Annotated in this window: 50 protein-coding genes and 5 pseudogenes (1 of these 55 running past the window's edge); 25 read left to right on the forward strand and 30 right to left on the reverse strand. The window is 56.8% G+C overall.

Annotated features, from left to right (window positions below):
- The 3 genes in view from MRBLMR1_RS10280 to MRBLMR1_RS10290 are tightly spaced (at most 31 nt apart) and all read left to right on the forward strand, a layout consistent with a single transcriptional unit that may run on beyond the window.
- Nucleotides 1-700: the 3' portion of a nitronate monooxygenase gene (locus MRBLMR1_RS10280; protein WP_183687819.1), read on the forward strand. 374 nt of this gene lie to the left of the window's left edge; the window shows 700 of its 1074 coding nt (coding positions 375-1074); its start codon lies beyond the left edge, outside the window; its stop codon occupies nt 698-700.
- Between the two features lie 31 nt (nt 701-731).
- Nucleotides 732-1223 carry a hypothetical protein gene (locus MRBLMR1_RS10285; RefSeq protein WP_183687821.1) on the forward strand — a complete coding sequence of 164 codons (492 nt, stop codon included), beginning with the start codon at nt 732-734 and terminating at the stop codon, nt 1221-1223.
- The gene (locus MRBLMR1_RS10290; RefSeq protein ID WP_500064460.1) at nt 1213-2151 is read left to right on the forward strand and encodes a LysR family transcriptional regulator; all 939 of its coding nucleotides are present in this window, start codon (nt 1213-1215) and stop codon (nt 2149-2151) included. Before MRBLMR1_RS10285 ends, MRBLMR1_RS10290 begins: the two co-directional genes overlap by 11 nt.
- Before the next feature lies 1 nt (nt 2152).
- Here the strand turns inward: MRBLMR1_RS10290 and MRBLMR1_RS10295 are convergent, their stop codons facing one another.
- The 3 genes and pseudogenes from MRBLMR1_RS10295 to MRBLMR1_RS10305 form a co-directional block, all read right to left on the reverse strand.
- Nucleotides 2153-3070, reverse strand: a complete 918-nt coding sequence (locus MRBLMR1_RS10295; protein ID WP_500064462.1) for a LysR family transcriptional regulator — start codon at nt 3068-3070, stop codon at nt 2153-2155.
- A gap of 130 nt (nt 3071-3200) precedes the next feature.
- Nucleotides 3201-4242 (reverse strand): annotated as a pseudogene (locus MRBLMR1_RS10300) (LLM class flavin-dependent oxidoreductase).
- Between the two features lie 112 nt (nt 4243-4354).
- Entirely contained in the window at nt 4355-5017 is a 663-nt protein-coding gene (locus tag MRBLMR1_RS10305; protein WP_112512049.1) for a hydrolase, read from the reverse strand.
- Nucleotides 5018-5556: 539 nt separating this feature from the next.
- Here MRBLMR1_RS10305 and MRBLMR1_RS10310 point away from each other — a divergent pair.
- The 13 genes from MRBLMR1_RS10310 (at nt 5557) to MRBLMR1_RS10370 (ending at nt 16528) form a co-directional block, all read left to right on the forward strand.
- Nucleotides 5557-7071 (forward strand): outer membrane protein assembly factor BamB family protein, encoded by a 1515-nt coding sequence (locus MRBLMR1_RS10310; RefSeq protein ID WP_183687827.1) that lies wholly within the window; start codon nt 5557-5559, stop codon nt 7069-7071.
- Nucleotides 7072-7168: 97 nt separating this feature from the next.
- The gene (locus MRBLMR1_RS10315; protein ID WP_183687829.1) at nt 7169-7912 is read left to right on the forward strand and encodes a 3-oxoacyl-ACP reductase family protein; all 744 of its coding nucleotides are present in this window, start codon (nt 7169-7171) and stop codon (nt 7910-7912) included.
- Between the two features lie 57 nt (nt 7913-7969).
- The gene (locus MRBLMR1_RS10320; protein WP_183687831.1) at nt 7970-8923 is read left to right on the forward strand and encodes a hypothetical protein; all 954 of its coding nucleotides are present in this window, start codon (nt 7970-7972) and stop codon (nt 8921-8923) included.
- A gap of 184 nt (nt 8924-9107) precedes the next feature.
- Complete coding sequence (gene pqqA, locus MRBLMR1_RS10325) at nt 9108-9203, forward strand: pyrroloquinoline quinone precursor peptide PqqA (RefSeq protein WP_183687833.1); 96 nt, start codon at nt 9108-9110, stop codon at nt 9201-9203.
- Nucleotides 9204-9223: 20 nt separating this feature from the next.
- Entirely contained in the window at nt 9224-10141 is a 918-nt protein-coding gene (gene pqqB / locus MRBLMR1_RS10330) for a pyrroloquinoline quinone biosynthesis protein PqqB (RefSeq protein ID WP_183687835.1), read from the forward strand.
- Nucleotides 10113-10937 carry a pyrroloquinoline-quinone synthase PqqC gene (gene pqqC, locus MRBLMR1_RS10335; protein ID WP_183687837.1) on the forward strand — a complete coding sequence of 275 codons (825 nt, stop codon included), beginning with the start codon at nt 10113-10115 and terminating at the stop codon, nt 10935-10937. Before pqqB ends, pqqC begins: the two co-directional genes overlap by 29 nt.
- Complete coding sequence (pqqD, locus tag MRBLMR1_RS10340; protein WP_183687839.1) at nt 10934-11230, forward strand: pyrroloquinoline quinone biosynthesis peptide chaperone PqqD; 297 nt, start codon at nt 10934-10936, stop codon at nt 11228-11230. The genes pqqC and pqqD overlap by 4 nt, the downstream gene beginning before the upstream one ends.
- 65 nt (nt 11231-11295) lie before the next feature.
- The gene (pqqE, locus tag MRBLMR1_RS10345) at nt 11296-12375 is read left to right on the forward strand and encodes a pyrroloquinoline quinone biosynthesis protein PqqE (RefSeq protein WP_500064505.1); all 1080 of its coding nucleotides are present in this window, start codon (nt 11296-11298) and stop codon (nt 12373-12375) included.
- Nucleotides 12376-12676: 301 nt separating this feature from the next.
- Nucleotides 12677-13072, forward strand: a complete 396-nt coding sequence (locus tag MRBLMR1_RS10350) for an ester cyclase (RefSeq protein ID WP_183687841.1) — start codon at nt 12677-12679, stop codon at nt 13070-13072.
- Between the two features lie 328 nt (nt 13073-13400).
- A complete protein-coding gene (locus MRBLMR1_RS10355; protein WP_500064467.1) occupies nt 13401-13706 on the forward strand; it encodes a hypothetical protein in 306 nt (101 codons plus the stop codon).
- Nucleotides 13707-13883: 177 nt separating this feature from the next.
- Nucleotides 13884-14486, forward strand: coding sequence for a hypothetical protein (locus tag MRBLMR1_RS10360; protein ID WP_500064469.1), 603 nt, complete (start codon nt 13884-13886; stop codon nt 14484-14486).
- 4 nt (nt 14487-14490) lie between these two features.
- Nucleotides 14491-15165 (forward strand): response regulator transcription factor, encoded by a 675-nt coding sequence (locus MRBLMR1_RS10365; protein ID WP_183687847.1) that lies wholly within the window; start codon nt 14491-14493, stop codon nt 15163-15165.
- 1 nt (nt 15166) lies between these two features.
- The gene (locus MRBLMR1_RS10370) at nt 15167-16528 is read left to right on the forward strand and encodes a sensor histidine kinase (RefSeq protein ID WP_500064471.1); all 1362 of its coding nucleotides are present in this window, start codon (nt 15167-15169) and stop codon (nt 16526-16528) included.
- A 261-nt stretch (nt 16529-16789) separates the two neighbouring features.
- Here the strand turns inward: MRBLMR1_RS10370 and MRBLMR1_RS10375 are convergent, their stop codons facing one another.
- The 5 genes from MRBLMR1_RS10375 to MRBLMR1_RS10395 all read right to left on the reverse strand — a co-directional run bounded on the left by MRBLMR1_RS10375 (nt 16790) and on the right by MRBLMR1_RS10395 (nt 20773).
- Nucleotides 16790-17809: a zinc-binding alcohol dehydrogenase family protein gene (locus tag MRBLMR1_RS10375; RefSeq protein ID WP_183687851.1), complete on the reverse strand. Its 1020-nt coding sequence runs from the start codon at nt 17807-17809 to the stop codon at nt 16790-16792.
- A gap of 139 nt (nt 17810-17948) precedes the next feature.
- The gene (locus tag MRBLMR1_RS10380) at nt 17949-18278 is read right to left on the reverse strand and encodes an antibiotic biosynthesis monooxygenase family protein (RefSeq protein ID WP_183687853.1); all 330 of its coding nucleotides are present in this window, start codon (nt 18276-18278) and stop codon (nt 17949-17951) included.
- On the reverse strand, nt 18275-19261 hold the full coding sequence (locus tag MRBLMR1_RS10385) for a zinc-dependent alcohol dehydrogenase family protein (protein ID WP_183687855.1): 987 nt from the start codon (nt 19259-19261) through the stop codon (nt 18275-18277). The genes MRBLMR1_RS10380 and MRBLMR1_RS10385 overlap by 4 nt, the downstream gene beginning before the upstream one ends.
- A 149-nt stretch (nt 19262-19410) precedes the next feature.
- Nucleotides 19411-19680 carry a hypothetical protein gene (locus MRBLMR1_RS10390; RefSeq protein ID WP_210298139.1) on the reverse strand — a complete coding sequence of 90 codons (270 nt, stop codon included), beginning with the start codon at nt 19678-19680 and terminating at the stop codon, nt 19411-19413.
- A gap of 103 nt (nt 19681-19783) precedes the next feature.
- Nucleotides 19784-20773, reverse strand: coding sequence for an LLM class oxidoreductase (locus MRBLMR1_RS10395; protein WP_500064474.1), 990 nt, complete (start codon nt 20771-20773; stop codon nt 19784-19786).
- Between the two features lie 141 nt (nt 20774-20914).
- Between MRBLMR1_RS10395 and MRBLMR1_RS10400 the strand changes: the two genes are divergently transcribed.
- On the forward strand, nt 20915-21832 hold the full coding sequence (locus MRBLMR1_RS10400; RefSeq protein ID WP_183687859.1) for a LysR family transcriptional regulator: 918 nt from the start codon (nt 20915-20917) through the stop codon (nt 21830-21832).
- 91 nt (nt 21833-21923) lie between these two features.
- On the opposite strand, the gene MRBLMR1_RS10405 is transcribed toward MRBLMR1_RS10400, so the two are convergent.
- Entirely contained in the window at nt 21924-23087 is a 1164-nt protein-coding gene (locus MRBLMR1_RS10405) for an alpha/beta hydrolase (protein WP_500064476.1), read from the reverse strand.
- Between the two features lie 414 nt (nt 23088-23501).
- Nucleotides 23502-23915 (reverse strand): winged helix-turn-helix transcriptional regulator, encoded by a 414-nt coding sequence (locus tag MRBLMR1_RS10410; RefSeq protein ID WP_183687861.1) that lies wholly within the window; start codon nt 23913-23915, stop codon nt 23502-23504.
- Between the two features lie 131 nt (nt 23916-24046).
- On the opposite strand from MRBLMR1_RS10410, the gene MRBLMR1_RS10415 reads away from it, so the two are divergent.
- Entirely contained in the window at nt 24047-25000 is a 954-nt protein-coding gene (locus tag MRBLMR1_RS10415; RefSeq protein WP_183687863.1) for an NmrA/HSCARG family protein, read from the forward strand.
- A 40-nt stretch (nt 25001-25040) separates the two neighbouring features.
- Nucleotides 25041-25541 (forward strand): nuclear transport factor 2 family protein, encoded by a 501-nt coding sequence (locus tag MRBLMR1_RS10420; RefSeq protein WP_500064479.1) that lies wholly within the window; start codon nt 25041-25043, stop codon nt 25539-25541.
- A 730-nt stretch (nt 25542-26271) separates the two neighbouring features.
- Here the strand turns inward: MRBLMR1_RS10420 and MRBLMR1_RS10425 are convergent.
- Nucleotides 26272-27297, reverse strand: a complete 1026-nt coding sequence (locus tag MRBLMR1_RS10425; RefSeq protein ID WP_500064481.1) for a GlxA family transcriptional regulator — start codon at nt 27295-27297, stop codon at nt 26272-26274.
- Between the two features lie 262 nt (nt 27298-27559).
- Between MRBLMR1_RS10425 and MRBLMR1_RS10430 the strand changes: the two genes are divergently transcribed.
- The 4 genes from MRBLMR1_RS10430 to MRBLMR1_RS10445 all read left to right on the forward strand — a co-directional run bounded on the left by MRBLMR1_RS10430 (nt 27560) and on the right by MRBLMR1_RS10445 (nt 32031).
- A complete protein-coding gene (locus tag MRBLMR1_RS10430; RefSeq protein WP_500064483.1) occupies nt 27560-28402 on the forward strand; it encodes an alpha/beta fold hydrolase in 843 nt (280 codons plus the stop codon).
- 339 nt (nt 28403-28741) lie between these two features.
- Nucleotides 28742-29329: a DUF6088 family protein gene (locus tag MRBLMR1_RS10435; RefSeq protein ID WP_183687869.1), complete on the forward strand. Its 588-nt coding sequence runs from the start codon at nt 28742-28744 to the stop codon at nt 29327-29329.
- Entirely contained in the window at nt 29319-30263 is a 945-nt protein-coding gene (locus MRBLMR1_RS10440) for a nucleotidyl transferase AbiEii/AbiGii toxin family protein (protein WP_183687871.1), read from the forward strand. The genes MRBLMR1_RS10435 and MRBLMR1_RS10440 overlap by 11 nt, the downstream gene beginning before the upstream one ends.
- A gap of 910 nt (nt 30264-31173) precedes the next feature.
- The gene (locus MRBLMR1_RS10445; RefSeq protein ID WP_500064507.1) at nt 31174-32031 is read left to right on the forward strand and encodes a Fic family protein; all 858 of its coding nucleotides are present in this window, start codon (nt 31174-31176) and stop codon (nt 32029-32031) included.
- A 95-nt stretch (nt 32032-32126) separates the two neighbouring features.
- Here MRBLMR1_RS10445 and MRBLMR1_RS10450 read toward each other — a convergent pair whose 3' ends face one another.
- From MRBLMR1_RS10450 to MRBLMR1_RS10490, 9 genes and pseudogenes are all read right to left on the reverse strand, one after another.
- Nucleotides 32127-33191, reverse strand: coding sequence for a sn-glycerol-3-phosphate ABC transporter ATP-binding protein UgpC (locus MRBLMR1_RS10450; protein WP_183688483.1), 1065 nt, complete (start codon nt 33189-33191; stop codon nt 32127-32129).
- A 16-nt stretch (nt 33192-33207) separates the two neighbouring features.
- Complete coding sequence (locus MRBLMR1_RS10455) at nt 33208-34050, reverse strand: carbohydrate ABC transporter permease (RefSeq protein WP_148174173.1); 843 nt, start codon at nt 34048-34050, stop codon at nt 33208-33210.
- Nucleotides 34040-34972 (reverse strand): carbohydrate ABC transporter permease, encoded by a 933-nt coding sequence (locus tag MRBLMR1_RS10460; protein WP_183688485.1) that lies wholly within the window; start codon nt 34970-34972, stop codon nt 34040-34042. Before MRBLMR1_RS10460 ends, MRBLMR1_RS10455 begins: the two co-directional genes overlap by 11 nt.
- A gap of 12 nt (nt 34973-34984) precedes the next feature.
- The gene (locus MRBLMR1_RS10465) at nt 34985-36256 is read right to left on the reverse strand and encodes an ABC transporter substrate-binding protein (RefSeq protein ID WP_183688487.1); all 1272 of its coding nucleotides are present in this window, start codon (nt 36254-36256) and stop codon (nt 34985-34987) included.
- A 36-nt stretch (nt 36257-36292) separates the two neighbouring features.
- A complete protein-coding gene (locus tag MRBLMR1_RS10470; protein WP_183688489.1) occupies nt 36293-37903 on the reverse strand; it encodes an FAD-dependent oxidoreductase in 1611 nt (536 codons plus the stop codon).
- Between the two features lie 4 nt (nt 37904-37907).
- The gene (locus MRBLMR1_RS10475) at nt 37908-38969 is read right to left on the reverse strand and encodes a LacI family DNA-binding transcriptional regulator (protein ID WP_183688492.1); all 1062 of its coding nucleotides are present in this window, start codon (nt 38967-38969) and stop codon (nt 37908-37910) included.
- Nucleotides 38970-39314: 345 nt separating this feature from the next.
- Nucleotides 39315-40368, reverse strand: a pseudogene (locus tag MRBLMR1_RS10480) (LLM class flavin-dependent oxidoreductase).
- 41 nt (nt 40369-40409) lie between these two features.
- Nucleotides 40410-40805 carry a DUF1622 domain-containing protein gene (locus tag MRBLMR1_RS10485; RefSeq protein ID WP_148148742.1) on the reverse strand — a complete coding sequence of 132 codons (396 nt, stop codon included), beginning with the start codon at nt 40803-40805 and terminating at the stop codon, nt 40410-40412.
- Nucleotides 40806-40854: 49 nt separating this feature from the next.
- Complete coding sequence (locus MRBLMR1_RS10490) at nt 40855-41007, reverse strand: hypothetical protein (RefSeq protein WP_183688496.1); 153 nt, start codon at nt 41005-41007, stop codon at nt 40855-40857.
- Nucleotides 41008-41124: 117 nt separating this feature from the next.
- Between MRBLMR1_RS10490 and MRBLMR1_RS10495 the strand changes: the two genes are divergently transcribed.
- Entirely contained in the window at nt 41125-42024 is a 900-nt protein-coding gene (locus MRBLMR1_RS10495) for a LysR family transcriptional regulator (RefSeq protein ID WP_148148743.1), read from the forward strand.
- Between the two features lie 26 nt (nt 42025-42050).
- Here MRBLMR1_RS10495 and MRBLMR1_RS10500 read toward each other — a convergent pair whose 3' ends face one another.
- The 10 genes and pseudogenes from MRBLMR1_RS10500 to MRBLMR1_RS10545 form a co-directional block, all read right to left on the reverse strand.
- Complete coding sequence (locus tag MRBLMR1_RS10500; protein ID WP_500064488.1) at nt 42051-42773, reverse strand: gamma-glutamylcyclotransferase; 723 nt, start codon at nt 42771-42773, stop codon at nt 42051-42053.
- 71 nt (nt 42774-42844) lie between these two features.
- Nucleotides 42845-43306 carry a RidA family protein gene (locus tag MRBLMR1_RS10505; protein WP_500064490.1) on the reverse strand — a complete coding sequence of 154 codons (462 nt, stop codon included), beginning with the start codon at nt 43304-43306 and terminating at the stop codon, nt 42845-42847.
- A 393-nt stretch (nt 43307-43699) separates the two neighbouring features.
- On the reverse strand, nt 43700-45004 hold the full coding sequence (locus tag MRBLMR1_RS10510; RefSeq protein WP_500064492.1) for an HlyD family type I secretion periplasmic adaptor subunit: 1305 nt from the start codon (nt 45002-45004) through the stop codon (nt 43700-43702).
- Nucleotides 45001-46716 carry a type I secretion system permease/ATPase gene (locus MRBLMR1_RS10515; protein ID WP_500064494.1) on the reverse strand — a complete coding sequence of 572 codons (1716 nt, stop codon included), beginning with the start codon at nt 46714-46716 and terminating at the stop codon, nt 45001-45003. The genes MRBLMR1_RS10510 and MRBLMR1_RS10515 overlap by 4 nt, the downstream gene beginning before the upstream one ends.
- Before the next feature lie 9 nt (nt 46717-46725).
- The gene (locus tag MRBLMR1_RS10520; RefSeq protein ID WP_500064496.1) at nt 46726-49479 is read right to left on the reverse strand and encodes a calcium-binding protein; all 2754 of its coding nucleotides are present in this window, start codon (nt 49477-49479) and stop codon (nt 46726-46728) included.
- Nucleotides 49362-51752 (reverse strand): SPM autocatalytic domain-containing protein, encoded by a 2391-nt coding sequence (locus MRBLMR1_RS10525; protein WP_500064498.1) that lies wholly within the window; start codon nt 51750-51752, stop codon nt 49362-49364. Before MRBLMR1_RS10525 ends, MRBLMR1_RS10520 begins: the two co-directional genes overlap by 118 nt.
- 1019 nt (nt 51753-52771) lie before the next feature.
- Entirely contained in the window at nt 52772-54472 is a 1701-nt protein-coding gene (locus MRBLMR1_RS10530) for a hypothetical protein (protein WP_500064500.1), read from the reverse strand.
- A gap of 305 nt (nt 54473-54777) precedes the next feature.
- Nucleotides 54778-55131: pseudogene (locus tag MRBLMR1_RS10535) on the reverse strand (DDE-type integrase/transposase/recombinase); the annotation flags it as partial.
- 93 nt (nt 55132-55224) lie between these two features.
- Entirely contained in the window at nt 55225-55407 is a 183-nt protein-coding gene (locus MRBLMR1_RS10540) for a hypothetical protein (protein WP_500064502.1), read from the reverse strand.
- 103 nt (nt 55408-55510) lie between these two features.
- A pseudogene (locus MRBLMR1_RS10545) lies at nt 55511-55639 on the reverse strand (transposase domain-containing protein); the annotation flags it as partial.
- A 68-nt stretch (nt 55640-55707) separates the two neighbouring features.
- Here MRBLMR1_RS10545 and MRBLMR1_RS10550 point away from each other — a divergent pair.
- Nucleotides 55708-55995 (forward strand): annotated as a pseudogene (locus MRBLMR1_RS10550) (IS110 family transposase); the annotation flags it as partial.
- Nucleotides 55996-56118: the final 123 nt, after the last annotated feature.

A 56118-nucleotide genomic window follows, 5' to 3' on the forward strand; every position in this document is an offset into this window, starting at 1 on the left:
CGTCAGCTTTCATTTCGGCATTCCTTCATTCGACCGGATAGCCGCCTTAAGGACAGCTGGCATCACTACACTCGCGAGCGTAACCAGCCGCGAGGAGGCGAGAATTGCTGAAGCTGCCGGGATAGACGGGATCATCGCACAGGGCTATGAGGCGGGAGGCCATCGAAGCGTATTCGATCCGCAAGGTGATGACGATCAGCTAAGTACCTTTGCGTTGGTGCAGCGGTTAGTGCGAGATGTCGATCTTCCGGTAATCGCGGCCGGCGGCATTATGGATGGCGCCGGAATAAGTGTCGCGCTCAGGCACGGCGCTGTTGCCGCTCAACTTGGAACAGCTTTCATTCTGTGCCCGGAAAGTTCAGCTGAACTCGCATACAAAGAAAGGCTCAGAGCCTCGGGGGCATGCCCTACGACCATGACTTCGGTGATTTCTGGTCGACCTGCTCGCGGGTTTATCAACGACTTAATCACGCATGGAGAACGCCCCAATAGCCCGTTGCCGGCTAGCTATCCCCTAGCCTACGACTTGGCAAAACAGCTGCATTCGGTAGCTGCCATGCGGGGTAACCATGAATATTCCAATTACTGGGCCGGGAAAGGAGCGCCCTATGTCCGCGAGCTACCCGCAGCAGAGCTGATGCAAACTTTGATAGGGGAACTTAGGTTTGCGTCTGATTTAAGCATTCCTTCCGGGAGCTAGGCTACAGTCATGCACATTATGCTTCACCATCATGGCTGGCAGCACGTCCGATTTCTTCTTTCTCGTTCATTTGCGCGGCGTGAGCCGAATTTCAGATACGCGCTGCTTTAAGCGGCAGAACCTTCCGGATGACCGGATCAAACGTGCCGACAGGGCGAAAGCTGCAACATTTTTTGAGTCATTCGGCAGCCGTTCGAGTACCGAGCGGATCGTAGCTTACAAACAGGCGTCGGTCGTAGCCATATCAGCGGATTTGACCCAGAAAAGAGCTTCAAGCCATATTATGCTTGAGCTACAAGATATGGATTGCCGATGGGTTCAAAGACGTTGTGGGAGCGGACAAGAAGCCTTCATACTAGGTGCGGGCAAGAATAAGAAACCCGCTTGGTCGCCGTTTTCATTGAGCATGGCGAACCGGTTCGATCCGGCTACACGGCAAGACGTTGTCATCTGTCCTAGCGATGCGATAGTCCATCACTCTGGTAAACGTCGTCGCATACGAGGAATACAAATTGAACGTTGAAGATATGCGAACCTTTGTGGAAGTCGCCGACACTGGTGGAGTTTCCGCGGCAGCAAGACGGCTCGGTGTTACAAAATCGATGGTTAGCCGACAACTGCATCGACTGGAAGCCCAGCTCGGTGTCCAGCTTCTGGCGCGCACGACCCGCGGTGCCGCGTTGACTGAAGCCGGCGCAACATTTCGCGATCACGCGGCGAGCGTGTGTGCAGAAATAGACGCAGCAAGAGAGATGATCGTTCCGATGGGCGATCTTTGTGGCCTTCTAAGGATCGCAGCCCCGCTTTCTTTTGGACCGACACATTTTGCACCCGTGTTCATCGAAATGGCGAAACGTCATCCCAACCTCCGAATTCACATCAGTTTTAGTGATCATGCTGTTGATCTCGCCACGGATGGGTTCGATTGCGCAATTCGCCTCGGGCGCTCTGAACATCCTGGTCTAGATTCTCATCGTGTCGGGCTTATTTTCGGGAAAGTCGTCGCCAGTCCGGCCTACGTTGAAGAGCACGGATCTCCGGAAACTTTGGAGGAGCTTGTTTCAAATCATGTCGCCCTGACGCAAGGAGATGGGGCTTGGCAGCTTATAGACGGCGACAAGGTCGTCTCGGTTAAGCCAATTAGCCGGTTCAGAGCGGATAACGGGATCGCTCTAGTCGCTGCAGCGCTTGAAGGGCTGGGAGTCGCCATTCTTCCTACTGGTCTTATCAGCCATCACTTGGCTTCGGGCACGTTGGTGCCAGTGATGACAGATTTTCCTGTTCCTGACGCTGGCATAGATGTTGTTTGTTTACATTCGAAGTATACAGTACGAAAAATACAGGTGCTTACAGAAATGCTCTCAGAGAGTTTTGACCACAGTTCGGTCTCGGGGGCGCCTTTCGAACAGTCGCTCGCGGTAGCAGTGTCGACCCGAGCGATTGTTAAATGAATCAAGGCCCATCAGCGTAACGGGTCAATTCCGGTTCGAGGGTTTCGATAAGCATTTCCGTCAGTACTCTCACCTTCCTGTTAGGCTGTAGTCCAGGTGGCCGAACCACAAATATGCCTGCTCGCGGCAGAGGATAGCGCGCTAGGACCGGAACTAGAGTCCCAGCAGCCAGATGATCGTGAATGAATTGGTTGGCCAACGCAGCTATACCGAGACCTGCGGCGGCGGCGGCGGCAAGAGCTGTCCCGCTGTCTGCTTTGAAGCGACCTTTCGGCTTAATGACAATAAGTTTGTCACCATCCATGAGCTTCCAGGTATCCGCCCCAAGAAGCGCTTGATGTGAGAACAAATCGTCCAGGGTCTCAGGACTACCGTTTTTCCGTATATATTCCGGGCTAGCTACGAGTTTTCCATGGAGTGGCCCGATGCGGCGGGCGATAAGGTTCGAATCGTCAAGGAAACCGACCCGAATGCCACAATCGAAACCCTCACTTACCAGATCAACGAAGCGATCAGTGTAAGATGTATGGATTTGGAGTTGAGGGTGCCGTTTCCCCATCTCTGCCAAAACGGGTGCGAAATGGGTCGGCCCGAACGAAAGGGGGGCAGCTACGTGGAGGAGCCCTCGAAGCTCACCAGCTGGTAATATCGTTTCCTTTGCTACATCGAGCTCGGCGCAAACTCTTAGGGCATAATCGTAAAACGTCGCACCTGCGTCAGTCAAAGATATCCCACGCGCTGATCGTACTAAAAGGTGAACACCGAGGGAAGTCTCAAGCCGGCCGACACCACGACTTACCATCGACTTCGAGATTCCAAGTCGCTGCGCCGCTGGAGTTAAACCTCCAGAATCAGCAACCTCAAGAAATGTCCTCAGATCATCAGTATCCACCACGCATTTCCCCTTAAAGAAGCTCATTGTGAGACACGCCGCCTGACCCGGGCTTGGAACTTGCTTCGTCCGCTCCTGACACTTGGCTGGTAGAATGGGACCCCGTTGATTGCGATGTCAAATGGTACACTGCTGCATCTCTCGACGGCCGCCGCAGCTATCGAGCCAACTTCAGCGCTCTTATGGCGGGTGCTACTTCAACTCCTAGAAGTTGAATCGATCGTACCATCGCCGCGGATTCGGACGCTGCCGACGTCATCTGGAAAGCGACGCGGGAAATCCCTCCAAGTACGTCACTAGCGTGTCTTAGCTTCGCCGCTACCGTACCCGGATTACCAAATAAAAAATGCCCCACGCGAGCTCGTCAGCTCATCAAATTGTGTACGCATTGGTTCCTGTAAGCCGCGCTCACGCGCATATTGGCCTACCATTCTGGCCCATCCAGGGAAGAATATATTCTGCGCTTCACTGTCGCTATCTGCCAAGAAACCCATTGCGTGCACTCCCACCTTTAACTTGACCGCGTCATGCCCGGCACGCCGCCCTGCCTCGCGATAGAGATCTACGAGAGGTCGGAATTGTTCAAACGTCCCTCCGATGATTGCGATCATCAGCGGCAAGCCGAGGTCTCCCGCTCGTTCAAAGGATTCCGGTGTGCCGCCCACGCCTACCCATATAGGTAGCTGTGGCTGATGCGACCGCGGGAATACGCCTTGCCCATTCAACGAAGGACGAAATCGTCCCTGCCAAGTTGGATTCGTCGTCTCTCTTAGTTTGAGCAATAACTCGAGTTTTTCTGAAAACACAGCGTCGTAATAATGCAATGGTAGACCGAGCAACGGAAAAGCCTCCACAGACGATCCTCTCCCGACGACCACTTCGGCGCGCCCACGCGAAATGAGATCAAGTGTGGCAAACTCCTGAAAGACCCGCACCGGATCGGTCGCGCTCAAAACGGTAACGGCACTTGTTAATTCAATCCGCCGAGTGCGAGCAGCCGCAGCAGCCAGAATAACCGCAGGTGCTGAGTCGAGGAATTCACTTCGATGATGCTCGCCGATACCGAAGAAGTCGAGATCGACGATGTCAGCGGCCTCGACTTCCTCAAGGAGGCTAGCCATCCGATCGGCACCCGCGGGCATTTTTCCGGTTGCGGAATTTGGAAAGAAGCCAGCGAAGCTGTGGATACCAATGTCCATGGAAATTGCGTCTTTAGCCTAAGTGAGCTGAGTGCGATGTTGGTAGACCGGCTTGAAGGTGGCGAGGGTTCAGTGGAGTTTGATCCAGCCACCGATCCTCGCCCGTACCAGCTTAGAAACCGGAGCTTTCCAGTGACTCGACTGGGGTTTTAAGCAGTTGCTGCTCCCAAAGGAACGCGATGCCGATGCCGGGTTCAAAGTCCTTGAGCACTTCCACGAACGCGTCAGTGTGCTCGGTCCGAGCATGGTCTCGGTACCATTCGGATGCAAGCGCCAACCATGTCATAACATTGGCTCCCGCAGCGATCATTCGCTGGACGGCTCGCTCGTGTGATTCAACGGATACGCCACCGCAAGCATCAGTGATCACGGTCACGTCCCAACCTTCGCCGAGAGCGTGAATAACTGGCATGGCGACGCAAATCTCGGTGTAGAGTCCCGCGATAATAAGCTGTTTGCGACCGGTTGCCTTCACAAGATCAACAACCTTCTTATCTTCCCACGTGTTGAGGGTGGTGCGGTCAATGACTTCCTGGTCGGGAAAAATCCCTGTAATTTGAGGGAAGATTAGTCCACCACGGTCGGCTACGACGCTCGTGATAATCGTCGGCACACCAAACGCCTTGGCCGACTTGGTCAAACCGGCTGTACTTGCTACTACATCTCTTGGAGAGTGGCTGTTTACGTTCGCAAGCTGAAAGGGCTGATGATCGATCAGGACAAGCACCGATTCCTCAGGGCGAAGTAGCGAGTTGAGTCCATTGCGCAAGCTCATGATAATCCTTTAATTTTGAAGTTGCCCAGTTAGCAACGATCACGTTGCCGAAGAGAACCTGTCATCCTGGTTCCGTGCCAGCTAGTCATGCTTGGCGCTACACTCTGTCGCGCTTCGGGGAACGCTGCAATGTCAGACGCTCGCCCGTCGGATCGTAATGCTTGAAAAGCTTTCCCGCTGGTAAGGGCAAGGGTCAGCGCCCGACTGCCTGTTCCTGTTTGTGCGACACACTTCCTCACAGGGTGCGACTTTTAGCAAACCTTCGTCAACGCTACGGTTAGTCATCACCAAGGAGGAATGTTGTGGTCAACAATTCAACCACCAGAGCCGAAGCCCATCGCGAGTCTTCAGTCGCGAATACTGACATTGATCTTATCAAGTTGCGGTCGGCAGGCGTATTATGCGAGACATCTACGTCCGCTTTAGCGCCAAACGAACTAGCAGCTGAGAAGAGAAAGGGAGGGAGCAGACAACTCCTCTTGTCCCTGTCAGCGCTTGTGGCGTTTTCGGGATCGGTTGCTCATGCTGACCCGAAATCGGTGAACGAAAACAATTGGCCATCTTACAACAGAACGCTGGCAGGCGACCGATATTCGCCGCTTGATGAGATCAGCCAGGACAATGTTGCCAACCTGACGCGCAAATGTGAATACGCCCTCCCGGAGCCAACATCGTTCCAGACCGGTCCTCTGGTGATCGACGGTGTTCTCTACTTCACCTCACCCAGCGGGTCTTTCGCGGTCGACGCGGCGACCTGCGAAGAGCGCTGGCGCGTCACCCATTCCGTACCAAAGGGCGAGGGCGTCATCTCGGCGAACCGTGGCTTTGCCTATCTCGATGGCAAGCTGTATCGGGGCACCATGGAGGGGCATGTGCTTGCACTCTCTGCAGAGGATGGCCGGACGGTGTGGGATTCCCGGATCCCGGACGCTGGCCCAGGCGTTACCATACCTATGGCGCCGATCGCTGCCGACGGCAAGGTTTTCGTCGGCAATGCCGGCGGTGACCGTGCCAATGTCAGGGGGCACGTCTATGCGTATGACGCGCAGACAGGCAAGCTGCTTTGGCGCTTCGAGGTGATCCCTGACACGCCCGAAATCCGGGCTACTTGGAAAATGCCTCAGGGCAATCCGCTTTCGGGCGGTGGTGTGTGGGTCTCTCTCAGTTACGATGAGGAGACGGGCGTCGTTTATGCACCCACCGGCAATCCCGCGCCAGATTTCGATGCCGAACTTCGCGAAGGCGACAACCTTTATGTCAACTCGATCATCGCCATCGATGGTGAAACAGGCAAGCGGATCACCCACAACCAAGTCGTAAAACGCGACTTCCACGATTGGGGCGTTAGTGCTGCTCCAGCGCTTGTTACGACTGCCCTCGGGCGCAAAATCGCGGCTTCTGCTAACAAGGATGGACTGCTCACGGTTCTTGACAGAACGAACCTCAGCGCCGGTCTTCCTTTCGTGTATGCCCAGCCCACGACTACACGTGAAAACGGCGATGTGCCGCTTTCGCGAGAGCGCCCCACCAAATTTTGTCCAGGGTTATTCGGCGGGACTGAGTGGAACGGCGCTGCCTACCACCCCGCTGAAAACACCCTATTCGTCGGTGCTGTCGATTGGTGCTCAACAGTGACGCTCCAGTCTCGTGACGCTCCTGTTCCGCCTACAGGAGATATTTGGCTCGGGGTTCTCGAGCCTCTCAACAAGGTTCTCGCAGACTGGTCGACAGCACGTGGCTGGCTCACCGCTTTCGATGCCGACACGGGCGACATACGCTGGAAGCTGGAGACGCCAAAACCCGTCCTTGCCGGTATTACCCCTACGGCAACCGGACTGGTCTTCGCAGCCGACCTCGCCGGCAACCTGTTCGCGCTTGACGCGGCAAGCGGTAAGCGGTTGTGGAACGACAATCTGGGCCAGCCTCTCGGCGGCGGTCTCATAACCTATCAGGTAGGCGAAAAGCAGTTTGTGGCGGCGGCCGTTGGCAATGGCGGTGGGGTTTGGCCGATCGACGTGACGCGCAGCAGCATCGTCGTCTACGGCCTCCCCTAATGCGAAAACTTTGAACGAACCGGCGGTCTCGCAACTCGGTACGCCGCTATTTTGCCGAGACCGCAGCTTTCCAACGAACCAACCGAACAGGTGATTCATGAATGAACTTGCTGGAAAACGCGCGCTGGTAACAGGCGCGTCGCGAGGCATCGGCGCAGCCATCGCGATCATGCTGGCCAAGAGAGGCGCTGACGTTGCAATTACCTACGAAAGCTCCGCTGACAAAGCCGGCAACGTGGTGAGCGAGATCGAGCGAACAGGGCGAAAATCGTTTGCCATTCGAGCCGACAGCGCTGATCCCGAAGCGGTCAAGCGTGCAGTCGAGGAAACGGTCGCCGGCCTCGGCGGGCTCGACATTCTTGTCAACAATGCCGGCATTGCTCGTTACGCCAACGTCGGCGACGACGGAAGCCTTGCAGACCTTGATGCCATGTTCAATGTGAATGTCCGTTCGGCCGTAGTGGCCTCGGGCGCCGCGATGCAGCACCTCAGTGAAGGCGGGCGCATCGTCATGATCGGATCGTTTCTGGCTGAGCGGGTGCCGTTTCCCGGAGTAACGCTTTACTCGACCACCAAATCCGCACTCTCGGCTTTCAGCAGGGGCCTCGCGCGTGACCTCGGTTCACGGGCCATCACGGTGAACTTGGTGCAGCCGGGGCCGACCGACACTGATCTGAACCCGGCAAACGGGGATCACGCGGATGGACTACGCGCCCTCACCGCGCTCGGACATTACGGCGAGCCCGGCGATATCGCGTCGGCGGTAGCCTTTCTCGTCAGTCCTGCGGCGAAATTCATCACCGGAACAGTGCTCAACGTAGACGGCGGGATCAGCGCCTAGCACCTTTTATTCGCCTTGGAGGAAATGACTATGGGCCGCCTTCGCATTGAAAGAGGCATGTCGATCTCATCGCATCGGAAACCTGCGATTACCCTGTCACGGACCATCCTGACCGCAGTTGCTATAGCTTGCGCGGGTCACGCAACTGCATCCCCTACCGAAATTGTCATTGGAGGGCCGAACACCTTCCCTGAAAATATTACATCGACGCGAGACGGAACCCTTATCACCGGTTCAGTCGGCACGGGTGGCATCTTCAGGGCGTCGCCAGGCGCGGCCATCGCCACGCAGTGGATTGCTCCCGGCGACAACGGCCTACTCGACACCTTCGGCGTCCTCGCCGACGACGCATCAAACACTTTGTGGGTCTGCTCGTCGCGCATGGACCCGCCTGCCGCTGGAGCGCCGCCTGTAGTCCCGGCACTCTACAGATACCATCTCGATACCGGCGCCTTCCGCAGCAAACATCCGCTGCCGGGTGACAAGGGCCTCTGCAACGACATCGCTATCGGCCCCGATAAGGCGGCCTATGTCGCCGACACGACCGGGGGGCGCATCCTGCGCCTGCCAGACGGCGGCGAGACCCTGGAGGAATGGTCCAGATCCGCGGAGCTCGATGGCGCGGACGGCCTCGACTTTCAGGAGCGGCAGCTGTTCGTAAACAGCTTCACGACGGGAAAGCTGTTCCGCATCGAATTGCGGGCAGACGGCTCCGCTGGCGCACCGGTCACGCTTACCACATCACGCCCTCTGATGCAGCCGGACGGGCTGCGGCGGCTGAACGCCACCCAGTTCGTCATGGCGGAAGGCGGAGGCACCATCGATCTTCTTACCGTAAAGGGCGACACGGTCGAGGTGGAGACCCTGCGATCCGGTTTGATAGGCCCGGCTGGCGTCACCATTGTCGGCGACACTATCTGGGCCTTGGAATCCAAGCTTTCGATGCGCGGTCAATCCAAGGTCGATGCGGCGCCATTCAAGGCTTACGCAGTTCCCGTGGCTGGGGACTGATACGATCTTGGCGCTAGATGCGCCAAGCGCAGCACTGAACGACATGCCTCCAGCACGTCGTGCAGATAGGCTGCAACACCACGTTTGCTGCAAACGTGTTCGTGAGGGCCGGTTCACAAAGTGCCTGCTCGTCTACCTTCGCCCTGCGGCCTTGGTCGCGAAACAAAACGATAGGAGTTCCGATATGAAATGGACTGCACCGAAGTTTGTTGAGGTAACTTGCGGAATGGAAATCAACCGTTACGCACCGGCAGACGGCGACGAGCCCGTTCTGTTCTGATCGTGAAGGGCACGGGGCTTATGACCGGTCTCCGGCTTCTCGTGCTCGGCTCGGCCGCGGGCGGCGGCCTGCCGCAATGGAACTGCAATTGCTCCAATTGCGCCGCCGCCCGCGATCCTTCTTCCGGAATCCTTCCGCAGACGCAGTCGTCGCTTGCCGTCAGTCTCGATGGCGAGACATGGGCGATTTTCAACGCCTCTCCCGACATCCGCCAGCAGATCCAGCAGACGCCGCAGCTTCATCCCAAAACACTTCGACACAGCCCGATCAAAAGCGTCGTCATCACCAATGCCGATGTCGATCATATCGGCGGGCTTCTGACGATCCGCGAAAAGCAGGCTTTCGATCTGTTCTCCACGTCGGCAATCGGTGCGGTGATCGATGCCAATCCGGTATTCCGGGTTCTCGACCCGGCCTTCGTCAAGCGTCACGCGATCCGGCCCGACGACGGGTTTTCGCCGCTCGACGGTCTTCAGGCGCGCATTTTCGCCGTGCCGGGCAAGGTGGCACTGTTCCTGGAGGAGGGCGAGCCGGAGCTTGGGCTTGAAGGCGAACAGACGATCGGCGTCGAACTCATCGCCAACGGCAAACGCGCCTATTATATTCCGGGCTGCGCGACGCTTCCCGATTGGCTGTGCGAACGTATCCGCGGCGCCGATCTGGTCTTCTTCGACGGCACGGTGTTTACCGATGACGAGATGATCCGCGTCGGTACCGGCATAAAGACCGGACAGCGGATGGGGCATATGCCGATCACCGGCGACGGGACCGACGGCGAGGGAAGCCTCGACGTCCTGTCGAAACTCGACATAGGCCGGATGGTCTATGTTCACATCAACAATACCAACCCGATCTGGCGCGACGGCGCGGAGCGGGATGCCGTCACCGCCGCCGGTTTCGAGGTCGGTCATGACGGAATGGAGATCGACCTTGTCTGACATTCAGAACGTGGCACAGAACCGAACCGATTTCGAAGCCCGCCTGCGCGCCATCGGCGATGCCCGCTATCACGACAAGCATCCCTTCCATGGCATGCTGCATGGCGGTGGGTGCTCGATCACGCAGGTCCGTGCATGGGTGATCAACCGCTTCTACTACCAGAGCCGCATTCCGCTCAAAGATGCCGCCTTCATGTCGCGCTGCGAGGATATCTCGATCCGCCGCGCATGGCGCAAGCGCATCGAGGACCATGACGGCGGACGCGAAGAGGGCGGTGGTATCCGCCGCTGGCTGAAACTGGCCGAGGCGGTCGGGCTCGATCCCGATTACGTCGCTTCGACGCGTGGCGTTCTGCCGGGCACGCGGTTTGCCTGCGATGCCTATGTGCGCTTCGTGCGCGACATGCCGATGCTGGATGCGGTAGCCGCGTCGCTGACCGAGCTTTTCGCGCCGACCATCCACAAGAACCGCATCGCCGGCCTGATCGAGCATTACGCCTTTGCCAATGACGAGGCGCTGTCCTATTTCCGCAAGCGTCTCGACGAGGCACCGGTAGATGTCGCCTTCGGCCTCAACTACGTGCTCGACCATGCCGACACGAAGGAAAAGCAGGATGCGGCAGCGGCAGCACTTACCTTCAAGACTGACGTTCTCTGGGCGCAGCTCGATGCGCTGCATAATGCCTATGTTTCGCCGGCTCTTCTGCCTCCGGGCGGCTGGGACGGTAAGGAAGGCGTGATCGGCGATCTGGATCAGCCGGCGCTGAAGCATGACATCAAGGGAGCAGCCGAATGAGCGAGCCTTCTGCGGTAACGGTAACGGCACAGACGGTGGCCAAGCTTGCCCGCGGCGTGCGTTTGCGGGAGGATTCCGTGCGCGGTCAGACGGTGCTTCTGGCACCGGAACGGGCGCTGGCGCTCGACGAGATTGCGGTCATGATCGTGCATGCGCTCGATGGGGAACGCGATCTTGATGCCATCGCGCAGGAATTTTCGGTAAAGTTCGAGGCGCCGAAGGATCAGATCCTCACCGACGTGATCGCCTTCGTCGACGAGTTTTCCAAGCGTCGGATGCTGGAGCTGAAATAGTGAACGAGCATGTCAGCATTCCGCGGACCAGCGAATGGACGGACAAGGATGGGGTTGTCGGCCGCATCCGCATTCCGGCGCCGATCGCCATGCTGGCGGAACTGACCCATCGCTGTCCGCTTGCCTGTCCCTATTGCTCCAACCCGCTGGAACTCGACGGGGTCAAGACGGAGCTGTCCACCGAAGAGTGGATATCGGTTTTCGAACAGGCGGCCGCACTCGGCGTGCTGCACTTGCATCTGTCCGGCGGCGAGCCGGCAGCCCGGCGCGATCTGGTGGAACTGACGGCTGCTGCCGCCAAGGCGGGTCTCTATACCAACCTGATCACCTCGGGCATCGGTCTGACCGAAAAGCGCATTGCCGAACTGTCCGAAGCGGGTCTCGACCATCTGCAGCTTTCGATCCAGGGCGCGACACCGGCCCTGGCCGACAAGGTGGGGGGCTACAAGGGCGGCTATGATCGCAAGATCGCGGTGGCGGAATGGACGCATGCGGCCGGTATTCCGCTTACCGTCAATGCCGTCTGCCACAAGCAGAACATGGACCAGATCGGCGACATGCTGGATCTCGCCGTCAAGCTCGGCGCCCGCCGTATCGAGATCGCCACCGTGCAGTTCCACGGCTGGGCGGAGCGGAACCGCAAGGCGCTGATGCCGACCAAGGAACAGGTGCTGAAGACAAACGCCTTTGTCGACGAGGCCCGCAAGCGGCTGGAAGGCATGATCGTCATCGACTACGTGCCGGCCGATCATCATTCGAGCTACCCGAAGGCCTGCATGGGCGGCTGGGGGCGCACCGGCCTCAACGTCACGCCATCCGGCAAGGTTCTACCCTGCCACGCGGCCGAAAGTATTCCGTCCCTGAATTTCGAGACGGTGCGCGACAAGCCGCTGACCGATATCTGGTACGACAGCGACGCCTTCAACGCCTATCGCGGCGACAGTTGGATGCCGGACCTCTGCCGTACATGCGACCGCAAGGCGATCGACTTCGGCGGCTGCCGCTGCCAGGCCATGGCGCTTGCCGGCGATCCGGCCGCTACCGATCCGGTCTGCATTCGGTCGTTCAAGCGGCAGGCGCTGGTGGAACAGGCCGAAATCGACAGCTGCACCGAGCCCCCGGACTTTATTTATCGAGGGCGCTGACCGGGATTTGAATAAGAAAGTCATGATCTCCCTTGGAGCTTTCTTCATTCATTTCCGGCTGAAAACAGCGAACACTCTTGAAAATTGGGGCGTCGTTACAAGGCGATAGCGTCCAAATATCGCTTGGCGGCTGATTAATGTTAGTTCCTCTTTGCGCGACACAGTTAATCAGAGCCCAAGGCTTCAAATGACTGAACTGCATATCTAGTGTTGTGGCCCACCCCTTCGAAATTACTCTTTGCCAGCGTCACAGGAGCGATCCCGGCTTGAGGTGCCTATTTTTGATCTCGTGGAGAAACAGATGTCCGAAATGAACTTACGAGAATTTTTCACCCGCTATATCGCCGTTTTGAACACTCACAAGTTTGATCAGCTCATCGAATTTATGCATGACGAGCTTCTGGTTAATGGGCATAGAGTGACTTTGAGCCAGATGATCCTTGAACTCGAAGGCCATGTGTCCGCCGTCCCCGATTTAGTATGGCGCGTGGAAAACATTGCCGTCGAAGGTGACCAGGTCGCGGCTCACTTAATGAACAAGGGGACTCCAGTGAGGGAATGGTTTGGCTCTATGCCAAACGGCTCCAGCGTCGAATTTGCTGAGCATGTATTTCATAAGATCCGCGATGGTCGGTTTTACGAACAGAACTTTCTGCTTGATAAGTTTTCAGTGCAAAATCAGCTTGCTCCTCAGTGAGCGACCATCTCGGTTCTACTTCGGTCTTACCCCATCGGCAGGTTTGATCGGTGTACTTCATCTTCCGGACGAGCGCTGATCAGTTCTCGCTTCTAGAACCGTGACCGCATTAATCAGTAAGGTTTCGCGTTATCGGTTTGTCCCGGTCACCCACGAGAGCTCGCTCCGTTTAAACGGAATAGGAGTCAAGAGTTTTGGCTGATGCGGTAAACCGCCAGACGTCATCGATCATGTAATTTCTGCGTAATTATGAGATCCCATAAGCTTCCGGCGGGATAGCGCTTCGCTCTCGCAGTCGAATGACCTACCTTAAAAGAGGGTACATGAAATGAGCAAAGCCTCACCAGATCACGTCTTCATGCGACGCTTATCCGCCGGAACGGTATTCGCGGGCCTCCTTATCCTGACCGGTTGCCAGACACCTGAACAGGAACGCCATGCCGATCTGGATACCTGCTCTGCAATGGGCGCGCGATACGGCTCATCCTCCCATACTGGATGCATGCTTCAACAGCAGCAGCGTCGTGACGACGCGCAAATGCGAACCCTTGAGTCAGCCAGGCTGAGCCAGATCATGGCGGAAGATGCGCGCCGGCAGCACGAGCGCATGAGAAGAGAGAGACAGCGGGACTAATTTCGACTTCGGAGGGAGGCTTGAGCTGATTGCGTTCGACCTATTTGACTAGCCTTCTGCTGATGCAAGCCAGACGCGAGCCGGATGTTCATAAGCCTCCTCACTATGAGGGCAAATCTCTACCCAGCGTCCGATCACAGCCCCAAACCTGGAGACTGAAGGCTCATGTCCACTCCATTGCGCCATGCGCTAAGTCTTGTCCGGTGCCACAGAACGGAATTCATCGTCATCAATGCAGCATTTTTCAGCCTGTTTGCAGCAACGATGACGGTGACGCTGCTGAACCCGGAAATCCAACCAGCCATATTGAACACAATGTCGGGTATCGTGCGGACAGACCTTGCCGCTCAGGTCTACCTCAGCGGAAACGTCCTCTATGCAGCGTCAGCAACATTGGCGGTCAATCTCGGGATTGCAGTGCTGCTGATTTCGATCCCGTCGTTTTTCATCCCCTTTTTCGGCACCGCATTCGCAATGGTGTTTGCTGCGACCTATGGTGTGACGCTAGCTCCCATTGGTCCTCATGCGACTGCCATGATCCCCCACTCCATCACGGTTGTGATCGAATTCCAGGCCTATATCGTAGCGACCCTAGGCGCCTATTTAACCGGGCGCACCATTTTCTTGCCTGTGGTGGGAGAAAAGCGGTCGGTCGGCAAAAGATACGCAGCCGCCGCCGCGCATGTCCTCTCGCTTTACGCGCTCGTCGGTCCGCTTCTTCTCTTGGGCGCGGTCTATGAAGCCTTTGAAATCATCTATCTCGTAAGATACTTCATTTAGAGACATGAAAATCCTATTGGTCGAAGACGATCCCGAAATGGCCGAAGCGCTTCGGACAGCGCTTTCAAGGCATGACTTCGTCTTGGCGGCGGTGGCGGATCTCGCCACGGCGCGAGAAGCGATCGTCATCGAACGATATGATGTTATTCTCATCGATCGTCAGCTTCCCGACGGTGACGGCAGCACTTTGCTCGCCGACATCCGGCAAACCAACAATCCACCCCGCTCCATAATTATCTCCGCCATGGGATCCACAAAAGACAGGATTGCCGGGCTTAACGGTGGCGCCGATGACTATCTGCCCAAACCGTTCGAGGTCGATGAACTGGTCGCCCGCCTTAATGCCGTGGCACGCCGAACGCCTGAGGCCAAGGCAGACGTTATCACGGCCGGCAATGTCCGTTATGATCGGGTGACGCGAGATCTGTATGTCGAAGGCACTCGGCAGGAACTTGCTCGACGAGAACTTCTTATCATGGAGGCTCTTCTCAAGAATCTAGGACGGACGGTGCTGCGGTCTTCGTTGGAGGAAAGCGTGTACTCCTTCGACGACGAGATCCAATCCAATTCGCTGGAAGCCAACATGTCTCGCCTCCGGCGAAAACTGGCGGACGCTGGTGCCGATATCGTCATCCGTAATATTCGCGGTGTCGGATACTTCCTCCTTGAGCAGAAATAGCATGTCTCACCATTCTCTCCGCTGGCGCTTCACACTCGGCTTCATCACCCTTCAGCTTCTCACCATCATCGCCTCTTTCGGGCTTGTTCTATACATCGCGACCCTGAGCGCTCCTCGAGGGGCGGTACCCTCTGCCTGGTACCCGCAGGAGATCTCGAAGTCGGTTACGGTTGACCATAATGGCAAAGCTGCGATCGATCCGACGCCAGCACTCAAGACAGTGATGGATGAATGGCCCACGTCCTGGTTTGTGATCCGCCTCGCTGACGGATCCACAGTGCGGCACGGCGAGATGCCGATAGATATCGCCGAGAATGCGGCGTTCCTCACCAATTTCCGCAGTGTTGAGTTGCGCGGCTATGTCGATGCTCCGGACCGGCAAGCCACGATTGACACGATGTCAACCGCCGCAGGAGAAGCAACGGTGTTGGCCGGTGGCGTATCTATGTCCCTATACCAACTTGTTTTTGTAGTGGGACAGATAACGATCGGTGTCCCCGCCCTGATACTTCTGGTGGTCACCCTTGTCGGTGTCCCGTGGGTTACGAAATGGTCGCTTCGCTCCCTCAGGCAACTGACCGAGCGCTTGAACAGGATCGACTTCGAGGCTCGCGGCGGCGTTGTGGACGAACGAGGATTGCCAAGCGAGCTATTGCGGGTTGTCAGAGAAATCAATCTCGCTCTCAACCGTCTGGACGCCGGTTTCGAAAAAACGGAGCGCTTTTTCGTCAACGCAGCCCATGAACTGCGCACGCCAATCGCCATCGTTCAGGTTCGCGCGGACACGTTGCTGCAAAGTAACGAGAAACTTCACATTCAAAGGAGCATCAAACGGCTGACGGCCATCACGAACCAGCTTTTGGACATCGAGCGATATCGGCAGAATCCGCCGATCTCGCAGGACATCGAATTAACGCATCTCCTGTCAAAGGTTGTCGCCGACCTCGCGCCATTCGCGATTTCCGGAGGTTACGACATCTCTTTCGACACCGATGTTTTCAAGGTATCGATGGAAGGTGATAACGAAGCGTTGGACCGCGCCTTTTCCAACCTCGTTCGTAATGCCATCCAATATGGAGGCGGGCGCGGCGACATCGCAGTGAGGGTAGAGGCCGATGGATCCGTCGTTATCTCCGATCAAGGCGTCGGTATAGCAAAGGAGCTTCATTCACGCATTTTCGAGCCATTCTACCGCGTGAATCCGCATGGATCCGGTGCTGGCCTTGGCTTGAGCATGGTCAGCGAGATTATTGAAAAGCATGGTGGCCTTATAGAGCTCAGGTCATCCCCTGGCCAAGGAAGTGTCTTCGCTATTCGCTGGCGCAATGCATTGCGTATCGAAAGGCGTCGTCAAGAGCCCTAGATCCGGCCTGTCGTAACGTGCGGAACATGGGAGCCCCTTGCTTCGCAAGGTAGCCGATCTTCAGGCCTCAAAGAAATAATGAACGCTCCTGCTCAGTGCTGGACAACCCAGCCAACTTGATGATGACAGCCAGAGCCGCACCCATGGAAATCTGAGATCCGGATAATGTCATCATGCCTCGCCTTTGTTTTTGAGACATCAGATGGTCCGGCGGGCAACTATCCTGCCCGCCGGACTGTTGATCAGGCAACTAACTACTAATCAGTCAAAGCCTTCAAGCACGACCTTGCCGATTGTTGATCCGCTCTCGAGCTGCTCGTGAGCCTTTTTCAGGTTTGCCGCGTTGATCCTACCAAAGTTGTTCGTGGCGGTTGTGCTAATCCTTCCATTGTCGACGGCGGCCGATATCTCGTTCAAGATACGTGCCTGCTCGTCCATGTCCGGCGTGCCATAGATGGCGCGCGTGAACATGAGTTCATGGTGGATCGATACCGCTTTCCGCTTGAATGCCATGACGTCGAAGCCCGATGGATCATCGATGAGGCAGAAACGACCCTGCGGCGCAATCAGCTCGACGATCTCCTCGACATGCTGTGCGGTCTGGGTCGTGGAGAAAACGAAGGCTGGAGCGCCGATGCCCAGTGCCGCGATCTGACTGGCGAGCGGCTTGGAGTGATCAACGACATGATGCGCACCGAGCGATCTGACGAATTCCTGCGTTTCCGGGCGCGAAGCTGTCGCAATAACGGTAAGGTCAGTGAACTGCCGGGCGATCTGAACGGCGATAGACCCCACTCCGCCGGCGCCGCCGATGATCAGGACGGCGGGAGCAGCACCAGGAACCGGCTTATTCACATCCAGGCGGTCAAATAAGGCCTCCCATGCCGTCAACGATGTCAGCGGCAGCGCGGCAGCTTCGGCCCAGTTGAGTTTTGACGGCTTCTTGCCAACGATGCGCTCGTCCACCAGATGGAATTCGGCATTTGCGCCCGGACGGGTGATAGACCCCGCATACCAGACCTCGTCTCCCACTTTGAAATTGGTGACTTCGTCGCCAACCTCCGCGACGATCCCTGTCGCGTCCCAACCAATGACTTTCCATTCCGCACCGTCGTCTGGTGAGGCGCTACGACGGACCTTGTAGTCCACCGGATTGACCGAAATCGCTTTCACCTGAACGAGAATATCTCGGCCTTGGGGCCGCGGCCTTGGCAGTTCGATGTCGATGAGCGAATCCCGCTCGGAAATCGGCGAAGGAATTTTGTATCCGATGGCTTTCATGTGTGTCTCCATTTCGGCGTCTTCGACGTCACTTGTTCATCTTCCTGCGTTCGCGCGAGTGCTGGAAGGAGCCGACAAGCCCCTTCCTTGCGCTATTCTGAAACTTGCTAGGTTGCTGGTATGGCGGATGTTGCCCGTGTTAGCCGGCGGCATCCCTATTTTCACGATGGCTTGCGGCAAAGGCGCCGCCCTCGAGATGATAGACGGTCGGTTCATCCGAGAAGAATCCCTGTATACCGCTCATGAACTCTTCATGGTCGTCGCTCGCTTCGAAACCCGGAGTATGATCCTCGAGCGAGCGCCATTGAACGATCAGGTTGAAGACCTCCGGCGTTTCGATGCCCTGGGCCAATACGTGACTGCGGTACCCATGCGCACGCGTGAGCAGCGGAGCAACCTCCTCGAAGGCCTGCCTGAACTCTTCAGTCTTGTCCTTATGGACAGGCAGCACAGCTATCTCATAAATCATGGTTGCACCTTTGTGTCGGCCGACGGATCGACGGCAATCGCGATCTTGCCCCGCAAGCCGTTGTTGGGCTTTTCGAGCAGCGCATGGGCGCGAGGGAGATCGGCAAGTGAGTAGACGGCACCCACGTGCGGCCGCAGCTGACCGCGTTCCACCAGTGTGCTGAGCTCGTCGAGCTTGCCTTGGTTCTGCCTCGTGAAGACGAAGTGGTAACTCGCGTTCTTGCCCCATGCCTCAATGAGGTTTTGCGGCTGTGCAATGTCCACGATCGACACGACGCGGCCAAGTTGCGCGAGCACCTTGGGGCTGTGGGTCAATGTGTCGCCGCCGAGTGTATCGAAGACGACGTCTACTCCGAGGCCTCCGGTTTCCCGCATGATGGCGTCAACATAATCTTCTTTCCTGTAGTCAATGACGACGTCCGCTCCGACACTTCGCGCAAACTCGAAGTTCTCTTCGCGCACCGTTGTGAAGACCTTCGCACCGATGGCTTTCGCGATCTGGATCGCCACATGCCCTACCCCTCCCGCGCCGCCATGAATCAGGATGCTTTCGCCCACCCTCAATGCAGCACGCGAGACAAGGGCCTCCCAGGCTGTTCCGCCTACCAGGCTTAGGCTGGCTGCTTCCAGGTGGCTGAGCGCCTTGGGTTTCCTGCCAATGATGTTCTCGTTTGCGACGTGGTATTCGGCATAACTCCCCGGCCCGTCGAATATTTGCGGCGTGTACCAGACTTCGTCTCCGGGAGAGAACGTCGTTACACCCGGACCGACGGCTTCGACAACGCCGGAAACGTCATGACCGGTAATCGCCGGCAACGGCACAAGGTCGCGATAGTCTCCTCTCCGAACCTGGTAGTCCAGTGGATTGATCGAGGTGGCATGGACCCGCACCAGGACTTGTCCCGCCTGAGGAGTTGGCTTCGGCACGTCGGAAAGCTCAAAAGTTTCTGGACCACCAAAGGCGTTGAGTGTCATCGCTTTCATTACAAATCCTCACTTTGTTAAATGGAATATCGGGGTTTTCGACGCTGCTTCGTGGCCGTCACAGGTATCCCCCATGCCCCCGAAGAAGTGGATGGTCGGCTCATCGCGCCTGTCGTAAGTCCGCTCCCGAGGGTCGCCATCAGGTCAATTTATCGATTGCTCAGTTGCTGACGGCGTAGGAGCTCCAGCGACCGATCCTCCCTGATTTTGTAGGTTTCCTCGTAATGTGCTCCGTCCGCATAAAAGCGGTGGGAAAACGTGCTTCCTATGGGAGACTTCAGCAGCTTCGTTTTTGGCTGTCCCTGAAACGTGAGACTGCCCGGAATAGGCTCGAGTGCACGTGCTTTCGTTGCCAATGCCGTCTGGACGGCCAGACCGGCCAGTAAAATGGCGGCGGCGACGGCCTTTCTGTTTGTCAAAGTCACAGCATTTTCCTTTCTTGACGTGATACCGCGGCGCTTCCCGCCCGGTTTGTGTGTCGTATTACGGAGAAGAGGTACTCACTGACAGCGGCATCGCGCCTCAACTCGGACCGATCCTGAAATGCGGAATGACTTCAGTTCCGATCTCTTCAAGAACCTCGGCAACAGGCCTCCGGCTGAACTTGAGGTTCAGCGCGACGTGGTTGATCCCAACTGAGCGCAAGGCATCCAATAGCTCTGTCAGCCGTCGTCTTCCGACCCGATATCCGAGATGGATGGCTCTGGGCGGCGTATCCGGATTTGCGTCCAGATCGACATAGAGCGACTGCGCGAGCGGTTTGAATTCTGCTCCACTGTGATCGAGTGCGTCGCGCCAGCGTTTGGCGACCTGCGCTTGCCGTACTGTGTCCCGCGGATAGGTGAGCCAACCATCACTCCGTTGCGCGATCCACTCCAGCGATTGCTGGCTCTGGCCGGTGACGAGAGTGGGCAGCCGGGGCGAATGCGGTTTCGGCACGAGGTCACCACCGCCCGTAAGCCGGCCATAATGCGCCGACGCGTGGACGGGAAAACGCTTCGTCAGCAATGCCTCGACATAGTCGAACGCGTCACGGAAGAGTTCGCCACGCAGGTCGGCATCCCGGCGATATGCCGGGTACTCGACCGGGCGGTCGCCCGAAGCCACGCCAAACACGAAACGTCCGCCGGATAGGCGATCGAGCGATGCCGCGGCCTTGGCGACATCGATCGGGTGATGAAGCGGCAGAATGACGGCGCCTGTAGCAAGCGCGATGGTGGACGTGCTCGCCGCGATCGTCGCAAGCCAGACGAAAGGGTCGTAAATCTGGCCCAGATCGCCGAAGGTCGGGTCGTTCAGCGGCACATCCCGCGCCCAGAGCGCGGCAAAGCCGAGACGCTCGGCCTGTTGGGCGAGCTCGATCTGGTCGCGCATGGCCGGCTCGGGTCCGTCGAAAGACTCGATCGGAAAATAGACGCCCACTGTCAACTGCTCCGGCGCGAACATGGACACATAGCCACGGCCGAACGGGTTCGGACCGGCACTTAAGGCCGGTGATGCAATGATGGTCATGGCGATATCCTTTGAACAGTAGCTGTGACGGGCTCACCAATGATGGCGCCGTCCTGATGGCTCCTATTTGAGTTATCGCGATTGCTTTCGGTAGCAGGTCCGAATTAGGATCAGTTTCAAATAATCTTTGAAAGTTGCCGCATGAATGTCGAGGATTTAAGGCTCTTTGTGCGTATCTCCCAGTTGCACAGCATCAGCGCAGCAGCCCGCGACCTGGGCCTCACACCGGCGGGAGCGAGCGCCAAACTGGCCGCTCTCGAGCGACAGCTCAGCGCCAGACTTCTCCATCGCACGACTCGGCAAGCGACGCTGACTGAGGACGGCCTTGCTTTTCTGCCGCATGCGGAACATGTCGTGTTCGCTGCGGAAGCAGCCCGAGCGGCGCTTGGGCGAGAGCAAGCTGCTCCTCGCGGCACATTGCGAGTAGCGGCCCCCGCCTCGTTCGCGCGCATGCATATTGTGCCTGCTCTGCCCGACTTCTGTCGGCAATATCCTGACCTAGCGCTTGATTTGCGCATTTCGGACAGCATCGTTGATCTGGTCGAGGGTGCCTTCGATGTGGCGGTGCGTTATACCGAGCTCAGCGACTCATCCTTCGTGGCGCGGCGACTTGCTCCGGACAATCGGGTGCTGGTCGCGTCACCCGATTATCTCGAGCAACGCGGGCGACCAGCCACGCCCGACGACTTGCCGGAACATGCCTGCCTTGTCGTCGGCACGCTGGATCTTTGGACGTTTCGAGGGAAAGATCCGGAATTGATCGAGCGACGTGTCACTCCGAGCCTGCGCATCAATGATGGCACTGCGGTGCGCGACGCGGCTTCTGCCGGGCTTGGTATCGCTCTAATGGCCACGTGGTGTGCATCGGACGAACTGCGATCTGGCACCCTCGTACCGGCGCTCCCCGAATACCCGTTGATCTCAACACAGACGCTTTGGGCGCTCTATCCAAGTTCCCGCGAACTGGCACCGAAAGTGCGCGTGTTCATCGACTGGCTTGTCAATCGATTTGGGCCTCAACCCTACTGGGACAAGGGCCTCGAGGATATCCTCATGTAAAGAGGGTGATCAATGGATCGGTAAACGAGTGAGCCGCCCGTGTGAGCGGCAAATTTGCAGTACCTCTTAGACCCTCAGATGCTTGAGCTCCTCAATTCTCACCGGCGACCTGGAATGGGCCTGTTACTGCAGAACTGGCTGTGTCAAATACGAAGGCACCAACTTTTCCGAGGATCCTGCGATCTCGAGCCTCCGTTTCTGCCAGCGTACCGGCGAAGCGCGCGAAAGAGGCAAATCGGTCATGGCCGAGGCCATCGACGGACTGCAGGGACGAAATATCTACGACCCTCAACCCGTCGGACTTGGCGGCTTCCTTAGTGATCGGATCATGCACATCTACCTTTCCAACGCGTTCGCGCCGCATTGCAAGAAGGCTTGATACCGTCAGGGCTCGATCGGATTTGGAAACCAGCAGGGTAATCGGTGTTGATAGGTCTCCGATATCCGTGATTTGGGAGCGGAACACATCGACGTCGATATCCGGCGAGGCGAGGATAATCTGCAATTTCCCCAAAATGCCGGCGCGTCCGTTCAATCTAAGCTGCCTTACCGCTTCCATGGACAGGAACCCGCCCATACTGTGAGCCACCAAGGTGATCCGTTTGATTTTAGCGGATTCCCCGAGAGCTTCGAGAACACTGGTCAGTTCGCTACGAGAGTAGAGAGAAGCATCACGATCCGCAACGTAGCCCATCACACTCCCCGCAGAAGGCCACGCAAAAAGGACCGGCGGACGAGCCGCATCGACATCGGCAGTCATTTGCGCGGTTCGATACAACGCCTCCTCGAAGCTGTTGTTATAGCCGTGTACGAAAACACTGGCCGTCCCATCGAACGCTGGATCGTCGACGATCTTGCTGACGAAATCATCCGCCGCGAGATTTTCGCGACCAGTGACGAGATAATCGCGTCCAGGCTTTGGCTTTGAGTTCGGATACGAAATATTCGTTCCATCTCGGTTCGTTGGTACGGAGAACCGGTAGCGTTCGAAGTGAAGGCCTTTTTCCCACTCGCGAGTATAGCCCAGACCGGACTTGGACTTTGCGCGATTTGTGGCAGCGATAAGTGTGACGCCCTCGGTTACAGTTGGATTGGGAGCGGCGATCACAGTGGGTGAAAGTACGCCTTCTGTGGGGCGTGACGAACAGCCCGATAGCGCAATTGATGAAGCAATCGCTGTCACTGCGATCTTGATGCGAATGGTTGCTATCCGCGCTCGCCGATGGATTGGCAACGCGGTATTGGCCATCACCATGCGAGAGCCAACCGGCATAGAAGGATGCTTCGCAGCATCTGTCGAGGTAAGGTACCAAGGCATTTTTGGCTAAGACAAGATCAGATCGGATTGAAGAAGAGTGAGACTGGCACTTTGGTAAAAGGAGCGATAGGTGCCATGCGCGATCATCTAAGTTGCAAAAGGCGGAACGTTCGCGACGGTTAAAGGTCTCTAATGTCCCACTGCAGGAGCGCGTCTTGAATTATTGCTAGAAAGCGGGAGTTGGCAGGACAGCTTTTAGGTCGATACCAAGCGAGGCCCCCGATCTCGCCTATCGTCATTTCGTCGTGAGACCGCTCAGCCAGTATCCTGCCCGCAATGTCCGGACACTGACCGAGATCGCCACCAACTGCCTTGGAAAAGCGAATGACGGCAAGGTCGCTTCAGCGGCAGCTACGCGGTCTTTTCGTGAAGAGCTGCCTCCTGCCTCAGCATGCTTCTACATGCGCCCGTATCGACCGGGAGCCCGCTGAGTTCCTGCAGTTTCTCCCCCCATTTGCACATACTGACTAGTACCGGAGCCAGTGATCGCCCCAACTCTGTAAGCTCATATTCCACCTTTGGCGGCACCTCGGGGTAAATGATCCGGCTGATGATGCCATCGGCCTCCAATTCTCTGAGTTGAAGCGTGATCATTCTTGGCGTCGCCGCCGGTGTAAGGCGGCAAATGGCATTGAAACGCAATTTGCCGTCGAGCAGATGGAAGAGGATCACCGGTTTCCACACACCGCCGATGACAGAGATCGTCGCTTCCACAGCGCAGCCGGTCCGTCTGCGCTTGCGTTTCAAAGGGGTACTATCATTCATGATACTACATGCTCTCTTTGTACGTACTTCACTAACATTCATCGTATCCTTACTTGGGTTGCGTGGAAAGAATGCGGCTGCCTGGTGCGCCGCGTTTCCAGCCGCGCGTCCAATGTAGGGAATCAACTCCAATGTCTACCGAACAAAAGCCGCTGATCTCGGTTGTTGGCGCCACCAGCAAACAGGGTCGCAGCGTCGCCACGACGCTGCTCAAGAGCCAAGAGTATCGGGTCCGGGCGCTGACGCGCAGCCGTGACTCTGCCGAGGCCCGCAGCCTGGCGGATCTCGGTGCCGAAGTCGTTGTCGCGCCGCTTGGCCTCGGCCATGAGAAGGACCTCGTGGCGGCCTTCAAGGGCGCCGACGGCGCATATCTGATGACACCGCAGCTCCTGCCGCAGGATAATGCTGAATTCCTGCTCGGCAAGCAGCTGGCAGATGCAGCGGTCGAGGCTGGCGTCGGTCACATCGTCTTCTCGACCCTCGAAAACGTCGAAAAAATTTCCGGCGGCAAAAAGTTCACCCCGCACTTCACCGACAAGGCCCTTGTCGCCGACTACATTCGCACGCTGCCGATAACGCACTCGTTCGTCTCGCTGGCATTCTTTTATACCAACCTGCTGGAATACTATGTGCCGCAGATGGACGGCGACACCCTCCTCATGCCGATCTACCTGCCGGAGGATTTCCGCGCACCTTTTGTCGATCCGGTCACCGCGACCGGCCCGGCAGTGCTTTCCGTGTTCTCTGACCCTCAGGCCTTCAAGGGCAAGACACTGCCGATCGTCGGCGACATCCTTTCTCCGCGCGAGATGGTCGATACATTCCAGCGCGTCACCGGCGTCAAAGCTGAGTACCGCAGTGCTTTCAAGCGCGCAGAGCTTCTGAAATACTTTCCGGGCTTCGCCGCCAACAAGCTGCTTGTCGAAGAGTTGATCGGAATGGTCGAGTTTGCCGTCGAGTATGGTTACTTCGGTAAGGAACATGATCTGGAATGGAGCCGTCGCTTGAATCCGGAGACGCTCTCGTGGGAGCAGTTCCTGAAGTCGACTGGATGGCGCGGCGGCAAGACACAGTTCGGCTTGTGAACCTCTCTACCGGTGTCAGCAAGCGTGGGAGGATCGTCCCGTGGTTGCCGACGCCGGACAAGCGCGGGTGGGGCCATGGCTACCCGAGAAGCCCAATCGCCGCCCGATTTCCCCTCAGACTTTCAACAGTGGTGAAACAACGATGAGTATAGAAGAAAACAAGCAAATCGTACGAGAATTCTGCAATCATTTCAGAACTTCGAACGCGGACGGATTGATCGATGGCATGACCGAGGACGCAACATGGTGGGTTAACGGCAAGCCTCATCTGTTCTCATCAGCGGGAACGAAGACCAGAGCAGAGGCCGAAGCCATGTTCCGCAACATGTTTTCGGCCTACACGGACGGTCTGGACATGACGATTATCAACATGGTCGGAGAGGGTGACAGTGTCGCCGCCGAAGCTCAGTCGCAAGCGACCACGAAGTCGGGCAAACTCTATGAGAATGAGTATTTCTTTCTCTTCAAGATCCGAAACGGAAAAATAGCGGTTGTGAGAGAGTATACTGACCTCATGCATGTGCAAGAGACTTTCGGTTGATCATTGGTCCTGCTCGGAGAGCATTGGCCATGGAGTCACCACTTGCAAGAATTCGCAACTCCAGGAGGGGCGTCAGCGTCTGTCCGGGAACACCGTTATGCACGTAGATATCTACGATACATTTTTGGTGTACTTCACAGGTCAGGGCAGCAATGTCCGTCGGCCTACGCATGATGCGCAACCTTCTCTTCTTTGACTGTTTTATTCGTCGAGAACAGCGGCTTCATGACCTCGTTAACGTCATGATTTGGATAGCGGCTTTTGTCGAACGAGACGATCTAGAACTTGCTTAGGTTGCACACCTTGCTGGCCGGATGCGGGCTGGACGCCTTACGACATAAACAGTGACGACTGGCAACGGAAAGCGGGTCGTTGCCGGGACGAGCGCGCGGTGCGCCAGATATTCGTGAGTGACGCAGTCGGGAAACTTTGCGAGGCCGAGTCTGCCGCCGCCACGCGTGCAAGTGCGGCGCCGCGGTGGAGTTGAAGTGCCGTTGCGGCTGCACGGTGACGATCCTGTTGTGTTCTGTAAACCGACACGCTTCATGTAAGCCGGGCGAGCGTCAAGCTTTCCAAGAATCTCGCCTACGGGCTTCGAGATGAGATTGGACTCAGGCAGTTGGCCGACCCGGATTGCGTAATCGAAACCGATCGCGACGAAATCTGCGAACCGGTCGCTATATTCGCCATGAGCTGGCAGGAGGTATTTCAAGCCCGTTTAACTGTTGGGCTATGCCGGCCGACGAAGACTTCGCGGCTTTATGGGATAGTCTTGCCCTCGTCCCTCAGTGGGGCCAAATCTATGGCGATATTGACCAGGGGGCAGGCTTGTCAGCCGGTGGAACACCCGACGAAATGCGGTCACATCGGAATAGCCGACGCTCCAGGCGATCTGTTCGATCGGCTGGTTGGTCGTCTCCAGTCCGTCACGCGCTTTCATGACCCTGACCTGCTGCAGATACTCCGTCGGGCGCAGGCCTGTGGCCTTGGTGAAACGCCGCAGGAATGTGCGCTCGGTCAGCCCGGCGCGCCCCGCCAGTTCTGCAATTTCATGTGCGGTGGCGAGATCCGCATGGATGTGGTGCTGCACGGAGAGGACCGCGGCATCACCATGATCGAATTTGGGGATGAAGGTGCGGTAGAGAGCCTGACTGCGGCGCGGCGGGTCGATCAGCAGGAAGCGCGCCGTAGCCAGCATGACGCCAGGCCCCATCAATCGCTCCACCAGCGTCAAGCCGAGATCCGTCCAGGCCAGAAAACCGCCGGCTGTCATGATGTCACCATCATCGATCACCAGTTTCTCGGCAGCCAGTTCGACCCTGGGATAGCGGGTGGCCAACTCGTCACTGAAAGCCCAGTGGGTGGTTGCCCGTCGTCCATTGATCAGGCCGGTCTCCGCGAGCACAAAGGCGCCGGCGCAAACGGAGCAGGCGGTGGCGCCCGACGCGTGCTGCTGCAGCATCCAGGCCGCCGCAGTCGGCATCGGCTTCATATCGGCCGGCATGACGATGCTCGGCGGTGCGATGACATAGCCAAGCCGATGCTCCCTGCCGGGATGGCTGTCCCAAACGCAGTCGACACCATCATCCTGAACCTGCCAGTGCGACACCCGGATCGCCCGCATGACCTCGCGCTGCTGAGGCGCCCACTGGTTGGCAATGCGGAAGAGGTCCGTCAGTCCATTGACCGCAGATAGCTGGCAATCCGGATAGATCAGCAGCCCGATTTCGGCAACGAGATCAACCTTACGATCCATATTGTCACTTTCGGCATGTTTAAAGTCATTTTCGCCACCTCACTCTGATGCCCGAATTCATTACATCTGTCCACATCGAGTAGGCAGCAACTGGCTTTTCCGAGAAAGAATGAAGATGAGTACGTCACTTGAGGGCACCGGCGCTCGGCCGACCCGCCGCGGGATACTGATTGGCGCGGGAGCCGCCGTTTCGCTTGCCGGATTACAGATCCCGGCGAGTGCCGAAGATACAACCCATACTCAAATGCAAGGAGCAACGAACATGACCACGAGCACTGTAACAACCAAGGACGGCGTCGAAATCTTCTACAAGGATTGGGGTCCGAAGGATGCCCAGCCGATCGTCTTCCATCACGGCTGGCCGCTGTCGTCGGACGACTGGGACGCACAGATGCTGTTCTTCCTCTCCAAGGGCTATCGAGTCGTCGCCCATGACCGTCGTGGACATGGCCGCTCTGCCCAAGTGGCGGAAGGTCACGACATGGACCACTACGCAGCCGACGCCTTTGCCGTCGCCGAGCATCTCGATCTGAAGAACGCAATCCATATCGGTCACTCCACCGGTGGCGGTGAAGTTGCGTGCTATGTCGCCAAGCATGGCCAGAAGGCCGGCCGCGTCGCCAAGGCGGTCCTCGTCTCCGCTGTGCCGCCGCTGATGCTGAAGACGGAAAGCAATCCCGAAGGCCTGCCGATCGAAGTGTTCGATGGGTTCCGTTCGGCACTCGCCGCCAATCGCGCACAGTTCTTCCGCGACGTTCCGGCCGGGCCCTTCTACGGCTTTAACCGTGAGGGCACAGAAGTGCAGGAAGGCGTTATCCAGAACTGGTGGCGTCAAGGCATGATGGGCGGCGCGAAGGCTCACTACGATGGCATCAAGGCGTTCTCGAAAACCGATCAGACGGAAGACCTGAAGACGATCACCGTTCCGACGCTGGTCCTGCATGGCGAAGACGACCAGATCGTTCCGATCGCGGATTCGGCACTTAAGGCGGTCAAACTTCTGAAGAACGGCACGCTGAAGACCTATCCCGGCTTCTCGCACGGCATGCTGACCATCAATGCCGATGTACTAAACGCCGATCTTCTGGCATTTGTCCGAACCTAAATCTCGGAAACGGTCGACCGGCGCAATCCTTTGCGACGGTCGTCTGAGATTAAGGTCTTGATGGGACATGAACCGACGGCCCGCGGTTCAGCGGATTTGTTCCGATTAGAATTTTCCATCCGGACAGCTACTTAGCTGCTGATAGCCGTCCATGACCTTCCGAAGGGCGAGCCAGTTCCGAAAATTTCGATATGCGAGTAATAAAAAGTTTCGAAAACACCTATTTAATTCAATTACCTCAGTTATATATACTCCACCTACCTGCAACACTTTGCATGACATTTGGAAAAAATTGCATTCACGACGATATGTCGTTATAGTGAGTGCAGGAGCTATCCCATGACGAAGTTACAGGAATTGAAAAAGCATCTGCGGTCCGGCAAGGTCTATCGTCGGGAGGATCTCGCACAATGGTCGTCGTCTGTTGATCGGCATCTTCAGCAGCTGCTGGCAGAAGGATATCTGACCAAGCTATCAACCGGCATCTATCACCGGCCGAAGCAGACCGCGTTCGGCACCCCCCCCCCCGAGGATGACGCGCTCGTCGAGGCTTTCCTGAAGGATGACCGTTACCTCGTCACCTCGCCCAATGCCTATAACAGCCTGGGTGTCGGCGCGACGCAGCTCTATAACAAGACCGTCGTCTATAACCATAAGCGCCACGGCAACTTCATGCTGGGCGGCCGCGAGTTCGAGTTCCGCAAAAAGCCGGCCTTCCCCAAAGCCCTGACCAAAGAATTCCTACTGGTCGATCTGGTCAACAATCTCGACCAGCTGGCCGAGGACCGCGATCACGTGCTGGCCCGCGTGAAGGAACGTGCCCTGCAAGCTAATCGCACCGCCCTCACCCGTGCCGCCAAGGAATACGGTATGGTGCGCACGCGGAAATTCTTCAACACCCTCGCCGCGGATACGCATGCCAGCTGATTTCCTCCATAGGCACAAGGATTTTGCTTCCCTGCTGCGCATCGTCGCTGACCAGATGAAGGTGCAGCCGGTGCTGGTCGAAAAAGACTACTGGATCATGCATTGCCTGTACGGCCTGCAGCAGTTGGATATGGCGTTCGAGCTGAAGGGCGGCACCTCGCTTTCGAAAGGATACCGCATCATCAACCGCTTCTCGGAGGATATCGATATCCGTATCGAACCGCCGAAGGCGATGGAAGTAAAAACCGGCCCTAATCACGACAAGGCGGCGCATCGTGAAAGCCGGAAGGCCTTTTACGACTGGTTGGCCAAGACGATCACGATCGACGGTATCCAAAAGATCGAGCGCGATACCGAATTCGACAACGAGACGTATCGCAGCGGCGGCATCCGCCTCTCCTACCCAGAGACGACCGGCACGATATCGGATCTGAAGAACGGCGTATTGCTCGAAGCCGGTTTCGACACGGTGACTCCCAATATAGACAAGGATATCAGCTCCTGGGCTTATGATTACGCTACATCGCGCGTCGAGCTGATTGATAATCGCGCACTGGCCGTTCCCTGCTACGAGCCCGGCTACACGCTGGTCGAGAAGCTCCAGACCATCTCCACCAAATATCGCAAGCAGCAGGAAACGGGCCAGTTTCCCGCCAATTTCCTCCGGCATTACTACGACGTCTACTGCCTGCTAGACCGACCGGACGTGCAAGCTTTTCTCGGCTCGGACGCGTATGGTGCCCACAAGCAGAAGCGCTTCCCGAAGGCCGACAATCAGGAAATCGGCAGCAATCCCGCGTTCAGCCTATCCGACCCAGAGACGTTCGGACTTTACGAGCGCGCGTACGAGCGGACGTCGGCGCTCTATTATCATGGCCGGCCCACCCTGAAAGAGATCGTGGCCCGCATCACCTCCTACGCAGATCGTCTTTGACAACCCGTTCCAGCTGGGCTGGCTTTAGTGGATCAACTGGTACACGCGCCAACGGGACGGCTTCGGTTGTCCGCTGCATGGCCGAATTCATCGCAAATCCACAGTTGAACAAAGATCACAACTCAGATCCACGCCATTGCCAAGCGGCCTATTGCACGCTCTTGAAAGGGGAATGAACGATCGACCCGTCGACGAGATTTGCTAAGCCATTAAACCTCGGCAATCGGTCAGATCGTTCGGATTCGCTAAATTCATTTGTCTCGATTGTTGGACGAGACGCGGGCGATTTGTGCCAACGCCTTCAGTTCCGTGCACCTCCACATTTATGGATATTTTACGTGCTCATTTACAGTTGCGTACTTACGACGGCGCGCAATGGGTGACAGCCTGCTTCCACTGACGGAGCCATGTCATGAGATCATTCGCAGCCTTTTTAGTTCTTCTTGCCCCAAATCTCCGCATTTTGCCGAAGAAGACGTTGACGAGCTAGCCCGAAAAGTCTCAAACCCTGCGTCCTTCATGATCAGCGTACCGGTGCGCTCGGATTTCGATGTCGGCCGTTGGGGCGATGGCGATACCTATCAGGCAACGTTGGACATCGAACCTGTCATACCCTTCGCGCTGAACGACAATTGGAATGTGATTTCTCACACGGACTTCCCTCTCGTCTATAGCGATCCGGTCGGCACATCCGGTGGAAAGTTTGGTTTAGGCGACATCAGTCAGAACCACCCCGGCCCACCACGGGCCGCTGATCTGGGCATTCGGGCCGGAGTTCTCGAAGCTCTGCGGGCCGTCCTGGTGGCTGGAGCAACAGCTGTGATTCATCAAGCGAAAGTTGCTGGCAAACATTCGCCTGGGGTCGTTTACGACGCGCGACGAACAAGAGGTTGCCGGCTATGCAGGAGTGATGGAAACCATCTTCACTGCTTACGAAGCTATCTCGTTCACCGAGAGTCATATCCGTCAGCTCCACCACGACCTTCTTGCACATTCGACCAAGGATGAGCGGCATCGCGGCGCCTGCAAAAACCTCTCCAACAACGTGGAAGCCTTCAACGAAGAAGGCGAGAGCCTGGCATTGTTTTCGAAACGGCATCGCCGTTCGACACGGCGCCGAATGGAAGAACTTCTCGCCTGGCTGGACGAGCAAGGTCGAGAAAAGCGGCCTCATCCACTTTTGGTCGTCGCGATCTTCGTTGTCGTATTCCTCGAGATCCATCCATTTCAGGATGGCAATGGCCGCCTTTCGCGTATTCTGACCACCTTGATGCTACTGCGGGCTGGCTACGCTTACGTCCCATACAGCTCGCTCGAAAGCATCGTAGAGCACAGCAAGGAGAGTTATTACATCTCGCTCTGGCGTACTCAGGGAACGATCCGAAATCCAGAGCCCGACTGGAATCCTTGGATCGAGTTCTTTTTAGAGCCCTGCATCGGCAGAAGACCCGACTTGAGAAGAAAATGGAGCGCGAGCGCATCATCCTCGCGGACATGCGGGAACTATCCGTCACATTGCTTGAATTGGCGCGCGAGCATGGCGAATTACGGTCGCGGAGGCTGCCAGGATCTCAGATGCGAGCCGTTGCACTATCAAGGATCACCTCAAGGCACTCGTCGATCAAGGGCACCTCGTCCTCCACGGTGCGGGCCGCGGTGCTTGGTACGGTCTTTCCTGATTGAACATATATCAGGAAAATCTCACTGGGTTTCGCTCTTGAGCAGATCTGAACCTTCGACCCGTACCTATTTATCCCTAAGCGATTGAGAAACCGCTCATTCCACGAAAATGACCGATAGCTCTATGACGCGTCTGCGAGTTCGCTTTGCACTCATAGTTCAAATCGCGGTATGAGCGCATCATTAGTTGAGGCGGGTATCACCGGTCTCAGAAAACAGGTGAATGGAGCCGACCTTCGGTGAGACCTGCATCACCTCGCCAGGCGCTCCATTGATCCGCTCACGGAAGACACCGGTTACCTGAGTTTCTCCCAACTTCATCGTCACTTGCGTTTCAGGCCCCATCGGCTCGATGAGCACGATTTCGGCAGTAACACTCGTGTGGCTGGGATGGTCAGACAATCGAAAGTGTTCGGGACGAATACCGTAAACGGCAGCCTGCCCAATCTCGCTGTGTATCGACTTAGGCAGGGGTAAAATCACGCCCGACGCTTGGAAGCCCGCCTCCGTTATCCTGCCCCTGAGAAAATTCATCGACGGCGATCCGATGAAACCCGCAACGAACTGGTTGGCCGGGCGGTCGTAGAGATCGAGCGGCGCACCGATCTGCTCTACCCTGCCGCCGTTCAGCACGACGATCCTGTCGGCCATGGTCATCGCCTCCACCTGGTCATGGGTGACGTAGATGGTTGTCGTCTTCAGCTTCTGATGCAGCGCCTTGATTTCGCCGCGCATGACGACACGCAGCTTGGCATCGAGGTTGGAGAGTGGTTCGTCGAATAGAAAGACCTGAGGATTGCGCACGATAGCACGGCCCATTGCAACGCGCTGGCGCTGGCCGCCGGAAAGCTGGCGCGGATAACGATCGAGGAGATCGGTCAGGCCTAGAATGCCGGCCGCCCAGTTAACCCGCTCGGCGATCTCGGTCTTTGCCGCACCGCGGTGCTCCAGCGAGAAGCCCATATTGGTCGCAACCGTCATATGCGGGTAAAGCGCATAGGACTGGAACACCATGGCGATGTCGCGGTCCTTCGGGTCGAGGTCGTTGACCACACTGCCGCCAATCTTCAGCGTACCGCCGGTGATCGTTTCCAGACCGGCGATCATTCTCAGAAGTGTAGACTTACCGCAGCCTGACGGCCCGACCAGCACGACGAACTCGCCGTCTTCGATGTCGAGATCGACGCCGTGAATGGTCTTTACTGCGCCATAGCTCTTGCGGATATTAGAAAGGGTGACGTCTGCCATGATATGATCCGGTTGTTCAGCCCTTGAGGCCGGTATGGGCGAGGCCTTCGACGAACTGCTTCTGGGCAATAATGAAGACGATGAGGACGGGCAGCGCCGTCAGGGTGGCTGCTGCAAGCTGGATGTTCCACATCGGCCCGCCATAGGCATCGGTATATTGGGTAAGCGCCTGCGGCAGTGTGAACATCTCGGCGCTGGAAAGAAATACGATAGGCTCGAGGAACAGATTCCAGGAATGCAGGAAGGTGAAAATGGCCACCGATGCCAGTGCAGGTTTTGCCAACGGCAGGGCGATCCTGGTGAAGATTTTGAACCGTCCGAGACCATCGACGCGAGCGGCCTCTTCCAGTTCGGCCGGAAGCGTCACGAAGAACTGTCGCATGACGAAGGTGGCGAATACGCTGGGCGCGCCGAAGATCGGCACCAGGATCAGCGGCCAGTGAGTGTTGACCATGCCGGCCTTCAGAAACATCTGGAATAGCGGCACGATCGTCACTTCGGACGGGATCAGCAGGCCGAGCAGCACGATCATGAAGATCGCATTCGCGTAAGGAAACCTGATCCGGGCAAAGGCATAACCCGCCATGGACGAGATGATCATCGTGCCGACGGTCACCACCGCCGCGATATAGGCGGAATTCCAGTACTGCCGGACAAAGGGCTGCAATTCGAAGACCTTCGAATATGTTGTCCAGTCGTAGCTTTGCGGCACGAGTTGCGGCGGGAAGGCGAAGATATCGCTGATCGGCTTTATCGACGACGTCACCATCCACCATGTCGGGAAGACGAAGGGGATGAGCAATACGCACATCACTCCGTAGAGCGCCACTTTTGCGCGCGGGGAAATATCAGCTCTCATAAAAGACGATCCTCTTGCGCATCTGCCACTGGGCGAATGTCAGGATGGCGACGGTGGCAAACAGCAGGATGGACAGCGTCGAGCCGTAGCCGAAGAAGTGAAACTGGAATGCCTGCTGGTAGAGATAGTAGACTAGCACGGTGGTCGAGAGGCCCGGCCCGCCCTGGGTCAGCACCGCGATCTGGGCAAAGACCTGCAGCGACCCGACGATGGTGATGATCGAGGTCAGCAGAATGGTCGGGCTGATCAGCGGCAGGGTGATGCGGCGGAACTGCTTGAAGGCCGGCGCGCCATCGATCCGCGCCGCTTCGTAGAGTTCCTTCGGCACGCCCTGCAATGCGGCCAGGAACAGGATCATGTTCAAACCGACATTCTTGAACACCTGCACGACGATGACCGAGATCATCGCGGTCGTCTCTTCCCTGAGCCAGTTAGGACCTTCGATGCCGAACGTCAGAAGCATGCCGTTGATACCGCCGTTTTTCTGCAGAAGAAAACCCCAGACGATCGTCCAGGCGACTAGCGAGACGACGACCGGCGAAAAGAACAGGGTGCGGAAGATAGCGATGCCGGCGAGTTTCTGGTTGAGCAGCACGGCCAGAAGAAGCGCCAGCGACAGGTTGAAGATCACCAGCCCGGCGGAAAAGATCGCGGTCGCGCCCAGCACGTCGAGAAGGCTCTCGTCCTCCATCAGCATCCGGTAATTCTGCGCACCGGTATAGGTGAAGGTGTTCGCGAGCACGTTCCACTCGTGCAGCGAATACCAGAAGACCAGCCCAAGCGGGATCAGCACGAAGACGATGATCCCGATCAGTTGCGGCGCGATGAAGAGGAAGCCGGCGAGGCTGTCGCGCCGCGCGATCGTCCAGAACGGCGATGAGGAGCGGCCTTCCGGATGGGCGTTTTCCCGCGCGACAGCCATGAACAACCTCCTTCAGCGCTTCAGCAAGGGGCCGATCTGGCCGCAGATCTTCTGGAGAGTAGCCGGCACGTCCGCCTCCGGCCGCCACACGGCGTCGAGATTGGAACGAACCATCTGCTGGATCTGCGCAAAGCCGGTATGGCCAGGCATGACCTTGCCGGTGGCGATGCCTGAAATCACGACCTTTTCGATCTGTTCCTGGCTGAGCAGGGGATTGGTCTTTTTCAGAATATCGGCCTTCAGCAGCGACTTCCGCGCAGATGGGAAGAACTGGCTGAGCTTGGCCGAGTTTTCCGGATTGGTCATGTAAGCGACGAATTCGGCGGCCGTTTCGGCATTCTTGCCCGATTGCATGACGCCGATGCCCGCCTGGCCTATCAGTGCATATTCACCTGCCGAGCCCTTCGGCAGCGGCACGAGATCCCAGCTGAACGCCTTTTCTTTAGGCAATAGCGAGGCGCGACTGATCTGGGTGATCGTCATCGCCGCATTGCCGGCGAAAAAATCGACTGTCTCGCCCGGGCCGGGGATCGCCTTCTTGGTGAACACGGCGTCGTGGATGAAGGTCAGCGCATCCGCCATCGGCTTGTCGGCCATGGTGCAGGTCTTGCCATCTTCGCTCCAAGGCGATGCGCCCCAGCCGTTCCATACAGAGGTAAGGTATTGCCATGCCTGATAGTTGAAGTCGCGCACGACCAGCCCGCCCTTGCCGGATTTGGCAACGGCGGCGGCCGTTTCGATCGCGTTGTCCCAGGTCCATTCGCCTGCAGCGATCATCTCGGCCGGTGTTTTGGCGCCCGCAGCCTTGATCAGGTCGGTGTTGACGAAAACGGCGAACGGCGAAGTCGAAAACGGGTAGGCGTAGAGCTTGCCGTCTTCAGTCCAGCGTTCGGTGGCCCCGGTACCGACTTCTTCGAGATTATAGCCTTCTGCCGCCTTCAATGTGTCGGTCAGCGGATAAAGCGCACCGGACTTGACGAAATCATAGGCCGAAGTCTCGAAGATCCACGCCATGTCGGGCGCGTTGCCACCGGCGATCTGGGTCGTCAGCGCTGTCGTATAAGTCTCAAACGGCAGCGACTCGTAGGTGACGCTGACATTCGGATGATCCTTCTTGAAGCCCGCGGCGATCTCGTTGAACAGCTTCAAATGTGCTTCATTGGCGCTCCAGATGGTCATCCGAAGATTGACCGCATCCTGCGCCTGGGCAGTTCCGCCCAGCGCAAGCGATCCGAGGATCGCCAGCACGCAGGCGGTCGATTTCAAAGTCCTTTGATAAAGCATTCCCAGTCCTCCTCCAAAGATGGGTTCGATCAAAAATCAGTAAGCGGCGATCTCCGGCCAGCGGAACTCGATGCCTTCACGGGTCAGTGCCGCCTGGAATTCCGCCAGATGACTGTCGGCTTCCTGCACCTGATGCGGCGTCAGTCCCTTCTCCAGGCACCAGGCCGCCAGCATGCCGGCCACCTCGCCGACATTCCATTCGACCGGGTGCAGGCGGTAGCAACCGTTGGTGATATGCGTCGTGCCTATATTCTTGCCGGCGGGAATAAGGTTCTTCATCCGTTGCGGCAGCAACGCACCGAGCGGGATCTCGAACGGGCAGGATGGCACGTCGACATAGTTGTCGCCGCCTGTCGAGGGATGCAGGTCGATGCGGTACATGCCGATGCCGATGCTGTCGCGATACCGCATCGCGCCCTTTTTCCCGCGGACGGTAAAGGACAGGTCCTGCTCGACGATCCGCGTCACCGGCTTGATACGCCGGCCTTCGCGGATATAGGGCGCCATGGCGAGGCCATGTTCGGTGCCTGTGATATCACCACGCAGACGCAGGCCTCGGTAACCCTGCCCCCCATCAAGACGCGGTGCTTCCGTCTGCAGCCAGTAGAAAACAGAATAGGAAAGGCCAGCCGCCGATTTCAGATGCTGCGCCTTTTCTTCGTCCGGGACGTCGATGATGGTGCCGTCCATGTAGTCGATCATCGGCCAGTTCACGAGGCAGATGTCGGACTGATAGAAACCCGGCGCAAAGTTCCGGCGTGCGGCGATGCGGCGGAAGATCCAGAGGTTTTCATCGCCGCCGCCCTTGCGCTGGTCTGCATCGACGAGAAGCGGATCATCATCCGGGTTCGGCGTGAACGAGCGTGTCGTATGCTCCAGCGTGCGCGGATGCGGCGCCGTCAGGCCGAGCAGCGGCCCACCCCAGAAATGCGGCTGGTACTTGCGCCAATAGTCATAGTTTTCCGGCTTGTCGATCGTCTGGTCGCCATCGACATGATCGATCGCAAAGCAGATCGAGACCGCCTGAACATTGTCCGGCTGGGCTTCTGCCGGCGCACTTGGTTCGCCTGTGTCGGACTGCGCCTCGAAGCCTTTGGCGTATTCCGTACCCGTCATCGGCAGAAGATCGCCGAGTTCGGTCGCATCGAGAACGTAGTCGGCGGAAATGACGATCTCGGCATCCATATCGCGGTGGCGGACCGTAATCGAGCGAACCGTATCGCCCTCGACATCCGCGGCAACCGGCCGGTAGGGTTTCAGCACCGTCAGCCGGCCGGCACCGATATAGGGCATCAGCATGCTTTCCATCACCGCCAGGCTGACGCGCGGTTCGGCGCAGATGCGGCTGACCCAGCCACCTCCGGGATTGAGGTCACCCCAGGCGCGAGCGCCTTCGGTCAGCGGATAGTGGTCACGATAATACTGCCGAACACCGCTGCGCAGTTTGCGATAGGACCGCGTGATGCCGAACTGCTCGACCCAGGTATGCTCGTCGGAGGGGACCGCCTGACTGGTCAGCTGCCCGCCGATCCAGTCGAATTCCTCCGTCATGATGACGCGCTTGCCGGCGCGTGCTGCGCCCAATGCTGCTGCCACGCCACCCAGGCCGCCGCCTACCACGAGAATATCTGCTTGCAACTCTTTCACGTCATCACATCCGTTTCGTTGATTGGCGTTTCTTCGCGGGATCCGTAGGGCATGGCCCCAGTGTTTCGCCCGCGACGGGCTCACAGGTGAGAAGAATCTGGCTGCCGAGGCTGCCGGTCTCGATGCGGTTGACCAGCATCGCCGTTGCCTGCCGTCCCATCTCCTCGCGGGGAATTTCGTAGGACGTGAAGCGCACCGGGCTGCGTCCCGCGCGGATATGGCTGCCAAGCACGATCATCGAGAAGTCCCGGGGTACCGAGAGCCCGCGTTCGCGTGCGAGTGCTTCGACGCGAACGGCATCAGCCAGCTCGATGAAGAAGGCGACAGTCGCACCGCTCGAGAGTATCCCATCGAGGATCTCGTCCGCCGGACTGTTGACGGCATCAACATGCAGGGCAAGCTCCGCGCCCTCACCTAGCGCAGAACCGAAACCCCGCCAGCGATCGGCAATGGATTCCGCCGGTCCTTCCGGACCCACATAGGCTAGCTTCGAATGGGCGAGCGAAACGGCCTTTTCGACGAGTTGCCGGGTGCCGGCCGCATAGTCGCCACCGACATAGGGAACCGGCCCGCCGGCATCGTCACGACGGCCGATCGCCACGAAAGGGTAATCCTCCGCCACCAGCCGGGCGAGTTCCTTGCGGTCGAATTCCCGGCCGAGCACGAGGCAGCCGTCGGCGATGCGGAGCCGGTTGTTCTCGGAGAATATTTTGCGGTTATTGCCGACACCGGCGCTCGTCAGGAGCAGGAGATCGTAGTTCTGCTGCTGCGCCTCCTCTTCGATGCCGAGCAGAAAGGGTGTGAAAAAGTCTGCCTGCGCGCTCGGAAAAGCCGGCTCGTAGGTGAAGACGCCGAGGATGCGGTTCAGCCCCTTCGCCATCCGCCTCGCGATCGGGTCGGCGACATAACCGGTCGTGCGGATGACGGCTTGGACCCGGTCGCGGGTCTCGGCAGGAATACGTGCCAGCGCGGTAGGCGCCCCGTTGAGCACAAGCGAGACCGTAGCCTGGCTGACGCCGGCAAGCTTCGCGATATCGTTTTGGGTCAGTCGCTTTTGGCCAGTCACGCGATGCCCTCCCAAGCATCAAATATCTGCTAATGCGTATTAGCGCTAATACGTATTAGCATGACAGCCTTGCGATATGTCAAGAGGCGATAGTGGGAGACTTCACTGCTTCGCCTCCAGTCGGAGTCCTGACGGAAAGGAAACAAGCCCGGTATTTTGCGAGCAGGTTTTCTGGTCAGTGGTCTTTGCCGGAGGCGTGCTGTGCGCTGGCGCGCCCCTCCCAATATCGGCCGGTTCATACGGTCTTGATGAGACTCGAACCGTCGACCCTGATTTCGGTCACGAGATAAATCAGTGACATGACGTCCGCCATCGCCTCGTGGCTTTAGCCTCCAGCCAGCCTCTTCATCTTTTGTTTTGAGAGTTGGCCAGGAGCGACGACAAATTATCACGGACGCGGGGGATAACACGGGATCCATATAATTCGATACTCCGCATTAGCTTCTCATGCTCCATCGGTCCCGCCGAATATTTCATCTGAAAGCGTGAGATCCCAAGCGTCTGAACAGTTTTGGCAATTTTGTCGGCAACAGTCTGCGGAGAGCCAGCATAAAGCGAACCATGCGCGATCTCGTGTTCGAAATCCCTCTCCGTTACAGGCGGCCAACCGCGCTCTTTGCCCAAACGATCACGAATTTTCTTGAAATGCGGGAATAGGTCGCGGCGCGCCTGCTCGTCGCTTTCGGCAATATAGCCCGGCGAATGGACTCCGATATCACCCGGCGTTCTTCCGGCCTGTTCGGAGGCTTTCTTGTAGAGTTCCACATAGGGTGCAAATCGGGCCGGATCGCCGCCGATGATCGCCAGCATCAGGTTCATGTCATGGCGCACCGCACGGATGACGGATTCTGGACTACCGCCTACGCCGATCTAGGTCTTGAGCCGCCCTTCCGCGATAGGAGGGTATATACGCTGATCTTCGAGAGGCGCACGCCATTCTCCGGAATAGTTGACGAGCTCGTTCGAGACGATCTCGGAAAAAAGATCAAGTTTGTCTTCGAACAACTCTTCGTATTTCGGAAGGTCGTAGCCGAAAAGCGGGAACGACTCGATGAAGGAGCCTCGCCCAAGAATGGCCTCGGCTCGCCCGTTCGATAACGCATCTAGCGTCGAGAACCGCTGGAATACGCGGATCGGATCGTCCGAGCTCAATACGGTGACGGCCGAGCCAAGCCGGATACGACCGGTACGGGCTGCAATAGCAGCCAGAACGACCTCCGGAGCAGACACCGCAAAATCCTTGCGATGGTGTTCGCCGACCCCAAAGAAATCGATGCCGTGCTGGTCGGCGAGACCCGCCTCCTCAACGACGTTGCGGAGGCTGGGTCAGCAGCTCACCGTCGGTTCCGATTGTTACGTCGCCGAATGTGTCGAGGCCGAATTCAAGAGATTTTGTCATGGCTTATTCCAATCAAATGCAAAGGGGTTCAATCACGCCGATCAGCGCGAGTGTCCTGTCGGTTTCGCGTTCTTGGTCCATGGCCACTGGCCGTCGATCTCGGCTTCCAGGGAGAAGCTCAGGAACGTCCGGATAAGAACGATCAGACCGAGAAGACCTACGCTCTCCCAGGTCAGGGGTGAAATGATCGTTGCAATGATGTCTGCGCCGATCAGGATTTCCAGTCCAAGCAGGATCCCACGACCGAGATTGGCACGGTATTGCTCGTAGGCTTCCCGGCTACCGACCGAGAAGAGGTCGCGCCCGTAGGAAATTGTTGCGATGACGACACCCAGCAGGATCACGCCAACGCCGAAGAATTCTAGGCCGATCGCCATAGGTTTGAGGACAGGGGCAATCAGATTGGAGAGACCGCCTGCATCGTGGCCGATATCCATATGCGTGTCCTTTCGAGACGAATGTTCAGTTACACAACGATTGGCGGGTTCAGGATTCGGCGCCTGCACTGCTTGCGAACAGCACGACGATCGCGAGAATGACTGGCAGGCCGAACGCCAGAACAGGCGCGAACATGAACCCGGCGGCTCCGATGCCACAGCCCGCGGAGAAGGTGATGACGGCAGCTCCCATCTTCTTCACCCACGTTGCCTTTCAATTGGTGTTGAGTTCCGATGTTGATGGAAAGATAAGCCAGTTGATGGGCGCGTAAAACTGCAATATTCATTGAGAATGAATTGCAGCCAGTGAAACAGTCACATGAACGATTATAAAGCTCTCCGAACTTTTTTGCTCGCTGCCGAGAAGCGAAACTTCGCTCAGGTCGCCCGCGAACTGGACATGACACCAGCCGCCGTCACGCGCGCGATCGCAGCTTTGGAGGCGGAACTTGGCGTGCAGCTCTTTGTCCGCACAACAAGGCAGGTTTCACTGACAACCGATGGTGCAATCTTCGCCGCACAGATCCAACCGGCTGTGAAAACGCTCGAAGAAGCTCGACGTGATGTCATGAATGCACATAAGGCGGACGAAGGACGCCTGCGGATCAGTGCTCCAACCTGGTTTGGCAAGACGGTGCTCCCGCCGATCCTGTCGGGTTTCAAGGAACGCTACCCGAAGATGAGCTTCGAGATCTCCTTGTCTGATGGCTTGGTGAACATCGTCGACGACGACTATGATCTTGCGATCCGGATCTCATCCCAGCCTTCGGACAAATTCACGATCTGGCGGAAGATTCGAAAGGTGCCACGCATCCTGGTGGCTGCACCCGGTACCCGGTTCGCTGATATGCAGCACCCGAACGAGCTGAAGCCAGACGACTGCCTTGCCTATAGCGGGGAAAGCCGACGCGAGAACTGGGTCCTGTCCGATGGCGGATCGAGCATGACCATTTCGGCGGGACGAGCCTTCAGTGCCAACAGCGGTGAGGTTCTCGCGGACATGGCAGCCGACGGAGCGGGCGTGGCCCTTCTGCCAGGATTCAATATCGCGGACCATATCAGGGCTGGTCGCCTCGTCCACGTCTTCAAAGGATGGGCGCCGCCTGATCTTTGGCTGACACTTTTCTATCCACCCTATCAGGCGCTGCCGCCCCGCATCGCGTCGTTCTCGAAATTCTTCGAAGAACAGGTGGCGGTGCACATGGTCATGCTGGACTGACGAGAAGCGGTGCCGCTCACGTCGGATCAATCCCGCGACGGAAGGGCTTGCAGCTTTTCCGCTACCAGTTTCTGCAACTGCCACAGGTTTCGGTCGAAGATCCTGCGTTCTGCCAGATCGATCACCGTCCGATGCAGGTACTCCGCGCAGGATCCAGCGGGCCCGCATGCCTGGGCAATAAGGTGGGCAGCCTCATCAAGCGGCACCTTGTCCGTTAGCAGAGACTGTTTTGGGCTCGCCCAAAACGTCAACGCCCGACGTGTGCCTTTCGGTGTCTTGACTGTAACCCAGCGCACCATATCGCATACTTCGGCATACCGGATCTCGCGGGCCAGCAGCGTACGCAGGTCCTGTTTCTTCGTCGAGCATGGAAGTCTGAGAATAAGGCCGGAGCAGCTTCCTCCTGGCTGAAGCGCCAGCATGAGACCCGGTGCATCCGACGTGGCACGCAGACGTTCGATCCTCAGCGAAAACGCACGGTGCCAGCCGAACGCGACGGCATCCTCACTTGCCGCCACCTCGAAGCCGGGGTTCCACATCAGGGAGCCATAAGCGAACACCCAGATTTCTTCATCACCAGCTTCTTCCTCTACCCGTTTGACGAGTTCGTCGAGCTGACCGGGCGAGACGGGCGTCCAGTTCGGCTCTGGACCTTCTTCTTCAACAACCCGCAGCGTTTTAGCGACAAGATCGGAAGTCAGATGCAAGGTTCCATGTAGCCGTTTTCTGCCGGAGCGCGTTCTCGACATTTCGAAACTCACTTAAAGATGGAGCCGCCGAAGCGTTCTCGTCGCGGCGGCTCCCGTTGGGACAATTAGGTTTATGGAGCGGCTGGGATGTCGACCACGGCGCGGAACGTGATCTCGACGATCTGTTCCGGGAAGGCCAATTCGCTCACACCGATTAGGTTGCTGGCAACAGGCGGCGTGTCCGTGCCGTACATTTCCTTGCGGACCTTGGATCCGGCTGCGAATGCGCTTGGAACGTCGAGGACAAAAAGCGTCTCTTCGACAACGTCCTCAAGAGTGGCACCGAACTCGGCTAGCAGCTTCTTGGCATTGACGTATGTCTGGCGGATCTGATCTTCCATCTGGTTGAAGTCGATTGGCCGACCTGCGGCATCAAGGGCGGCGGGCGCAATAAGCTTGCCATCGCCGTCATGGCTCAACTGTCCGGAGATGTAGATCGTATCCTTCACTTGTACGGCTTGCACGTATCCGAAAGCCTGTTCCCAGGCGACGCCGTGGTTTGCGATTTTCTTTTTGATCCGGGTACTCGTCATGTTCGTTTCCAGTCATAGGCAGCGCTAATCGCGCATGAGGGTGATGCGAGACGACGCAAACCTGGGCGGCCGTAGCTCGTCTGACAGCAGCGATATTGCCGTCAGCAGGTCACGCTCACAATTGAGATAATAGTATCGAATTGATTGCACCTAATGAAACAATGAGAAGCGGTCATGTAGCTGAAGTCGACCAAACCGACGCTGAACTGGACCCCGGATGTACAGCACCGACTCTTCGACAATTAACCTAAGGGCGAGACGGCAGATACGCTCTTGAAGGGAATCGAACAGTCGATCCAGAACATGATCGACGCGGAAAATCAGAGTGTTACGATTCCGAGGATCTCCTAACGCATTGACTTGAAAGGCCATTTTAGAGAACTCTGACGCGGTCTATTCTTCGCGCATTGCTCTCGCGATTTGATCCGCGAGTGGCTTTACGAGATAGGACAGTGCGGAGCGATCACCGGTCTGAATGAAGGCTTCCACCGGCATCCCCGCGACCAGCGTGATCTTGCCGAGGCGGCGCAGTTCTTCCTGTGGGATATGGACGCGCGCTGTGTACCAGGACTCGCCGGTCTGAGGGTTAGAAACGAGATCGGCCGCGACGGTCGTGACGCTTCCAAACAATTCCGGCGTTGTTCGCTGGTTGAACGCCGAAAACCGCAGCGTTACCGGTTGCCCGGTCGCAATCTGGTCGATGTCGGACGGCTGAAGGCGGGCCTCGACCACCAACTCGTCCTGGGTCGGCACGATCAGCATCACGGTTTCACCAGATGGGATGACGCCGCCGACTGTATGAACGGCAAGCTCGTGAACAACACCCTTTTGCGGTGATAGGATATTGATGCGGCTGAGCTCGTCTTCTGCGGTAACACGTTGTTGCGCCAGCTCGGCGAGCTTGTTTTCTACATCGCGCAATTCGGTCAGAACCTCTGTTCGCCGATCCTCATCGACCTGCAGGATCTGAAGCTCGGTCTCGGTCACTCGTATCGATGCGCGGGCGATTTCGGTTATGAACTGACCACGCTCTCCTTCGAGCTGAGCCTTTTCACGTTGAAGTTCTGACAGTCTGGTGAACTGGACGAGGCCTTGGCTGGTCAAACTGCGCACGCGCGTCAGTTCCTGTTCGATCCAGTCCAGCTCTTCGGATTTTGCATCTCGTCGCACGATCAGGCCGCGGGTTTCCTGACCGAGCTGACCGATCTGCTCCCGGAGCTGCGATTTCTGCCCGTCGACGGTTCGCCTTCTTGCCCGAAACAGTGCCTCTTCCGCGGCAAAATATTCGCCACCATCCTGCCGTAACTCGGATCCCGATAAAGGCGGTTGCATGCTTTTCTGATCGTCCCGCTCGGCGATCAGGCGCAGGCGACGTGCCGTCATCTGATCGATCTGGCTGGCAACAATCGCCAGATTTGCCTGTGGGAGCGTATCGTCGAGCCTGATGAGGACATCGCCGGCCTCCACTCTCGTTCCATTGCGAACGAGAATTTCACCAACAATACCGCCTTCTTTGTGCTGGACGCGCTTGACGTTGCCATCGACAACGATTGTGCCGGTCCCGATGACCGCGCCGGAAAGCTCGGCTGTCGCAGCCCATCCGCCGGCGCCGACCACAAGAGCGACACAGGCAAAGAGCGCGAGACGCGAAATCTTTCGGATTGAATGTTCCGCCACACTTGGCGTCTGAGCATTCATGCTTTTTCTCCGACAGCACGCATAGTGGTTTTGCGCAGGACCTCGTCGCGGGGTCCAAACGCCATCACCTTGCCTTGTGCAAGAACAAGCGCGTGGTCGACAGCTGCGAGCGCATTGGGACGATGCGCGATAACGACTACAATCGATCCTTTCTGCCGCATTGTCGTAATGGCATTTGTGAGGGCATTCTCTCCCTCGGCATCCAGGCTAGCATTCGGCTCGTCGAGAACAACGAGGAAGGGATTTCCGAACAGCGCACGGGCTAACCCGACGCGCTGGCGCTGTCCGGCGGAGAGGATCGCTCCTGACGTCCCAATCTGTGTGTCGTATCCATCCGGAAGAGACAGAATCAGGTCATGGACGCCGGCCAATCGCGCGGCCTCGATGATGTCCTCGGGTTTCGCATCCTGCCTGAACCGACCGATGTTTTCGGCAATAGTGCCATCAAAGAGATCAACGCCCTGTGGGAGGTAGCCGATCGATTGGCCGAGGGCATCGGGATCCCATTGGTCGATCTCTGCACCATCCAGCCGCACAGAACCTCTTGCGGGCGGCCAGATGCCAACCAATGCACGGGCCAAAGTCGATTTTCCGGAACCACTCGGTCCGATAATGCCGACAGCCTGGCCGGCAGTCAGGCTGAAGGAAACCGAATGTACCATCGGAGCCAGGGCCCCTGGGGGCGCGATAGCCAAATCTGCGATCGCCAGCGACTTGGTCGGCGCTGGAAGCGGCATTGGGTCGGGTTTCGATCCAAGCTGTTCTAGCAATTGTTTAAGGCGCCCTGTCGCCTGTCTGGCGTGCACGAAACCACGCCAATGGGCGATCGCCTGTTCGATCGGCGCCAGTGCGCGCGACGTCAGAATGGAGGATGCGATCATCGCACCGGGCGATGCCAGCTGCTGGATCGCAAGCCAGGCTCCAAGAGCTAAGACCGCGGATTGCAGAGCAAGGCGGAATATCTTCGAGACAGTGGCAAAGCCGCTTGTCGTATCGCTCGTCCGACGCTGTTCTTCGATATAGGTGCGATTGGTGCCGGCCCATCGGTTGGCATAGCTCTGGCGCATACCCATGGCATAGAGTGCTTCGGCATTATGACGACCGGCCTCGATGAATTCGCTTCGCGCATTGGCAAGTTTCGCAAGCCGGCGGGTCGGATCACGCAAAACCAACTCGTTGATCAGCGTCAGCCCAATCAGGAACAGGGCACCGCCGACCGCCAGCCAGCCGAGATACGGATGAAACAGAAACAAGATCACCAGATAGAAAGGCAACCAGGGCATGTCGCAGATTGCGATAGGCCCGGCCCCGCCCATGAATTGGCGAATTTGGTCCAGGTCTCGCAGTGGCTGTGAAATGGCTTCTTTTTTCGACATCCTCAAAGGCAAGGAGAGGACCGCTCCAAAGGTCTGGCTTCCAAGCTCTTCTTCGACACGCTGTCCGATCTGGGTGAGGAGTCGTGCACGCAGGACTTCCAGCAACCCGAGGAAAAGGTACAGGCCAATAGCCAGACCAGATAGTGCCACCAAGGTCGGCACGCTTCGGCTGGTCAACACGCGGTCATAGACCTGCATCATGAACAGCGGCCCGACCAGCATGAGCAGGTTGGTAACCGCACTGATCATTGCGACATTCACGAATGCACTGCGTGTTTTCTGAAGCGCGAGGGCGACAATCGGCCGCCCTCGCGTTGATCTGTTCTGCTTCACCACGACCTGCCCTTATGCAACGAACCGGACATCGTCCTGATGCAGATCTGTCTTCAGCACGTTCTGCAGCGTGATGGTGTTGGCTGTGTCGAACGAGATGACGGTGTCGTTGCCGGACTGGGCTGCAGCGGCGAGGACGCTCTCGAAGGTCGCAAACAAACTATCGTCGAACTGCAGGACGTCGTCGGTGCCAGCGGCTGCCACGAAGTCGGTGATCAGGTCCTGGCCAAAGCCCTCTGCGAAAACAAAAGCGTCGCGATCGTCGTCGGTGATTATATCATCACGAGATCCGTCTATTTCACCGGCAGAGTTGGAAGCGACTACAATGTCATTCTCGGACATAGCTCCGATCGACGCGATTTTTTCCAAAATTTGAGTGCGTCCCCACTGCGTCCCATCGGCGAAATCGATCCTGGCAAACGCGTGCTGATTGCTGTCGAAAAAAAAGCGTGTGGTTATGGTCTGTCCCGTTGTCACGTCAGCAATCTTAAGATGCTGACCCTCACGCGAGAAGGTCAAGTCTTCAACATTCAGATCCAGCAGCTTGAGTACGGATGTCGATTGCGTGTTGTTCCAGATGCGGTATGTATCATTGCCATCGCCGGATCGGTAAATAACGGTGTATCCGGTTGCCCAATCGGCGTTGACAGAGTCATCCCCCAACCCAAGATCGACGGTTACGTTTGAAAGACGGTAGGGGTTGCTGTCCGTGCCGAGCTGATCATTGCCGGAGGTACCTCTAATCCACGCCGCCTGTTCCAAAATTTGAGTGCGTCCCCACTGCGTCCCATCGGCGAAATCGATCCTGGCAAACGCATGCTGATTGCTGTCGAAGAAGTAGCGTGTGGTTATAGTCTGCCCCGTTGTCACGTCGGTAATCTTAAGATGTTGACCCTCACGCGAGAAGGTCAAGTCTTCAACATTCAGATCCAACAGCTTGAGTACCGATGTAGACTGCGTGTTATTCCAGATGCGGTATATATCATTGCCATCGCCGGATCTGTATATAACCGTGTATCCGGTTGCCCAGTCGGCATTGACAGAGTCATCCCCCAACCCAAGATCGACGGTTACGTTTGAAATACGGTAGGGGTTGCTGTCTGTGCCGAGCTGATCATTGCCGAACGTACCTCTGATCCAAGAGTTAGCAGCGATCGTCGCCCGATCCCAAACGGTACCATTAGCGAATTCAATTTGTTCCAACCCACGCCCAGAACTGCTGTAGAACTGATCGTTCAGTGTGATCGTTTGCCCGCTATTTTTCACGGTTAGAATCGACGACAAACCAACTCTTGTCAGTGTAATGTCATCAGGGTTCATGTCCACTAAGAGTAGAGTGTCCTTATCTGTGGTTATACCAGAATCGTCATTGATATTATCTTTGCCGTCACCGCTAGCGTAAATGTAGATGTCACTTCCCGCTCCACCATTCAATTGATCGTCGCCGGTATCACCTTCGAACACGTCGTTACCCGCCGTTCCAACTAAAACGTCGTCCCCGGAAGTACCCGTAATAGTTGGGGTCGGCTGGGCGATCGGCGGATCAGTAAGGGCGGCTAGTATGATGGTACGATCCCAGATAGTTCCATCGGAGAAAACGAACTTTTCGATACCCCGCTCGCTGTATCCTTCGATGGTGTTTTTTATGACAATAGATCCATTATCATTAGCACCCGGAATACTCTGACGGATAAGGACTCTAATATCATCGCCGTCGCGAACGAGAGTTATGTCAGCGGGATTGATATTCGTGAACGTGAGTTGGTCGGCGGTACCGCTCCAATCACCATCGATGATGGTATCGTTGCCGTCGCCGCGCGCGTAGACATAGGTGTCATTGCCACCCCGCCCGTTGATTACATCGTCACCAAGACCACCGGCATAGGTGTCACCGGAGCCGAAGCCGAAGATGGTGTCGTTACCAACCGTCTGAACCGAGGCGATAGCCTGGGCACGGATCTGCTCCTTATTCCATGTGGTGCCGTCCGCGAAGACAATCGTTTCGACGCCCTGTTCTGTCGCCGTCCCGAGGGTCGCCTTGATCAAAATGGACCCGGCGTCGCCTGCGCCAGGAGCGCTCTCGGCGATGCTGATCAGCAGATCAGAACCGGCGAAGCTGACTGTCACATCGGCTGGATTGATGTCCGTTAGGATCAACTTGTCGCTGGTGCCGCTCCATTCGCTTTCCGTGATCGTGTCGTTGCCGTCGCCGCGCGCATAGACATAGGCGTCATTGCCACCCCCGCCGTTGATTACATCGTCACCAAGACCACCGGCATAGGTGTCACCGGAGCCGAAGCCGACGATGGTGTCGTTACCAGCCGTCTGAACCGAGGCGATAGCCTGGGCACGGATCTGCTCCTGATTCCATGTGGTGCCGTCGGCGAAGACAATCGTTTCGACGCCCTGTTCTGTCGCCGTCCCGAGGGTCGCCTTGATCAAAATGGACCCGGCGTCGCCCGCGCCAGGAGCGCTCTCGGCGATGCTGATCAGTAGATCAGAACCGGCGAAGCTGACTGTCACATCGGCTGGATTGATGTCCGTTAGGATCAACTTGTCGCTGGTGCCGCTCCATTCGCTTTCCGTGATCGTGTCGTTGCCGTCGCCGCGGGCGTAAACATAGGTGTCGTTGCCGTCACCACCGTTGATTACATCGTCACCAAGACCACCGGCATAGGTGTCACCGGAGCCGAAGCCGACGATGGTGTCGTTACCAGCCGTCTGACCGAGGCGATAGCCTGGGCACGGATCTGCTCCTGATTCCATGTGGTGCCGTCGGCGAAGACAATCGTTTCGACGCCCTGTTCTGTCGCCGTCCCGAGGGTCGCCTTGATCAAAATGGACCCGGCGTCGCCCGCGCCAGGAGCGCTCTCGGCGATGCTAATCAGTAGATCAGAACCGGCGAAGCTGACTGTCACATCGGCTGGATTGATGTCCGTTAGGATCAACTTGTCGCTGGTGCCGCTCCATTCGCTTTCCGTGATCGTGTCGTTGCCGTCGCCGCGGGCGTAAACATAGGTGTCGTTGCCGTCACCACCGTTGATTACATCGTTGCCGAAACCGCCGGTGTAGGTGTCGCCGGAGCCGAAACCGGTTATGGTGTCGTTGCCTGCCGTCTGTGCCGAGGCGATGGCCTGAGCACGGATTTGCGCAGCATTCCATGTGGTGCCGTCAGCAAACACAAGCGTTTCGACGCCCTGTTCTGTATCGGTCCCAAGGGTGGCTTTGATTAAAATGGAGCCAGCGTCTCCTGCGCCTGAAACACTCTCGGCGATGCTGATCAGCAGATCAGATCCGGAGAAGCTTAGGGACACGTCAGCCGGGTTGAGATCCACTAGGACGAGTTTGTCATTGGTGCCGCTCCAGGCGCCTTCCGTGATCGTATCGTTGCCGTCGCCGCGGGCGTAAACATAGGTGTCGTTGCCGTCACCACCGTTGATGATATCACTACCATCACCGGAAAATATTATTTCCGCAGAACCCGTCCCGTTAATGCGATCGTCGCCCGATGTCCCATCTACGGCGACATGGCCCTCTACTAATGAATGTATAATTTCTCGAAGATATAACGGAGATTTATTATCAACATAATTCAAAAAAGCATGTCTATGATCGTTGTTTACAGACGCTCCTCGGAGCCCGTCGAGAAGAGAGGTGGCCCTCGTCAGTCTACTCCCGGCGTCATCGATATTTCCATGGATAATATTTTCTATAAATTCGACTATACCGCCATAATTTACGGATATTTCATCAGTGGGTAGGTCAAGTCCGATTGATGCAAAAAGTACATCCTCAAGCTGAATATTTTCGTACTCCGACACTGGGTCATCTGAAAGAAGTATTCGTGATCCACCAGCCTGGGCGAGAAAACGGATTAGCCATCCTTCACTGATTTCACCAAATATTTGATGGAAGTATTTTGCATCGCCAAGTGAGGGAGTTGTACTGGCCAAGCTCTGGTCGTAGATTTTTTCTAGGACGCCTAATTCACGAGCATCGACGTGCGGCCCTCTTCCAGCAGGATCGACCCCGTTGACGCCAGCCCATCTGAACAATACTTCACGGAATTGGGCTTTTATCTCATCGGCGTCAAATGACCAGACGTTATTAACAAGTCCGACAACGAGCTCCAAGAGGGTAGGATCTTGGGCAGCAGCGATCTGGAGGTCGGCCACGTTTCCATAACCGAACAATAACGGCACCAGCAGTGCGTCACCAGAAACAACAAGACCCTCAGGAAGCTCATAGCGCGAAAGCAATTGATTGGATGAAAACCACGCTGCCACGATGTCAAGTTCGACGCCGTCTGATGTTTCAACTACAGATTCGTGTGACACAAGTACATCACCGTCTTGACGGTCTACCGATGTTGCGTGAAGGGCAATCTGCGCGATCTCGTAGTCTGCGAGAGACTTAAGCTCGTCTGCCGTACTTACCCCATCCGAATTGGCATCCCTCCAAATCTTCAGCGAGCTGAACGCCGTATCATTGGCATCAAAGATGCCGTCTCCGTTATCGAGGTCTCGAAGAACGGTAAATCCGTCCTTTTCGGCGCTCCCGATCAGTTCGTTTAGACCATTAATGATACCGTCGTTGTTGATATCACGGACGAGAAACCCGTCATCAGGACTAATCCAGCTTACCGTTTCTCGAAATCCGTCGTTGTCGATATCAAACAAGGTTGTTGAATGAGCAAGTGGTCGAAATTTCACGCCGTCCCCGTTAAGGTCAATGACTAAGGGATCGCGCGGTGGAGTTGGAGGAGCTTGCGGAGCCGGTCCGCTGCGGCCGTTTCCGCCGCCTGGATTTCCACCAGGATTTCCACCAGGACTGCCCCCTGGATTGCCACCGGGATCATCAGGCGGGCAATTACCTTCTGGAAGGGCATCATTGATTTCTTCAATCAATGTTACAACGTGATCTGCACCATCTGCTTGTTGCGAGAGATCAATTATCGTCCACGCGTTTTTCAGATTAGTCCACCAAGTGCCATTTTTTCCAAATTGGCTTGATATTTCACACGCAAACCCATCAGCCATTTCGCCCTCTCAAAAATCAATTATATGTTGCAGCCAGAGAATCCACAATCATAGCAAGCACTGCATTCGTAATATGTCAACATGGAAAGCGACACGTGGAGAGGTACCGCATCGCAATACGACTAGGTGAAAAATGAAGCCTCGATGCAAGTACGCGTTGACTCAAATCGCACCAACAAATTCTAGCTTCCAATAGACGATGAAACTCGGTTGGAAAATACTTGTGGGCGAGTACGGGTTTACTCGATCGGCTAAAAAATAGATAAACAAAAATTACGAAACCGCATTCAACCTTAGGGAAATTCTAACGTTGCGCGTAATACTAGCTACAATAATATCGCCCCTATGGGCTCCAGTATACACCGCTTTTCTGGCCGATTGGGTGTTTCCGGGGCAAGGAGAAATCAGCGCAGGTTGGACGTTTTTTTATAAAGCGAGCATCCACTCGACGTTCGGGTTTGTTTATGGCTACATTCCTATGCTCTTGATTGCGCCGTGCGCACATCTGATATTACGACGATGGAAATATCGTTCAGTTTTCGCCTATGTCGCTATTTGGTTCCTGCTGTCCAATCTGTTGTGGTGGGGTTACATTAACCTCAGTCCAGTTCAGAATGATCCCCTTGGCGCAACTATCACTTCATTAAAATTCAGTCTGCCTTGGATACTTGCCGCTGCCTCATTTTGGGCTATCGTCAGGCCAGATAAAATTGACAATGGGATTACTAACACGGTCAATCTCGACAATCAGCCACGAGCAAGAGCAACTGCACCGGGGCGAGGGCGAGGCTCGTTTGGGTTGCGCGGGCCTGGTTCTCGACAGTAGTGATTGCAATCCGCAGGCTTAAGAGGCGCTCCGGTAAGGCCTGGATGCTTTTGATGAAGAGTTGCCCGCCTAAACTCACACCCCCCCAACCTGCATAACAAATCAGGTGCAAGGAATCCATTTCACTTGGCTTCTCAATTGGGCGAGCCATCCATCTAATTTCCCGCGCCTATTTGCGGTGCCGCCAGGTTACCTAACGCAATACAGCGTGGTCGATCAGGAAAAGTTGGAACGGGTTGGACGGGCTATCCGTGAGGCGGATCAAGCCGGGCCAGTCCTGACCGGCAGCAAGAGCATCATAGAGTGGTGCAGTTCCAACATCCGTCTTGACGGGGAAGCGGCACGCGGCCAGGTAATTGAATGGTGCGAGCGCTTCCCGACGTACAGCTGGATCGGATGACAGGAAAGCTTCGAACATTCGGCGCATTCCAGGTGATGCGCGATGGAAAGGGACGGCGGCCACGGAAAAACCGTGCGGAAGGGCGTCCAACAATGAGAGGCCCAGCGCATTCGAGGCTGCTATCCGACCAGGCGGCACTCGGGTAAGGATTGAAAAATCGCCGTTTTTGCAGCTGTCGGAAGCCATAAAGTCCGCAGCGTCGTAAAACGGAGACCTAACAGGCTCCTCTGCGATCAGCCAACTGGCGGCACTAACGTAACCGATGATACATAACCAGGCACTTTTCCAGAGGAAAGGACGTAGCAATGTCGACTTCCTAAGCGCCAGATATTGCATCGCCATTGGCATGAGTACGGGAGAGAATGCAAAGGCAAAGCGCACATAGCGGTTCAGCAGCAGAGTAATGATAAGGCTAGCCCAGGCTAGCGTCAGCATGATCGCTAGGCCAGCCATTGCATGCCGGCGAATTTCGAGAAGTGATGCTGTCGCCAGCGTCAAGATAGACCCAAAAAGGACAAGGGAGATAAAAATTCCCCATTGGCCTTGCTCGATGAAATACAAGGCGGTTTGCTCCTGTGCAAGCCGATCGAACCAGTAGGCCTTTGAAATTGAGTCTATCATCCAGTATGGACCGGCCATACACTGCGGGAAAATCAGAACGGAACAGCCAAGTACAGCAAGCCCGGCTATTGCAATCACTACGAGCTGCACTGACGGCCGAGCCTGACACAAAAACGTTGAGGTTCCCCATAACGTAGCACCGAAACCTGTCATCAGAAAAATGTAAGGGGCCGAATAGGTATCGCATTGTGTCGCCGCGAGACCGGTAGGTCCGATTGTAGCTAAGCCGGTTGGCAACGAGAACAACGTTATGATTGCAGCGGCCTGTTTGACCACGAGATCGGCGTCACGTACGCGAAGGATCAAGGTGCCAATCAGACCAGCAAAGCCGATGACAATAAACGGCAGTCCCTCCAGAGCAATGGTCACGGAAAGCAAGCTGCCTACGCCAATCAGTCGCCCACCGATCTTGTCCCACTGGGCAAGTCCGTTGAAAATCATCATTAACGCAATCAGTTGCGCGTTGTGATGATCGATTCGACCAGGGGTGAATTCCCATAGTGCCAACAATGCGCCGACCGTTGCGCTGGCCACGGTGAGGAAACCCAGAACAGATGCCGGCACGCCAAGTCGCCGGTAGATAAACGCCGACTGCAAGCAGAATGCTGCGAGCATGACCTGCGGCCACACATTGAACGCCCAATGCATCCCCCTTTGCCACCCAACAAAAGGACTGAAAACTGCGGTCACCACCACATAAGGTAGGTCAACGAGACGCGACCATGGAGAAACATAGGTCTCCGGCATCATTATGTGTGGCAGGGCGAGATCCCACCAACTGCTTTCGCCTAAGAGTAGACCATAGATCTGCATCTCGCGCATATGGTCATCAACGTCCCCCAGAAAATTCCTACCATCTGCCAGATCGAACAAGCTTGTCGCAAGAGCGGATAAATAAACTATGAAAAATATAGGGGTTACGCCGAGGCTAAGAGAGCCGCCGGCACACCTCGCAGACGTATCGGATGGCGGCGCCATTTCCCTCTCTCAAAACTACCGTCTTCATCATCTCAACTATTGAACTGGACCTTTTAACATCGCGCTAATACTGAGAATATTGTCGTCCGGTCGAGAGTTCACGGTGATCGTGCAATGCGCTTGGACGCTTCTATAATGTCGTCGAGGGCTTGTCGCACAATCAGGTTCGGCCTGCAGTTTGGCCCTTAATCGGATACGCTTCACGCTTTGTTAACTTTTTGGACTCTGAACAGACGCGCAAGCAGATCATTTTGGTCATTGACGGTCCAATTGCCGGCGAAGCCGAAGCCTTTCTTCAGCCAGAGCATCGCCTCGAAGCCCGCGATTGTTCATCGCGCTGTCTTGAAGGACTGGAAGCCGCCGATCTTCGGCATGTTCTTCTTCACGCGGAAGTGGTCGCTTTCGATACCTTGCTGAAGATGCTTGGCAACATAGTGAACCGGATCGAGATGCAGGTGCCCGTCATCGACGGCCGTCTTGATCGTTGAGGGGAAGGTGTTGGCGCCATCGGTGCCAATCTTTCTCGGAGAGAGTAGCGGCTCGTCCGTAAGCGGTGTTCTGCTCACACGTCGGTAGGATATCGGCAGTTTTACGCCGGACCCCGTTGATTGATAGAGTCAATGTTTACGGGAGGTGACGCCGCTCATTCAAGTGTTGTGCTGGTCATACGAGCTGTAGAAGCTCGGGTCCTTCTCAAACACGTCGTGGTTTTCGGCGGACCTGAAGGGTTTCTCCTTTGTTGTCTTTCGACGGAAAGTAAAAAGAAAAACCGCAGCCAGTAGGGCGATACCGCCAACGACTCCAAAAAGCACGGCAACGAACGTCGTCATGACTTTACCCTCTCTTGGTTTAGCGATGTTATGCCATGTTGCCATAACGGGCAATTAAGAGGGCTTCAGGTCTGCGAACGACGCCCCATCCTCTCGATACAGGTTAGTCGACCGGATAATTCCACGGCAAAAGCTCACCGATCCGGCTCTGCTTATGGCCTTTGACAATGGCAGGGAGCGTGGTGGTCAAATAGGCCAGCGGATCGACCGCATTGAGCTTGATGAGGTGGATGGCTCCCTCTTCCGGCGCCATAGTGAAAGAGCGATCGCGATGATCGCTCTAACGGGGAGATGTCATCCATGAACGAAATTACGACGATAGGCCTCGATCTGGCCAAGAGGGTTTTTCAGGTTCATGGGGCGGATGCAACGGGCCGTCCTGTACTTCAGAAGAAGCTTCGCCGCGAGGAGGTGCTCAGCTTCTTCGCAAAGGTGCCACCGTGTGTTGTCGGAATGGAGGCATGCGCCTCGTCGCATCACTGGGCACGCGAGCTTCGCGCTCTTGGCCATGACGCCCGGATGATCCCTGCGTCGTACGTGAAGCCCTATGTCGCGCGTCAAAAGAACGACGCAGCGGACGCCGCTGCGTAGCGGCAATCTAGGTGAGATTCAGCGTCAATCAGGATGAGACTCGCGCCGGGGTGTGACGGAGTGAGGGCGTAGCCCGATCGTAGTCATACCCCGGCGTGGCGCAGATTTTCGGCGTCTCAT

It is taken from the genome of Neorhizobium sp. LMR1-1-1.1 (assembly GCF_040675795.1).
GTDB classification, from domain to species: Bacteria; Pseudomonadota; Alphaproteobacteria; order Rhizobiales; family Rhizobiaceae; genus Neorhizobium; species Neorhizobium cellulosilyticum.

Coding starts and splice junctions, on each gene's coding strand:
- MRBLMR1_RS10415 (WP_183687863.1), top strand. CDS start 24,047: ATGTCTACCGAACAAAAGCCGCTGATCTCGGTTGTTGGCGCCACCAGC.
- MRBLMR1_RS10455 (WP_148174173.1), bottom strand. CDS start 34,050: ATGAGAGCTGATATTTCCCCGCGCGCAAAAGTGGCGCTCTACGGAGTG.
- MRBLMR1_RS10450 (WP_183688483.1), bottom strand. CDS start 33,191: ATGGCAGACGTCACCCTTTCTAATATCCGCAAGAGCTATGGCGCAGTA.
- MRBLMR1_RS10435 (WP_183687869.1), top strand. CDS start 28,742: ATGACGAAGTTACAGGAATTGAAAAAGCATCTGCGGTCCGGCAAGGTC.
- MRBLMR1_RS10495 (WP_148148743.1), top strand. CDS start 41,125: ATGAACGATTATAAAGCTCTCCGAACTTTTTTGCTCGCTGCCGAGAAG.
- MRBLMR1_RS10440 (WP_183687871.1), top strand. CDS start 29,319: ATGCCAGCTGATTTCCTCCATAGGCACAAGGATTTTGCTTCCCTGCTG.
- MRBLMR1_RS10285 (WP_183687821.1), top strand. CDS start 732: ATGGCTGGCAGCACGTCCGATTTCTTCTTTCTCGTTCATTTGCGCGGC.
- MRBLMR1_RS10295 (WP_500064462.1), bottom strand. CDS start 3,070: ATGAGCTTCTTTAAGGGGAAATGCGTGGTGGATACTGATGATCTGAGG.
- MRBLMR1_RS10410 (WP_183687861.1), bottom strand. CDS start 23,915: ATGAATGATAGTACCCCTTTGAAACGCAAGCGCAGACGGACCGGCTGC.
- MRBLMR1_RS10385 (WP_183687855.1), bottom strand. CDS start 19,261: ATGAAAGCGATGACACTCAACGCCTTTGGTGGTCCAGAAACTTTTGAG.
- MRBLMR1_RS10370 (WP_500064471.1), top strand. CDS start 15,167: ATGTCTCACCATTCTCTCCGCTGGCGCTTCACACTCGGCTTCATCACC.
- MRBLMR1_RS10485 (WP_148148742.1), bottom strand. CDS start 40,805: ATGGATATCGGCCACGATGCAGGCGGTCTCTCCAATCTGATTGCCCCT.
- MRBLMR1_RS10355 (WP_500064467.1), top strand. CDS start 13,401: ATGAGCAAAGCCTCACCAGATCACGTCTTCATGCGACGCTTATCCGCC.
- pqqD (WP_183687839.1), top strand. CDS start 10,934: ATGAGCGAGCCTTCTGCGGTAACGGTAACGGCACAGACGGTGGCCAAG.
- MRBLMR1_RS10320 (WP_183687831.1), top strand. CDS start 7,970: ATGTCGATCTCATCGCATCGGAAACCTGCGATTACCCTGTCACGGACC.
- MRBLMR1_RS10500 (WP_500064488.1), bottom strand. CDS start 42,773: ATGTCGAGAACGCGCTCCGGCAGAAAACGGCTACATGGAACCTTGCAT.
- MRBLMR1_RS10445 (WP_500064507.1), top strand. CDS start 31,174: ATGGAAACCATCTTCACTGCTTACGAAGCTATCTCGTTCACCGAGAGT.
- MRBLMR1_RS10430 (WP_500064483.1), top strand. CDS start 27,560: ATGACCACGAGCACTGTAACAACCAAGGACGGCGTCGAAATCTTCTAC.
- MRBLMR1_RS10375 (WP_183687851.1), bottom strand. CDS start 17,809: ATGAAAGCCATCGGATACAAAATTCCTTCGCCGATTTCCGAGCGGGAT.
- MRBLMR1_RS10315 (WP_183687829.1), top strand. CDS start 7,169: ATGAATGAACTTGCTGGAAAACGCGCGCTGGTAACAGGCGCGTCGCGA.
- MRBLMR1_RS10305 (WP_112512049.1), bottom strand. CDS start 5,017: ATGAGCTTGCGCAATGGACTCAACTCGCTACTTCGCCCTGAGGAATCG.
- MRBLMR1_RS10510 (WP_500064492.1), bottom strand. CDS start 45,004: ATGAATGCTCAGACGCCAAGTGTGGCGGAACATTCAATCCGAAAGATT.
- MRBLMR1_RS10460 (WP_183688485.1), bottom strand. CDS start 34,972: ATGGCTGTCGCGCGGGAAAACGCCCATCCGGAAGGCCGCTCCTCATCG.
- MRBLMR1_RS10365 (WP_183687847.1), top strand. CDS start 14,491: ATGAAAATCCTATTGGTCGAAGACGATCCCGAAATGGCCGAAGCGCTT.
- MRBLMR1_RS10405 (WP_500064476.1), bottom strand. CDS start 23,087: ATGGTGATGGCCAATACCGCGTTGCCAATCCATCGGCGAGCGCGGATA.
- MRBLMR1_RS10395 (WP_500064474.1), bottom strand. CDS start 20,773: ATGACCATCATTGCATCACCGGCCTTAAGTGCCGGTCCGAACCCGTTC.
- MRBLMR1_RS10425 (WP_500064481.1), bottom strand. CDS start 27,297: ATGGATCGTAAGGTTGATCTCGTTGCCGAAATCGGGCTGCTGATCTAT.
- MRBLMR1_RS10400 (WP_183687859.1), top strand. CDS start 20,915: ATGAATGTCGAGGATTTAAGGCTCTTTGTGCGTATCTCCCAGTTGCAC.
- MRBLMR1_RS10465 (WP_183688487.1), bottom strand. CDS start 36,256: ATGCTTTATCAAAGGACTTTGAAATCGACCGCCTGCGTGCTGGCGATC.
- MRBLMR1_RS10380 (WP_183687853.1), bottom strand. CDS start 18,278: ATGATTTATGAGATAGCTGTGCTGCCTGTCCATAAGGACAAGACTGAA.
- MRBLMR1_RS10505 (WP_500064490.1), bottom strand. CDS start 43,306: ATGACGAGTACCCGGATCAAAAAGAAAATCGCAAACCACGGCGTCGCC.
- MRBLMR1_RS10520 (WP_500064496.1), bottom strand. CDS start 49,479: ATGGAATCAGGAGCAGATCCGTGCCCAGGCTATCGCCTCGGTCAGACG.
- pqqB (WP_183687835.1), top strand. CDS start 9,224: ATGACCGGTCTCCGGCTTCTCGTGCTCGGCTCGGCCGCGGGCGGCGGC.
- MRBLMR1_RS10350 (WP_183687841.1), top strand. CDS start 12,677: ATGTCCGAAATGAACTTACGAGAATTTTTCACCCGCTATATCGCCGTT.
- MRBLMR1_RS10525 (WP_500064498.1), bottom strand. CDS start 51,752: ATGGCTGATGGGTTTGCGTGTGAAATATCAAGCCAATTTGGAAAAAAT.
- pqqC (WP_183687837.1), top strand. CDS start 10,113: ATGACGGAATGGAGATCGACCTTGTCTGACATTCAGAACGTGGCACAG.
- MRBLMR1_RS10540 (WP_500064502.1), bottom strand. CDS start 55,407: ATGACGACGTTCGTTGCCGTGCTTTTTGGAGTCGTTGGCGGTATCGCC.
- pqqA (WP_183687833.1), top strand. CDS start 9,108: ATGAAATGGACTGCACCGAAGTTTGTTGAGGTAACTTGCGGAATGGAA.